Raw genomic sequence first — 56,617 nt, forward strand, 5'->3', positions numbered from 1 at the left:
TGTCAACTACGCTAGTCCGTTAGAGCTTGGAGGCCTGACCAGCGCAGACCCGATTGACGAAAATGTCAGGCAATGGTGGAAGGAGAAAGCTGAGGAGATTTATAGGGAGATCCCGGACTTTGGCGGCTTCCTGGTAAAGGCAGATTCCGAGGGGCGACCCGGGCCGTTCACTTACGGGCGTGACCATGCTGATGGTGCGAATATGCTGGCGGAAGTGCTTCAGCCCTTCGGCGGGATCGTCATTTGGCGCTGTTTCGTATACAATTGTGAGCAGGATTGGCGCGATAGCAAGACCGACCGGGCGAGAGCGGCGTTTGATCATTTTACACCACTTGATGGGAAATTTCGCGATAACGTCATTCTGCAGATTAAGAACGGACCCATGGATTTCCAGGTCCGCGAGCCGCTTTCTCCGCTTCTCGGAGCGATGTCCGCGACGAATCAGGTGCTGGAGCTGCAGATTACGCAGGAGTACACGGGCCAGCAGAGGCATCTGTGCTACCTGATCCCCCAGTGGAAAGAGGCTCTCGATTTCGATACGTTTGCCCATGGGAGCGGAAGTACGGTTGCGAAAGTTGCAAGCGGACTGTTGTTCGGGAGACGGCTTGGGGGCATTGCGGCGGTATCGAATATTGGAGACAACCCGAATTGGACCGGACACACGCTTGCACAAGCCAATTTATATGGCTTTGGAAGGCTTGCATGGAATCCGCAGCTATCAGCTGAGCAAATCACGTTAGAATGGATCTACATGACATTCGGTTCTGACCCCGATGTAGTACGCAGTGTGTCGAAGATGCTTCTCGATTCGTGGAGAATCTATGAAAATTACACAGCTCCTCTTGGCGTAGGATGGATGGTCAATCCAGGTCACCATTATGGCCCCAACATAGACGGATATGAATATTCAAGATGGGGGACGTACCATTTTGCCGACTGCCACGGCATCGGCGTAGATCGAACCATCCAATCGGGAACAGGGTACACATCCCAATACTTTGCGCCGCGTTCGGAATGGTACGAGTCAAGGGAATTATGTCCGGATGAACTGCTTCTCTTTTTCCATCATGTGCCATATACGCACAAACTGAAGACAGGTAAGACGGTCATCCAGCACATCTACGATACTCACTTCGGCGGCGTTCTTCAGGTGGAAGAATTGGCCCAGATCTGGAGTTCGCTAGAGGGGAAAGTAGATGCTGAGCGCTTCGGAGATGTGAGGAGCCGACTGCGAGAGCAAGCGGCACATGCGAAGGAGTGGCGTGACCAGATTAATACCTACTTCTTCCGTAAATCGGGCATTCCTGACGAATACGGCCGTATCATAAACTAATATATGGAAGACGGGACGAACAAGCAGACGTGGCAACCTGTATCTGTCTACAGTCCCGTCTATATTTTGCTGATCACTTCATATAAGGGATGGTTTGGATGACGATTACAATTGGACAGGTTATTGATCGATTGTTAGAGCAGGCTCCAGTAAACGAGCCCACTGTGGATTCATTGAGAGTCGGATCGGCCCAAACGGAAGTAACGGGAATTGTCGTCGTTTTTTTGGCCACGCAGGCTGTGATTGAGCAGGCAGCTGCTTTAGGAGTCAATTTGATCATTTCACATGAAGGGACGTTTTACCGCCATCAGGAGGATATGGAGGTTTTGCAGGATGATCCGGTTATCAACGAAAAGCGCGAATTGCTTGATCGTACAGGAATCGCCATTTATCGTTATCACGATCATATTCACCGCTACAAAACGGACGGTATTATGATGGGGTTAATTAACGCACTGGGCTGGGCGCCCTACGTTGAAGAGCATTTGCCCGCCGCAACGGTTGTGCAAATTCCTTGCATGACCCTTGAACGCACGGCGCAATACTTGAAGGAAAAGCTTCAGATACCATTCGTGCGTGTTGTGGGGGAAATAGAGATGTCTTGCACCCGCATTGGGCTATTGGCAGGCTACAGAGGGGGAGCAGCCTTGGCACTCCCACTGCTGAATGATTACAATCTCGACCTGGTGATCGCAGGAGAAGGGCCGGAATGGGAAACGCCGGAATATATTCGCGACGCTGTTCATCAAGGCAAGAACAAGGCATACATCGCATTGGGTCACGCGGAAAGCGAAGAGCCCGGCATGAAGGAATTGGCGGAAAGACTGCAGGAACAGTTCCCCGGCCTAACCGTTCATTTTATAAGAGAAAAGCCTTTATATCATATTTTGTAGTCATATCGCATTAATCACTATGAAAATTGAATTAGTTCTCGATATTGCAGGAGTCCTAGCTACAAATTTTTCACCATTTTTCTGGCAAGAACTATCCGAAATATCTAAAGTACCTTATGAAATGCTTGTTAAGTTTATACAGGAAATGCGTGAAGAACTATGGACTGGCAAAATCGTTACTTGGAGGGGATTTTTTGTGGAGTTTAATGTCCGAAGAAACCTTTAAAGTAAGGGCACTTCAGACATATCGACAGCGGTGAATGATTATGGTAATATTTGAGAATAATAGATTCATCACAGGAGGTTATTTAATGGGAACAAGTAATCAGGCAACGATAACGATAGAAACAATCGTTCATTCTCCCGTTGAAAGCGTGTGGAAATATTGGACGGAGCCGACGCATATTAAGCAATGGAGTAAGGCTTCCGATGACTGGCATACTCCGTTTGCCGAGAATGATCTGAGAGCCGGCGGTAAATTCGTCTCGAGAATGGAAGCCAAGGACGGCAGCATGGGATTTGATTTCGGCGGCGTATATGATGAGGTGAGCATGAATGAGAGCATCTCCTATACGCTTGGCGATGGTAGAAAAGTGAAGATCACTTTTATTGGCCGAGACAATGAAACGCAAATCATCGAATCGTTCGAAGCGGAAGAGACCAACGCTATCGAGATGCAGCAAGCCGGATGGCAGGCGATTTTAGATAATTTCAAAAAATATGTGGAAACAGCTAAAGAAGAATAAAAAACTTTCGAAACCTTAGAAGCGCATGCCGACATTGGCATGCGCTTTGCCTATGTCCCCCTGCAGGGACGGTTGTATGCATCATACAAGCAGGAATAAGTTGGTTGTTAAAAAAGAAGAAAATAATATGCGGATGACGGCGAAACCAGGAGAATGATGTGACGGATTTTGGATTCAATAGATTAAAATCTATTGCTATTGCACTAATGCAGAACTTTTAAATAAACAGGATTGTTTAGTTAAAATAAAATTTTAAATAAAGACTTTCACAAATTGATGATAAACTCTAGATATCGTAAATCAAAGAACAATATACTTATCTTTTGACTAGGTGAGAATATAAGTTCAAGTAAGGAGTCTTGAGTTAATATGAAACAGAATAAATATGATGATCTCGGATTCTTCGAAAAATACAGTGAGATGCCACGCTCGATTGGTGGACTAAATGCTGCCGGGGAGTGGCCCGTACTTCGTGTTATGCTTCCCGAACTTCGAGATAAAAGAGTTCTTGACCTCGGATGCGGCTTTGGTTGGCATTGCCAATATGCAAGAGAACAGCAAGCCCGGTCAGTGATTGGAGTAGATCTCTCTGAGAAAATGCTAGCGTATGCCAGAGAAAATAACAACGATTCCACGATTGAGTATCGGAGGCTCGCAATTGAAGACATCAACTTTGAAGCAGGGGAGTTTGACGTTGTGATCAGCTCGCTTGCTCTTCATTATGTGGAGCACTTCGAAATCGTTTGTCGTAACATACATCATTGTCTTGTATCAGGAGGATCGTTTATACTTTCGGTCGAACATCCGATCTTTACTGCACTCGCTGCACAAGACTGGTATTATGGTTCGGGAGGCGAGCGATTGCACTGGCCTGTCGACGACTACCAGAATGAAGGTCTACGGCAGGCGAGATTTCTGGACAATGATGTTGTCAAATATCATCGAACTATTGCTACCTATGTTAATGCCTTAATTGATTCTGGCTTTACTATTATGAAACTCTCCGAACCTCAACCAACACAAGAAACTTTGGATAAGTATCCAGAGATGAAAGACGAAACCCGTCGCCCCATTTTCCTCTTGATCGCAGCGGTCAAGAATTAAACGTATCAATTAGTATAAATAGAACGACGGAATACGAGTGCATCAACACAACAGGCTGCCGGCAATATTGGCAGCCTGTTGTGTTATCGGATAGACTTGTCGATTTTCTTTGTTAAAAATAAGTGGATTCGGTGAGGGACTGATTAAGCTGCGTCAGGTTAAATGGGACATGGATCAATGTATTGAAATTTTTATTTGAAGTTGTGTCGATTTTGTCGTTAACGGTTCGTCGTCTTTATAGAGGCTCGGATATCCAGTAAAAAGAGGAATTCGATCTAAACCCAAAACAATCTAGAAATAAAGTTGAACGTAGCAGCATGACTAAAAACAACAGAAAAGGAGACATACAATGTATTCAATAATTTCAAGAGACGGTACTAGGATCGTTTATGACAAAGTTGGCCAAGGGCCAGCACTCATTCTGGTAGCAGGTGCGTTCAGCTACCGAAAATTTCCGGGACTTGTGCAGCTGGCAAATCAGATGTCAGAGCACTTCACAGTCTACAACTACGACCGCCGCGGTCGCGGGGATAGCGGAGACACACAGCCTTATGACATAGGGCGCGAGATTGAAGATCTTCAGGCATTGATTGATGAAGCTGGCGGCTCAGCATGTGTTTGGGGATTGTCATCCGGGGCGGTTCTTGCCCTGAAGGCAGCATCAAGAGAGGTAAGCATCACGAAACTGGCTCTGCATGAACCACCATTTGTAGTCGATGCTGCCGATCGGATGCCACCGAAGAATTTCGTAATGCACGTTACTGAGCTTATTTCCGCTAATCGCCGGGCAGAGGCCATCAAGTACTTTATGACCAAGGGCATGGGGGCTCCTTCATTCGTTGTCAGCTTGATGCGAATGATGCCAGGTGTGTGGTCTAAGCTCATGGCCGTTGCACACACACTCCCCTATGATGCGGCTTTGTTGGATGGATATATAGACGGAAAGTCGCTGCCAACCAAATTGTGGAGCACAGTCACGATCCCAACGCTGGTACTCGAAGGTACAGAGAGCCCGGTTGCGTTGCGTCACGGTGCACAGGCATTAGCCAACGTGCTGCCCAATGCGCAACTGCTGAGTAAAAAGGGACTCGGCCATACCAAGAAACTTAATACAAAAATGATTTCATCGGAGCTTACAGCATTCTGTATGGGCAATCTTTAGTTATAAAACGTGGGCATCCCCAAAGCGTCAACAATGGGCGGCAGGAATATTTCATCCTGACGCCGAAAAAATAACGAAGCTACACTAAAAATAGGAGGTAATCACATATGAGATTTATGATGATTGTTAAAGCTACAACAGATTCTGAGGCGGGGACTATGCCCAGCCAGGAGCTTATTGATGCCATGCAAAAGTATAACGAAGAATTGGTGAAAGCTGGTGTTTTGCTTGCTGCCGATGGATTGCAACCCAGCTCAAGCGGAATCCGGATATCTTATCCGGAGCCTGGAGGCAAGCCAAAGGTTATTGATGGTCCGTTCACGGAAGCGAAAGAAATGATCGCGGGATATACGCTGATCGAAGTCAAATCCAGGGAAGAAGCTATAGAATGGGCACTACGCATGCCGGATCCCCACGGATATGGACAAGGCGAGATTGAGCTCAGACAGGTATTTGAGTTTGAGGAGTTAACGAACGATACCGAATCGCAGGAGAAAGAAGCGCTCCTTCGCAAACAGGCTCAGGAGCAGAAGAAAGCGTGACATTGTCCATTACACAGCGGACTATTGATGCAATATGGCGAATTGAATCAGCAAAGCTTATCGCGGGATTAACGCGAATGGTACGGGATGTGGGTCTCGCAGAGGATCTTGCCCAGGATGCATTGGTGATTGCCCTTGAAAGATGGCCGGAAATCGGAATTCCAGCCAATCCTGGAGCCTGGCTGATGACGACGGCTAAGCGGCGCGCGATCGATTATATGCGCAGGACTAAATTGCGTGATCAGAAATACATAGAGATTGCCAACGGTATGGATTTGTATACGGAGGAAGACATGGATCGTATTTTGGATGGGGAGATCGGTGACGATCTCCTTCGCCTGATCTTTATGACCTGTCATCCGGTGTTATCACAGGATGCGAGAGTTGCCCTAACGCTGCGCCTGTTATGCGGGCTTACCACTGATGAAATCGCACGTTCTTTCCTTGCCGCCGAATCTACGATTGCCCAGCGGATTGTTCGGGCCAAGAGAACGCTCAGCGCCGAAAAGGTTCCTTTTGAGGTGCCTGTAGGAGAAGAACTCAAAGAACGCCTGTATGCAGTGGTCGAGGTCATTTATCTTATGTTCAATGAAGGGTATTCGGCGACCTCGGGGGATCACTGGATACGTCCTCTGCTTTGTCAGGAGGCGCTTAGACTGGGACGCGTTCTTGCCGAAATCGCACCTCATGAACCGGAAGTTCACGGACTAGTTGCCTTAATGGAAATTCAATCCTCGCGTTTTAAAACCCGAGTTAGCTCCACAGGTGAACCCGTACTTTTGATGGACCAAAACCGGGCGCAGTGGGATCGCTTGCTAATCCGCCGTGGATTGGCAGCACTTGAGCGCAGCCGGAAGCTTGGACGCCCGCTCGGTCCATACTCGTTGCAGGCTGCAATTTCTGCTTGCCATGCACAGTCGCCTACCGCAGCTGAGACTGATTGGATCCGCATTGCAGCCCTTTATGAAGCGTTGTCTAGGGTAACGCCATCGCCGATCGTCGAGTTAAACCGGGCGGTCGCCATATCTATGGCGTTTGGTCCTGCCTTCGGGCTGCAGATTGTCGACGAGCTGTGCGCCGAACCTTCCCTCAAGGGATACCATCTGCTCCCAAGCGTTCGCGGTGATCTCCTAGTGAAGCTGGGGCGGTTCGATGAAGCTCGTACAGAATTTGAACGTGCGGTGTCGATGACCCAGAATGTCCGTGAGCAGGAGCTTTTAAAGAACCGAGCTTCTGAATGTGAGTCTGAAGCATCGAAATAATTTTTTTAGCCGCCTTGTCGATTACATAGTTTCCCGTTCGTTGTCATAGTAGGGGAAGGGTTACGGCAGCTAGCTGCTGCCTCAAGTCATCTTCCCACAAGGAGGGAAACGATCTTGCGATTTATGTTGATTTTCAAGGCGACAGGGTACTCGGAGGCGGGTGTAAAGATCTGCCGGGAACACAATGATGCTATGGTTTCGTACAAGAAGTCTTTAGCCAGATCCGGTGCGCTCCTGGCTTCAGAAGAGCTTCAGCCAAGCTCCAGCGGGATCAGGATATTGTATCCATTACATGGGGGAGAGCCGGAAATTAAGACTGGCCTTTTTCCAGCAGATCAAATGCTCATTGCCGGATATACGCTGATCGATGTGAATTCAGAAGATGAGGCTGCAGATTTGGCGCTCCGGATGCCAATTCCAAGAGGACACGGGGCATTCGAAATCGAGATGCGGGAGCTCAAAGAGAATATGGAGTCTACGCGAGACCCAAGAATACAGGCCTTGGAAACCGATTTAGAGGACCAAATCAACATGTTGAAAAGAATATAATAGACCATTACTTTCATAAAGGAGTGTATCAGTATGAATCAGGAAGTAACCGATTTTATTGAAGCGTTAAAAGAACCATGGCAGGGGGAACAGTCCAAAAATCTTCGTGAAGTCGTCCACCAGGCCATACCGGATGTACATGAGCGTATGCAGTATAAGAAGCCCCATTTTTTGAAAAACGGAAAATACGCTGCTGTCATCTCGACGTCGAAAGACGCGGTCAGCTTTACGATCTTTAATGCTATCGAGCTGGAGCTTCCAGAAGGCATGTTCGATGGTCCACCGGAAAGAAAAACACTAAAGCTGCGTAAAGGGGATTCATTTGATTCCGGACAGCTGGTGTCATTGGTCAGTCAAGCTTCAGGCTCACTTTAATCACGCATACAATCTATTAATCATCAAAAAGGGCTGCGTTTAACTTTGTAAAAACAAAGTTTGGCGTTGTTCTTTTTTGTATTCAGATAAAGATCTTATAAAAAATTCTTAAAATACAAGAAAATTAAATGGTTACAGCGTGGATTATCCTGGTTGGTTATGACGATTGGATTACGTTGGACTTGGGCTGCAAGAAGCCTGCGGATGATAAAATTTGCATTGTGTTGGAGGAAATCCAACTTGTTTTCAATTCCGAACTGGATTTGAAGCATTCAGATGATCCGATTGGACCTCTGATTAAGGATTACGCTATTACGTTAATCATTGGAGACGGAACCGAGAGGGAAATTAAGATCAGTGGGAATTCCTCACATTGAATAAACATAAGGTGAATGGCGAAAGGCGTAGCCCGAATCAAATCAATTTCCTGTTTCGATTATTGTAATAAATGTCAGCCCTTTGAAGCAAATTATTGAGAACGGTCCTACATGTGGTTAAACACTATGTCAGTATGACAAAAGGTCTTCAGCCTGTGCCAATCGCAGTCAACATCGAAGTAGCAAGTAATATGCTAAAGCAATTAAGCCATCGAAATTAAGGATGCAGTCAAACAATTGAGGTGTCTAAAGTATGAAGGAGCTTCTGTTGTCATTAGGAGCAGGTTTAATTATTGGTGTTCTATTCAAGGTGCTAAAGCTGCCTTTGCCCGCGCCGCCTGTACTTTCAGGTATTTTAGGAATAGTTGGTATTTATGCAGGCGGCAAGATAATGGAATTGTTTCTAAAATAGGAAGCAGGACGAATTAGAAAAAGGAGGAGTTTTGTCGAGTTTCATCCTTCTTTTTCTTACATGTTAGTGCTACAATGATAAACTTTGAATAAAATGCCAAAATCGATTAACTCAGCTAACGAACGGAGGTGACAATGTAGGAACAATAGATCTTTGTGATCGCATTTTGCAAGCATTGCAATAATAGTCTTTTAATCAACTTTTAATAAATGAGCATGGAGAGTTTACTCTCATCCCTTTTTGGGGATGGGAGTTTTTTAATTCTCAAAGCTAACAATAACTCCGAATACATTCAGTTAATCTTAAGAAAATTTTAATGTTCTCTCCATATAATGAAACTATCGATGAAGCATGTATATGGGAGGAAATTCACGTGGCAAAAATGAACAAAAAGTGGGTCGCTCTGTGTTCAACAGCTATTGGAGCTATTTATGCCGCCGGATATTTCGCAACGGAAACTCAGGCAACGATTCAGCAACCACAACAACAAGTCCAAGTTACACAGACTAAAAGCAGTCAAATAAATAGAATTTATAAAGAGGGTACCTATACGGGTACAGGAAGCAATCGACGTGGATCAATTCAGGTGGCAGTTACCATTAAAAGCGATAAAATTACAGATGTTGAAATCAGCCATTTTGCCATGCATTATACAATTGATGATGTCGCAGGGCTGCCTCAAGAAGTGGTACAAAAACAAAGTGCGCAGGTAAGGAATGTATCGGGCGCAACATACAGTACACAAGCTTTCAAAGATGCCGTACAAGATGCGCTTTCTCAGGCGCGAAACTCATAATGGGCAAAATCATGAAAAAAACGAAATTATTTATGGATACCGTTGTAGATATACAAGTCGTCACTCGGAAATCAAAGGATCAGACAGAAGCAGCCATTGATCGGGCTTTCGAGGCATTTCGGAAAGTCGAACAAGCCTGCAGCCGTTTCAGTCTGGACAGTGAATTGATGGCGGCATGCCGAGTCATAAAAACTCCCGTTCGGATTAGTCCGTTTTTATTTGAGCCTTTGAAGTTTGCTTTGGAAGTAGCGAAATGGACGAATGGGATATTTGATCCGGCAGTGGGAAAAGCGATGGAAGAACTGGGATTCAATCAGCATTATTTAACTGGGGAAACCATTCAAAGCTCCTCGGTGGGCTCCGCTTCCTATCGGGATATCATCTTAAATGAGCAGGATCGTACATTGTATTTGCGGAAGCCGATGGTGATTGATTTAGGTGCCGTGGCTAAGGGATTCGCAATCGACTTGGCCGCAAACGAGTTGAAAGATTTTGAAGGATTTGTCGTCAATGCTGGCGGTGACCTCTATGCTGGGGGAGTAGACGAAAATGACAGCAAGTGGAGAATTGGCATTCAGCATCCCGAGTACAAAGAACAAATCATTCAAACGGTTGAAATATCGAATGAGGCGGTCTGTACCTCTGGAAGTTACGAGCGCAAGAGCGAATTAAAAGCCGGTATGCATCATATCATCGACCCCAAAACGAAACAATCACCGGGCGAATGGGTCAGCTGCAGCGTCATCGCTCCTTTCGCTATGATGGCGGACGCCTTCTCGACAACCTTCTTCTTATTGGGGTTGGACCGCGGGAGAGTGTTAATAGAAGAAGTTGATCTCAAAGGTATCTTGATATCATCCGATTCACAAATATATAGAGTAGGGGGTATATAAATTGACAGTTAACCAATGGATTAAAACACCAAAGGGATATGTCATAGTTTCCTTGGTTGCCTTTCTATTAATAGCCTCCATACGGTCAGTAGATATTAGAGGCATTTATAATAGTTTCATTGCCGTCGTTATTTCTTCAGCCGTGGATACCCTTTGTTCCCGTATTGCCAAAAGGAAGCGAATGATGCCGGACGGTGCGGTGATAACAGGGTTAATCATAGCTTTAATCTTAAGCACAACTTCCTCCTGGTATATTGTTGCTGCAACTTCCATTATGGCTATTTTGTCGAAACATTTACTTGTCCACAAGAAAAAACCAATCTTCAATCCAGCGGCATTCGGACTGTTACTGTCCATCCTTTTCTTTCGAACAGGACAAAGCTGGTGGGGTGCATTCGGGGATCTTCCCACATGGACAGTTGTGTTTCTATTGATTGGCGGATTCATGGTGACGAACCGAGTGAACAAATTTTCTCAAGTTTTTTCATTTCTAGGAACGTATTTCATCTTATTATTGATTATGGGGATTATTGATGTCGGAGACGCCACTGACGCACTTCGATCGCCTTTTATTAATGCATCCCTTTTCTTTGCACTTTTTATGCTTACAGATCCGCCTACCTCACCGGCAAAAAATAAGGATCAAGTCATTTTTGGCATCCTTAGCGCGATCATGGGTACAGTTATTTATGGCATTTTTGGAGGTTTGATGTACTTATTTATAGGATTGCTTATCGGGAACTTATATCATTTACTTGTACCGAAGCTTAGGAACGCCACTCGATATATTAATTGAATGAGGGGATTGTTTACATGCAAAAAAACGTAATGGATGCTCTTGGAAAATTTTGAGTCATGTTCTCCATGATTTCACATGATACAATTTGTAAGATCCATGTGGATCAAATAACTCAGAAGGCCGAAGCTTCCAGCAAGCACGGGGGAACCATTATTTGGGGTGAAGCCGCTATCTGCGGCCGGGTGATTACTCTTTGACCCGAATCCGACAGCTAACCTCGCAGGCCGCAAAAAGGAGAGGTTTATTTTGAAACGTTATAAAAAGCTCGTAGTTACCGGCGCAATAGGATTGAGCATCCTCGTAGGATCGAGCGCGGCAATGGCCGCACCAGCAACTCACACAGTATCAGGTAATGATACCATGTGGTTAATATCCCAGAAGTATGGTATAAGCCTATCTTCGCTTATTAAGGCAAACCCTCAGGTTGCCAATCCGAACGTGATTTGGTCTGGTATGAGCCTCAACATCCCTGGAAGCACGAGCACAAATGCAGGTACAAAAACGCCAGTTACGACTGTGCCATCCCAATCAGCATTTGCTAGCCAAGTCGTTAACCTAGTTAACCAAGAACGAGCTAAGGCAGGACTTCGTCCATTAACTAGCAACAGCTCACTTACGGCCATGGCTTTGGATAAAGCGAAGGATATGTACAACAACGGCTATTTCGATCATACCTCGCCGACCTATGGGTCTCCTTTTGATATGATGAGCACATATGGCATTCGCTATTCCTACGCAGGTGAAAACATTGCGAAAGGTCAACAAACGCCTGAAGCTGTCATGAAAGCGTGGATGAACAGCGCAGGTCATCGTCAAAACATTCTAAGCCCTAACTTCACCCAAATCGGTGTTGCGTTCTATAACGGCGAATGGGTACAGGAGTTCATTAGTAACTAAAGCAGCGCATGTCTGCAGAATATTTCAAGAGAAACCAGCAACCTTGTGTTTGCTGGTTTTTTCGTTTTTTATTCCATTTCAGAGTGGTATTGATCTTGCTGTAGATAAAGAGGGTAGGATATGGATTATTGAGGTTAATGTAATAGAGTGGATTTGATTCCATTAAATTGGGTATTCGCCCAAATCACTAGAGATATTAGCGGAATAAAGTACAGATAGAAGTTTAAGGCGAGAGTGAGGTATAAAAGTGCAAATTCATGTGGTGCAAAGAGGAGAGAATCTATGGCTGATTTCAGGTCGTTATGGTGTGAATGCCAATCGGATTATCGCCGTCAATGAACTCCGAGAACCCAATCGTTTAGTCATCGGTCAGGCATTTGTCATCCCAGCTCCTTATCCCGAATATGTGGTCAGATTAGGAGACACGCTTGGTACAATTGCCGGCCGTTTCGGCATCACATTAGAGGCTATTGCTCGGACAAATTTAATAAGCGATGTCACGCAAATCACGCCGGGTCAATCATTAATTATTCCGGTTTTGTATCATACCGTGCGGAAGGGTGAGTCACTTTGGGAGATCGCTCATCGATACGGCGTTACTGTGCAGGCCATTGCACAAGCTAATGAGATTACAAATCCTGCGCTTATTTCCCCTGGTCATAACTTGAAAGTCCCAGAAAAGCAGAGGCAGATCATCGATGTCAATGGTTATACCAATGTATTTGGAAAGGTGGCTGCCGGGCAAGTTCGGAAGGATGGGATGCATCTAACGTACTTATGCCCTTTTGGTTATCGAATGAAGGATGATGGAACCCTTGAGCCCGCTGATGATCAGCAGCTCATCACAGCTGCATATGACAAACATGTCGTACCGGTCATGTCAATCACCAATTTCTCAGCAACAGAAGCCGGATCGAAGCTGGCACACACCATTTTATCCAGTCTCGAATTGCAAAATAAGCTAATCACCAACATCTTAACGATTATGGAAAACAAGGGCTATCGTGGTTTAAATGTTGATTTTGAGAATGTATATCCTAGCGATCGTGAGTTTTATAATCAATTTCTTCGACTTGCTGTCCGCAGGCTGCATGATAAAGGTTTTTTTGTATCTTCCGCCCTTGCCCCGAAAACCAGTTCAGAGCAAAAGGGTTTGCTCTACGAAGCTCACGATTATGCCGCCCACGGAGACATTGTCGACTTCGTCGTACTCATGACATATGAGTGGGGATACAGATTCGGTCCTCCTCAGTCCATATCCCCCATCAACGAAATACGACGCGTTCTTGACTATGCGGTCACTGTTATTCCTAGAAATAAAATATTTATGGGCTTTCAGTTATACGCACGTGATTGGCTCCTTCCTCATGTAAAAGGACAACAGGCAGAGACATTTGATATGCAAGAAGCTATTCGTCGAGCCATTCAACATGGGGCGGAGATCAAGTATGATCAGCTGTCCCAAACGCCATACTATCGCTATATAGATGAAAAACAACATACACATGAAGTCTGGTTCGAAGATGCAAGAAGTGCTCAGGCCAAATTCGATCTGGTCAAGGAATATAACTTGAGAGGGGTCAGTTATTGGGTACTTGGTTATCCATTTCCGCAAAATTGGGTATTGCTCGAAGATAATTTTCAAATTCGAAAACTCATATAACTGATACGAAAAATAATGCTTAACCATAATGCATTCACTCACATTGGGTGAATGCATATTTTATTACTGTTTTGGTTTACTTGGTGTTTTAAAAATAAAAAATGTGCACCTGAGGGGCGCACATCTTAACTTAAAATACCACAATTACTCCTTGTACGGATGCTGCTCCTGCACCAACATTCGTGATACGGAGTTTGTACCTACTTGCCGGTAAACGAAAGCTCAAAGCTACTGTAAGGGTTCCAGTCAACGTTACGCTGTTAGTAACCGGGGTACCAGTTACAGCATTCACAATCCAGTCAATGCGAATATTTGGATACTTACGAACTTGTAGCGTAATCATGGGAATGCATGCAATTCAGAAAAGACAGAACGCTGCGGCAAACAACGCAACCTAATGAATGAAGAGCCAAATAGATGTTCAACTGAGTATTATAGTTGAATACCAAAATGAGCAGGTGGCCATGGCTGTCTGCTCATTTTGTATGTAATTAAGAGGTAATTATGCTGAAGAGACTCAATAAATAAAATAAGGGAGTAAGTCTCTTCTTCTCAGTTCATATATGCAAGCTCGTAATCGAACCAGGAAATTGCGAATAAGCGCCTGATCGCTGACATTGGCGAATAGAGGGTAGATACTGTAGATGAAAATATTAAAACGTAATATAATGATTAAAAAATAGAGACTTGGAGTGATTTTAATGGATATTAAAATAGATGATTTAACTGGACCTGACGTGGTTGCATTGATAGTAGAACATCTTCAGGATATGGCATCTCTATCCCCGCCAGAAAGTACACATGCTCTAAATCTGGATAAATTGAAAAAACCGGATATCACCTTCTGGAGTGGATGGGAACAAGATGTATTAGTTGGTTGCGGAGCAATTAAGGAACTTGATAGTCAACACGGCGAGATAAAATCAATGCGAACTTCTACATCACATCTAAGAAAAGGTGTTGCAAAGCGAATCCTTGAACACATCATTGAAGAAGCCAAGCGACGCGGGTATCAACGGGTAAGCTTGGAAACGGGCTCAATGGATGCTTTCGGACCAGCTAGAAGACTGTATGAAAGTTTTGGGTTTCAATACTGCAAGCCCTTTTCCGATTACATAGAGGACCCATATAGTGTATTTATGACAAAGGAATTATGAAGCTTAAGGATGATACAATGGATAATCAAATAACAATTCAGGTTTTAAAATATGGAAATTTACTACATTATGAATGGAACACAACTTTATTAGAAAAGACGGATTCACACATTTTTGTCCTAGGCAAGTATGGAAGAAAATTAAATCATTACACGAAGCAAAAGGTTTTTACCATAGAAGCTTGGACAGTTGAATATTTCTCATTTAATTCATGGTTTACTGTAAGTGCTGACGTAGTTGGCGGCAAAATTCAACAATTTTATTGCAATATAAATCAGCCTGCGAAAATTGAAGGTAACATTGTTTCTTTTGTAGATTTAGACCTGGATTATGTACAAAGAAACGGTGAATGGAAGGTTGTTGACGAAGATGAGTTTGAGAGCAATGCAATAAAATTTGCTTATCCAGAAGCTCTAATTCATAAAGCTTGGGAAGAGTTACATAGCTTAAAGGAACTTATTAGAAAAAAAACATTTCCTTTTGATGGATCTCTCGAAAAGTTTATCGACTGTATACCAAGATAAGAAACAGATTTATAAGCAGAATCTTACTCTTTGTTTCTCCATATGCTGTAATAACTATCTTTATATTTCTGACAAAGTGAGGAGCTGGCTGTGTGGCAGTTCCTCTTTCTTTGGTTTTGGGTCTAGGTTACCCGTTGCACAAAAGCAGCACAATAAGAGATATATCTGTGATTTCGAATATGGTGATTACCTCAACACTTTGATAAGATACTACCAAACAGTTGCGACGAAAGGGTGGAAGATATGCCATTTTTATCATTAACGAGTTGGAGCTTACATCGGAATCTGGGGCCTTTGCGGTGGACCCGCTGGGATGATAACACGCGTACTCAAATAACGGTTACCCAAGACCAACCTGAACTCATCTCTTTGCTTGAATTGCCGGCGGTTCTTGCAAAGAAAGGTTTTAGATCACTGGAAGTGTGTCATTTTCATTTTCCGGATACAAGTGAATCATATTTACAAAGATTAAAACACACATTCACGGAAGCAGGCCTTCAGTTTTACACGCTGTTAATTGAATACGGTGATATTTCTAGTTCGGATGATTTGCGCAGACAATCGGACATCGCTTGGATCAAAGGATGGATCGACAATGCTGCAAGAGCAGGAGCTGAAAGAGTGCGCGTGATAGCTGGTGATGCGGAACCTACGGATCAAAAAGCTTTGCATAGATCGGTTGATGCACTTCGAGAACTAAGCTCTTATGGTGCTGCGCAAGGAGTACGTGTTGTTACTGAAAACTTTCACTCACTAACATCAATCGCGGATAATTGCCTTGCTTTATTGGAAGGATGCGGGGAGCTCCTTGGGCTAACCTCGGATTTTGGCAATTTTAAAGGAACCGAAAAATATGGCGAGCTTGTCAAAACGATTCCTCACAGTGAGTCGATCCATGCCAAAGCACAAACGAATGCGGATGGATATCCGGATGAAGCTGAGTTTAATCGCTGTATGGAAGTTGCCAAGCAAGCTGGTTATGAAGGTCCCTTAACAATTGTATATGACGGACCAGGAGATATGTGGGAAGGCATTGAGCGTGTAAGGAGACTTGTAACACCTTATTTGAATAAATCGTAGGGATGACAAGAGCATTATTACATTACAAGCCGCTTATATTGCGGTTTTTTTTAATTTGTCTCTAAAGTAATGAATACCAAACATATGATTGATATTGTAAATGCATTAAGATGGGAGTTACAGATAACTTATACAAAGGGGATGGTTTGTTTGATAAGACTTTTAAAGTATGAGGATCTAACATTATTTAAGAAAGATGTTATCTCTTACTTAGTGCAATATGAAGCAGAAAACAATTTAATATTAGGTGTCTTACAATATTTAACTGAAAATGATGAATTTCCTCTTTTAATGGCTACTGTAATAAAAGACAACGACATAGGCTTGGTCTTACTACAAACACATCCTAATCAAATTATTTTATCAAAAGCAGTTCCTTTTACATCAAAGGAAATACACGTTATAGGTGAAAAGTTGAATAACACAATCCAGGATATACCTGGTTTTATAGGCGAAAAGAAATTAACTACTGAACTAGCTATGTATATTTCTAACGTTAGAGGGATTCAGGCAAATGTCCAAATGGACCAAAAAATATATATACTAGAAAAAGTAGAGAAAAAAACAAATACAAATGGAAAAATTCGGAGTGTTATAGAAAGTGATCTTCACATAATTAAAGAGTGGGTGTATCAGTTTTGTAATGAAACAAACCAGCCTATAAGTTTAGAAGAAGCAGATAAAAAAGCTGCAAGAATGATAAATATAGGAAGTTTAGTTGCATGGGAAGTGAACGGGGAATTGGTTTCCATGGCTTCTTCTACACGTCCAACCCCAAATAATATAACAATCAGCTATGTTTACACTCCAATAAGCGAAAGAAAAAGGGGATATGCCTCTGATTGTGTTTCAGCTTTCACTCAAATCTTGTTAGATCGTGGTTATAAAACAACAAGTCTATACACTGATCTCAGTAATCCTACTTCGAATAAAATTTATACTCAAATTGGATATCATGCGATCATGGATTCAATCGTAATTCTTTTTAAATAATCGACATATGCAGGGAGGAACCTATGGAGGATTTCGAAAAGGCGAACCGGTTTGTAAAGGAACACTTTGGTGACCGTGCACAAAATCTTATGCCCCTCGCTGCCGGTGATTGGTCGAAAGCCTATTCCTTCATGCTTGACGGGCACGCAATGGTTATCCGCTTCGGCACTTATCTGGGCGACTTTGAAAAGGATCGTGTGATGGGCGCACTTTCGTCGGACACACTACCGATTCCGAGGGTTCTTGAAGTAGGCGAGACGGAGAGCGGCTTCTATGCCGTATCCGAACGAGTATCTGGAAAGCATCTAGATGAGCTGAATGGGCCTGAGATACGACATGTCCTTCCGCAATTGCTAGATGCTCTCTACGAACTTCAAAAACTTGACCTCACAGGTACAGAGGGAGTTGGCCTTTGGCGTCCAGCTGAGGCTGGTCCTAGCTGGGGGGCCGAGCTACTCACAGTAGCTGAGCCCAGGGATCGACTCATGGGCTGGCGCGAGCGGCTTGGCGCCTCGCCTCAGGAGGCACGGGTCTTCGATGCTGGGGTAGAAAGGCTGCGTCAGCTCGTAGCAATACTTCCAGAGTACCGAGGAATCGTCCATAACGACCTCTTGAACCGAAATGTGCTTGTGGACGGAGGGAAGCTAACGGGGGTAATCGACTGGGGAAATGCGTTCTATGGTGATCCTCTTTACGATAACGCTTTGTTTCTTTATTGGTGGCCTTGGTTTCCGCAATGGCAAGAGATTGACTTGCAGGAAATTCTAGATAATCACTGGGACAAACATGGAGAACGGCCCACACAATCAGAGGAACGTCTTATCTGCTGTCTCATCCACATCAGCCTCGACCATATCGCCTATAGCGCTTTCAGGCAACGTACAGAAGATATGAGACGCCACGCCAAGCAATTGATGACCTACCTTTGAATCAATAACATGGAGGGAATCTTCCTTATGTATGAGTTAAACGGATTATTTCGTAAAAGAATGGGTATTCCAGAAAATCAAAAAATTACATTTGAAACATTAGATCATATTCTTAGGAAAACAGCACTATCCCTTCCTTTTGAAAATCTAAGCATCATTTCAAACAAAACAAGTATTATAACAAAAGAGAGTCTGATAACCAAAATGCTCGTAAAAAATGAAGGCGGTCTATGCTATCAATTGAATCCTCTGCTTTATTTTTTCTTAGTTGAAAATGGGTTTAATGCAGCGTTAGTTCGCGGAGAAGTATACAATTATGCAACGAAGGACTGGTCAAAACTCGGGAGAACTCATGTTACTATTCTTTTGCAGCATAAAGGTCAAACGTACTTGGTTGATACCGGATTTGGTGGAAACCTACCACTAAAGCCTGTGCCGCTAAATGGAGAAACTACTTCCTCTGTGAATGGAGAATTTCGAGTCAAAGCAATGGAAAGTGATTATGGCGACTATGTACTTGAACTGAAACTAAAATATAAAGATACAGATTGGAAAATAGGGTATGCTTTTGATACCAAACGACCATTAGAGAATTTATCTGAATTGAACGAAGTCCAAGGAATCATAGTCCAGCACAAAGAATCACGATTCAACAAAACCCCGCTGATTACCCAACTTACAAGCGATGGAAATGTAACGTTAACCGATACATCTTTCACACAATGGATGAATGGGAAATCGAGTAAGGAACAGATTGACAATGTTAAATTCAAAGAGCTAGCAAAACAACATTTTGGATTTCAAGAACTATGAGAAGCCGTATTGAAGCGGCTTCTTTTTGCATATTGCTGCTCGCGATAATTTAAGCAAACAGGCTGCCAATTGCCCAAATGGACGTTGGCAGCCAACTAGAAATAGCCTAATCTTTTTTCAGGGGCGGCTGGTCTGCAGCGAAGGAACATGGATTGTCACACCCTGAGATGCTCCGGAATTCAAACGTCCGGAACAGCCGATCTTGTATGCAATCATTCGTGTAGGCCTCTTGCAAGCTTATCAACGAAACCAGCAAGCAGAATATCCAACCCGAACGAAAACTCTTCCTCCCAATTCACAGAAGTCGTATAACCGGCTAGGCGGATAAAGTGGGGATATCGCTCCTTAGGCAATGCTTCAATCTCTTTGTACCTTATCTCCGATTCTTCCCGTTTTTCCTCTGAAAGCTTCGCTCGATCCCGTAATCTGCATTCCTCATCGACAAAGCCGTAGATGAAGTTCTTGAGCATGGAAGCAAGCCACGGCACTTCGACATCCTTAAATCCGGCTTCTACAAGCGCCCGAAACAGAAATTCGATATGAGCCAAACGGTTAGGACTTGCCGCAAAGGTCGCGTTCATGATGTGCACAGCATCCGGGTATTGCAGCAGACTTAGCCGGAAGCTCATCGACCACAGCCGCAGCTGCATTTTCCAATCCAAAGTGGTATCGGGCAAATCAATCTTTGTGCTGATCTCTTCTGCCAAAAGATGAAGCAGCTGTTCTTTGTCCTTCACATGGTAATACAAAGATGAGGCTTTCACGCCAAGTGAGTCGGCGATTTTGCGCATACTTATGCCATCCAAGCCCTCGGCTTGCAGCAGTTCCAGCATGATCCCGACAATTCGGGCACGATCGAGAGGCGTGTGAAGCGGCTCACTCTGATTCGTGCCTTTATCTGTTGTTAAGGGATGAATTCTTCTTCTTGCCATATTAGGTCACCTTCCATTTTATCTCTTGACAAGTATAGCACAACAGTTTAATCTAACGGTATTATATTATTATTTATCACTGTTAGATTAACCAAAAAGAGGAGCTTATAAACATGCAAACAACCACAATTGATTCCATTGCCCGTACCGCCGGGGATATTTTATCCCATGCGTGGAAAGCAGTCTACGACGAAAAGAAGGATGAACTGTCCGAGATGTTCAAGAAGTTTGGTGATCGCGCCTATGGCGCATGGATTCAACAATTTATGGCGCCGGTCACAGAACGGCTCGCGGCTGATGGAATCATCATAAGGGGCGGCTTCAACTTAAATGACTCCATTGAGAACTGGGGACCACCTGAAGAACGGGAACGATGCATTTGGTACATCGTAAAGACAGCGGAAGGTGAAGAGCTGGGTACGTTGGTGCTGCAGGCCTATCATTCGCACCGCTCGTTCTTCATGCCTAGAGCACCGCGGATATTGGCACTTGAAGTTACGGATCGGGAAGCCATTATCGCTGCACTCTCAGATGCTTCAACCCGAATCCGCTGGGATTTAAGGGAGGAACGAATGCCTCAACCGGAGTTACATTCCTTCCCGATTCAGCGGTTCGAGTACGCGACAGATACTTCAATCGGAGATGGACTAAAGCCTGCAGCAGACGGTCAGCTGTACAGCTGGAATTTGGACAATGCGCTAGGCCATTGGGGTCGGTACGGATGGGAACTTGTGTCCGTCGTTCCAGTTGGAGGCAAAGTGATTGCGTACTTCAAACGCCCGCTGATTGACTAAAACAACCGGCAACAACAGCGGGAGCTCAGAAAAATTTAAAGCTGACGGAGATAATGAGTTGTCCCTAAGTAGGTAGCTACTTGAGGACAACTTTTTTTATAAATTAGGGATTGACAATGATTGGAATTAAAGCTTAAATGATATTAACGTATTGATAATAACAATTTGAATATAACAGAATGTTGAAATCAAAGAATGGGTGATCTACATGGATAAAGAGCAATTTAGAGATAAGCAGGGACTTACTGAAGCAGAGTTTTTACAGAAGTATGATGCTAGTATTTACGAAAGACCTTCTGTCACTGTAGATATGTTAATCTTCACTGTAGTTGATGAGGAAAATGAAAATTATAGAAAGTTACCGGAAAAGTCACTGAAACTTCTCATGGTTAAGAGGGGGGTTCATCCTTATATTAGGCAATGGGCTTTACCCGGAGGGTTTGTAACAGAGGACGAGAGTATGGATGAAGCTGCTTTACGGGAGCTAAAAACCGAAACTAATATTAATGATGTTTATATGGAACAGCTTTATACATGGGGAGATGTAAATAGGGACCCTCGTACACGAGTTATCAGCTGTTCATATATGGCACTTGTTGATTGCAAATCACTCGAAGTGAAGGCTGGGGATGATGCGGATGATGCCAGGTGGTTCAACGTTAGGTACAGCGTGCTTGAAGAGAAGAAAACCATGCTGGAGAAGGACTTTATGTTTGAAAAAGTCGTAAAAATGACTCTTTCAAACGATAAGGACATCCTGGAGGCTATTATTAAAGTTATAGAAAAATATTCTGGCAAAACAGCAAGGGTAGAAAGAGAGGTTATCGTTTCGAATGGAATTGCATTTGATCATGCGGAAATGATCCAATATGCAGTTGAGAGGCTTAGGAATAAGATTGAGTACACCGATATAGCTTTCAATCTGATGCCCGAACTTTTTACTTTGTCAGAGCTCCAACAAGTCTATGAGGTTACTTTGGGAAAAGAGCTGCTTTCTGCTGCGTTTAGAAGAAAGATAGCGGACATGGTTATGGAAACCAATCAATTTACCAAAGATGCAGGACATAGGCCTGCAAAGCTGTTCAGATTCAATCCGAATTGGCGATATTTGTAAAGTGACTAAACATTTTATGATAGTAGGAGGTAATAAATGATTTCAAACAAAAAAACTGCAAGAATTGTTGGAGTATTATTTCTAGCTGCAACGGCTGCGTATATACTAGGTAATGGACTTATTGAATCTATTCTAAAAGATCCGGATTATCTTATTCATGTTTATCCAAATAAAACCAAAGTGGTCATAGGAATGCTCCTTGAGTTAATGAATTCCGCTGCAGCTGTTGGTATTGCAATCACACTGTTCCCAATCTTAAAAAAGCATAATGAAACTATAGCTCTTGGTTACGTTGCTTTCAGGGGTATTGAGGCTATAATCCTTATTGTTGGTGCAATCAGTCCTTTATTACTAATATCATTAAGCCAGGAATATATAGAAGCAGGAGCTCCGGATACTTCCTATTTTCAAACAATAGGTATGTTAGCAATAAAAGGGAAGTTTTTGACCTTTCAGTTAGCAATGATCGTTCTTGGTCTATACAGCTTATTGTTTTGTTACTTATTATATCAATCCAAACTCATTCCTCGTTTAATATCTGTCTTTGGGATAATTGGATACGTAGCGTTGTTAACAAGCGCCTTATTAGAGGTTTTCGGTTATAGTGCAGGAATGATTTTATTTCTTCCAGGAGCCTTATTTGAAATAATATTTCCGATTTGGCTGATCGTTAAAGGATTTAACTCATTTACATTAAAACCCAATCAATAAAGAAAACCAAAACACAAATAGGTGTTAAGGAGTAATTTTCATGAAGGCTATTGTATACGCAAAATACGGAACTACTGACGTTCTTAAGCTTAAAGAGGTTGAAAAACCTACTCCCAAGGACAATGAAGTATTGATAAAAGTGCATGCTGCATCCGTGAATTCATGGGACTGGGATCTCCTAAGAGGTGTACCGTTCATGGTTCGTCTCGGGGGAGTTCTAAAACCAAAATACAACATACTCGGAGCTGACGTAGCGGGGCGGGTTGTAGCAGTTGGTAAAGACATAAAGCAGTTGCTTCCAGGTGATGAAGTATTCGGGGACATTTCCGGGTGTAGTTGGGGCGGGTTTGCGGAGTTTGTATGTGCTCGTGAAAATGTCTTAACATTGAAACCAGCCAGTATGACTTTCGAGGAAGCAGCGGCCATCCCTCAAGCAGCAGTCCTCGCCTTACAGGGACTTCGCGATAAGGGACAGATTCAGAAAGGACAAAAGGTTTTAATTAATGGCGCAGGTGGAGGCGTGGGTGCCTTTGCAGTGCAGATTGCCAAATCATTCGGGGCTGAAGTGATAGGCGTAGACAGCACGATGAAATTAGATATGCTGAGATCGATTGGTGCAGACCAGGTTATTGATTACACGCAAGTTGATTTCACCAAAAATGGGCAGCGTTATGACCTGATTCTTGATGTTGCGGGATATCGATCGATTTTCAATTACAAACGTGCATTAAGTCCCAAGGGTACTTATGTTATGGTAGGAGGTTCCATGTCTCGAATCTTCCAAGTCATGTTCCTAGGACCATGGATTTCAATGATCGGGGGTAAGAAAATGGGTATCCTTATACATAAACCGAACAAAAATGATCAAAGTTTTATGAAGGAGCTTTTGGAGGCTGGCAAAGTTGTACCTGTGATAGATAGACGTTTCCCCTTAAGTGAGGTTGCTGAAGCTCTCCAGTATCTTGGAGATGGACACGCCAAAGGTAAAATCGTTATCAGTGTGGAACAATTATGATTAGAATCATTCAATTGGGTCATGACGATTCGCATAAAATTCGGGAAATCGACCGTTCTGAAACAATAGACCTGATTTACAAGATGAATAATGGATCTCTTGATCAAGTAAAGGCGGGGCATGAATGCCCAAATTGGAACGAAGAGAATTACCGTGAGATAATTTCAAGATATGAGTATGAAATAGATAACGGCGGGACAGCTTATGGAGCTTTTGACGAAGATAAATTGGTCGGATTTGGAGTGTTGGCTCACAAGTTTAGAGGAAGAGACAATAATCAACTTCAGATAGATCTCATGTATGTTAGTCGTCAGTATCGAAGACAAGGAATTGGCAGCCAAATTTTTAACGCACTAAGTAAAGTTGCTATTGCAGAAGGGGCGAGGTATTTATACATTTCTTCAACAGAAACAGAATCTGCGGTAAAGTTTTATTCAAGTTGCGGTTCCATAATTACAACAGAAATAGATATTGACCTGTTTGAAAAAGAACCTGAAGATATCCATATGATAAAGGCGTTAGACGATTTGGACTTCAAATAACGAAAAAAATTATAACTGAACAATGACAAAGAACAAGGCTAGGGCCAGACCCTAGCGATGTGACATTGATCATGTGAAATGATAAGATTTATAATTAATCTATTCAGCCCTCTACAAAGCGAAAAGGAGGTTGGTCGGTTTGCCTCAGCTCGATATGCCATCGTTTATGCTGATTCTGCTGGCTTTGCTAGGTGTCATTAGCCGCAACAATTCGATTACGATTGCTGCCGTCGTGCTTTTGCTTATTCGAGTCGTCAATTTGCATCAAGTGTTCCCGTGGATTGAGAAGAATGGGCTTTCGATTGGCATCATTATCCTGACAATTGGTATTTTGTCGCCTCTGGCCAGCGGCTCGATTAGCATCAAGGAGCTTTACCAGTCCTTCTTGCATTGGAAATCAATCGCGGCCATCGTAGTTGGCGTGTTGGTAGCGTATCTAGGCGGACGCGGCGCGCTTTTGATGTCGGGCAACCCTACAATCGTGACAAGTCTTGTCATTGGGACAATACTAGGCGTGGCTTTTCTAAAAGGTGTGCCTGTTGGTCCGTTGATTGCTGCCGGAATATTATCACTGCTAATTAGGAAATGACCCCTAAGTCTTATGTGCAATTAACAAGAAATTAGGGATTCGAGAAAAAGGTCAAGAAATACTTTTAATCAAGGGACGGCCGCGAGGCTGTCCCTTTAGCTGTGTTATAACGGGTATATATCAGCACATGAATACTCTTTTACCCAATTGGAGAAAATAACCTTTGAAATGAGGGGCAGCGTGATGAAATTTTGGGTAAAAGTCCAGAAATTAAGGATATAGAGCTTACGTCCATACAAGAAAGAAAAAGTTATTTTCAATCCCTGTTAAACAATACGGAAGATCTGATCATACAATCTTTGAATTGGAATCAACGACAAGTCAACTTGATTTATCTGGCAACCTTAACCGATCAAGAAGCTATCCTGGACAAGATCATCTTTCCATTGAAACGAATCAAAGAAGGTGAGTTTCTAGACGCCATCCCTCTGGATCAACTGCAAATTACTTGCTTGATCGAACAAGCAGGGGAAGCCATTTTGAATGGCGGCTGTGTTGTCGATTGTGAAAGTGAGACTGATTTTTACATCTTTCATACATCCTCTTCGATGGGACGAAGCATCACAGAGCCAATCAATGAGAAAGTTTTCGGAGATTCGCATGAAGGGTTTATTGAAAGGTTAAATACGAACCTTCATCTGATCCGAAGAAAAGTGGTTAACAAGGATTTAGTGATCCGTTATTTGATGGTAGGCATGGAGACGAACACACGTCTGGCGATGGTTTACATCGAGTCATTGGCGAATCCTGAAATTGTGTCAGATTTAGAAAAGCGAATAACATCGATCCGAATTGATTATATAGCTTCATTAGGTTTTGTAGAGCAGCTCATTGAGGATGCCCCTTTCTCCCCTTTTCCGCAAATATTAAGCACCGAAAGAGTGGACAGAGTAGCAGCAAATTTGATGGAAGGAAGAATTGCCGTATTAGCGGAAGGTTCAGCGAAAGCGATCATTTTACCAATCAATTTCTTTGCTTTTTATCAATCACCTGATGATTACAATGCCCGTTGGATTAACGGAAGTTTCTTCCGTTTGTTACGGGTTTCCAGTTTCTTCATTGCCATTACCCTACCAGCTGGATACATTTCAGTTGTCTCTTTTCATTTTGAGACCATCCCAAATGAATTGGTGCTTCTCATGCAAAGTGCCGTACTGGAAATTCCGTTTCCTCCAATTATTGAAGCTTTATTGATGGAAATAACCATTGAAATGTTAAGAGAAGCAGGATTGCGCTTACATACTGCCGTAGGGCAAACAATCGGTATTGTTGGAGGGCTTGTTATTGGAGATGCCATCGTGAAGGCGGGGCTGGTGTCCAATATCATGATTATTGTAGTAGCATCGACGGCCCTTGCCTCATTTGTTGTGCCATCCCATGAGTTCAGAGAGACGGTGCGTTTTCTGCGCTTTCCGATGATGCTTTTGGCTGCTACTTTCGGCTTTTTGGGAATTACGTTCGGATTTACATGTATTTTGATCCACTTGTGCAAATTAGAGGGGTTTGGAACGCCCTATTTTTACCCCTTATCTCCATTCAGATGGAGGGATTTGAAAGACTCTCTCGTCCGGTTGCCCATTTGGAAAATGAACCGGCGTCCTGCGGACAGTCTTCCCCAAAAAAAGCTGCGGGAATTATTTTCTAGGGGATGGGTGAAGCATGAGCGTAGAAAAAGATAGGATCTCCAAAAAGCAGTTGGCTTTTTTCACGATACAAACAGCGATAGGAGAGGGAGCTTTAACCGTTCCTTTTAGTGTTCACTCTGAAGCATCTATAGACGGATGGATCTCCATGCTGCTGGCAGGATTTGCGACCCACCTGGCCATTATCATGATATGGACGATCTGTAGGAAATATCCAATGATGACGATGATTGAATTTCTCCCGAAGGTGGCAGGGAAATTTGCAGGTCATCTAACGAGTGTTCTTTATATTATTTATTTTATTGGAATAGCAAGCGTGATCCTTATGAATTACTGCCGAATAATTAATGCCTGGATTTTCCCGACAACACCGAAATGGGTCATTATGACATTAATGATGGTTACCAGTTATTATCTAGCCAAAGAAAAATTGAAAATAATAGCCCGATTTGAAACGCTGGTTTCTATACTTCTAATCATTATTATCATGTTGATCATTTTCCCTATTAGCAAAGGAAACCCTTTGTATATTTTTCCCATAGGTCAATCTGGGCTTGGTCATATGATGAAAGGTATGAGAGAAGCGGTTATTACGCTGGCTGGTTTTGAGCTTTTGCTCATGGTTTACCCTCAAGTCAAGGGGAGAGACGGAGAAATATTAAAAACGATGTTGATATCATACACGTTTGTCACCCTATTTTACGTATTAATAATCCTGTCTTGCTTTATGTTTTTCAGTCCGATGGAGCTCAAAATCATTCCAGAGCCTGTTCTATACATGCTTAAGGCATTTTCTTTCAGGATTGTAGAAAGATCGGACTTACTGTTTTTATCGCTTTGGGTTGTGATCGTCATGACGTCTATTGTCAATTATGTTTTTCTAGCTTCCACAGGGATAACCCAAATATTGAAAATAGAAAACAGTTCTAAGGTGACTTTGCTGGTCGTTGTGGTTTGCTTACTGCTTGCTCTGCTACCGCATAATTTTCTGTTTATGAGCAAGCTCAATAAATGGTTTTCTTATTTCGCGTTGTTCATGATCTATATGATCCCCATACCGTTATTACTATTGAGCATCCTAAGAGGAAGGAGGAAAGCAGCGGAATGAAAAGAATCCGGCATGTATTACTCGGCATACTTTCCATGAGTCTCTTAACCGGTTGCTGGGATCAAATGTTATTTAAAAACGTTCGTTTAATTCTAGGGGTAGGTATTGACAAAGCAGAAGGTGAAAATGTACTAGTCACCTTTGTCTTACCGGATGTCTCGGATAAGAAGAGAAATGCACCTGAAATCATATCGGTTTCTGGTGAAACTGCTCGAGAAGCAAGAAGTAACTTAGGAAAAAAACTAAATTTGGTTCCGGACGGGGCCAAGAACCGATTTCTTATGATTGGAGAACAGCTGGCGAAGAATGATATCTATACGGTTCTGGATGTTTTTTATCGCGATCCAAGAAGTGCTTTAAACGCCAAGATTGGTGTTGTCGAAGATCGCGCCGAATCACTTTTGCAAACAGGATATATGAGAAAGCCAAATTTCATCTTGAACCTGGATAAGCAAATTCTCAGCGCAGAAACATTCACGATCCTTCCAGAAGAAAATATTCAATCGATTTGTACCGTTTTATTTGACCCTGGGCAAGATGTGATTTTGCCTTATCTGGCAGCGGGGGATGGAACCCCTCTTATTAAGGGAGTAGCTTTGTTTAACAGTAAATCCTTAACAGGGACTCTAGACACTAGAGAGTCAAAACTCTGTTTGTTATTAGCTGATCGAATGGGTAAAAAAGCAATCCTGACATTACCTATTCCTAATCAACCGAAGAAAATAGGCAGCAAAATGACATTTCGTGTATTTCATACAAAACGGAAATTAGATGTTGATGTAAATAAAGGCAAGGTCGTGGTCACCATTGATTTGCTACTAAAGGCAGAAGCGGAGGAATTCTCTCCGGATCATTTAGATGAAACCGGACAAGTTTCCAAATTGAACGAGTTTTTCTCAAAAGAGCTAACACAGGAAGCTCAGAAGGTCGTTCAGAAGCTGCAAAAGGCTAATTGCGACGTTTTTGGAATTGGCAGAAGGATCATAGCCTTCCATCCAGAAGCTTGGAAGACTATGGATTGGAACAGCACCTATCCGCTTATTACCATTCAACCCAACGTAAAGGTAGAAATATCGAGACCTGGAATTATTTATTAGGTGTTCCATACAGGACGCAGTGGTTAACACTGTAATTTACGACTTGACTGTAGGAGTTTCTTATACTATAGTAAACCAATCGGAATTAACATAACTGACTCGTCAGTTAATAGAAAGGAGCTCATGAAACTGGCATCAATATTGAATGAAGAACAGCAGCGAGAGCAGGTTCTGATGAACTCAGCCTTAGAGTTATTTGCACGCAAAGGGTATCACAATACGAAGGTTTCGGATGTGGTCAAAGCATCGGGCGTGTCGCAGGGAACGTTTTACTGGTATTTTGAAGGCAAAGAGCAGCTCGCGGTCCGCCTGATCGAGAACGGCAAAGAGAAACTAATACAAGTAATTGAACAAGGCTATCGCAAGCATGCGGGCTCCGTAGACGATATGGTTAGCTCATCTGCAAGATTATTGACCGAATTGTTCGAGTTCGCCGATCATAACCGGAATTTGATGGCATTTTTGCTTATCAAAGGCCAAGGCGCAGACCCGTTGGTCCGGGAAGCTGTTTCGCAAACGTGGATCGTATTCGAAGAAGCTTTCAAGAACAATGTAAACCGAGCCATCGAGCTGGAGATGCTTCCTCATTTCGCAGACGTATCACTTCGTGTAAACATACTCGTTTCTTTAATTACAGGTGTCCTTACCAAGTGGTTGTTCGGACCTATGCATGATGTTGATTACACATCCGCATACACGCCGTCGCAAATAGCCGAGGAAACGGCACGGTTCGAATTCCGGGGATTGTTAGGTTAGCAAGTAAATTAATAAATAGGGGTGTATTGAAAATGACATTCAAGGTTAATCAAGTATTCAAAGCGGCATCGTTACTTACTATCGTGGGTTTAGCGTTAGTCGGGTGCGGAAAAACAACACAACAGCCAGCAGCAAGTCCCACAACCGATACTAAAAACACACCAGCCGTGTCTCCAGCTTCAGCAAACCTGCTTGAGCAAATCAAGAAAAATGGCAAAATCAAAGTGGGCTTGATGGGTACCTATGCTCCCTACAACTTTTTGAATGACAAGAAAGAAGTAGACGGCTACGATGCCGACATCGCTAAAGAAGTCGCGAAGAAGCTTGGTGTACAGGCTGAGTTCATTACCGGCGAATTTTCTGGCTTAATTGAAGGTTTGCAAAAAGATAAATATGATGTTTTGATAAGCCAGGTAACCATTACCGAAGACCGTAAGAAAACAATGGATTTCTCCAATCCTTATATTAAGAACTCGGTGAATGTCGTTGTAAAGGGTGATAACAACACAATCAAAGCGGTTGAGGATTTCAAAGGTAAGAAGATCGGAATCGGTCTCGGTACGAACGATGAGAAATACTTACGTGATGTGGCTATGCCTAAGGTCGGAAACTTTGAAATCGCCACGTACAACGATGTCATTTCATCCTTGATGGACCTGAACGTTGGAAGGATTGACGCGACCATCAACAATATCTTTGCGCTTAAGCCGCTCATGGATAAAAACAAGTTAAATATTAAAGCGGTCGGAGCGCCGATCAAGGAAGATTTCGCAGGTGTAGCTACCCGCAAAAACAATCCAGAGCTGGTGGAAGCCATCAACAAAGCCTTGAGCGAGATGAAAACGGACGGAACACTGAAGCAAATTCACCAAAAATGGTTTGGTGTCGATCCGAATTTTTAAGTAATTTGAATATATCGGGGTCCCCGCTAATGTATAAACCCTTATCGAAGTTAGCCGAAGAAGCTTGACCGCTTTAAGCGGAAAGTTTAAACGCCGACCGAGCTAGCACTCGGTGCGGACGGATTAAGATTCGAAGCAACACGTCACTTTGTGGGGAGATATAGGGATCTTTGATTGGAGATCAAAGTCTCACATTCTTAGGAGGCCGCAAGAATGGAACTCGTTTTAGATAACTTAGGCTTTCTTTTCAAAGGCGCATACTATACCCTGCTTATCACAATCGTCTCGATGTTCTTTGGATTTTTTATCGCTCTGTTCGTAGCCATCGCCCGGTTAAAAGGAAATCGGTTGATCAGCAATTTGGCCAGAGGGTATGTGTCCATCATCCGCGGAACCCCGATCATTGTGCAAATCTTCATTATTTATTATGGATTACCTGACTACGGTATTACACTCGGGCCGCTAACAGCGGCCTATATTTCACTTAGTATCAATATCGGAGCCTATTTATCTGAGACATTTCGGGGCGCGATCTTGTCTGTGCCTAAGGGGCAGACGGAAGCGGCTTTATCCCTGAATATGTCCCCTTGGCAAACGATGCGCAAGATTATTCTTCCGCAGGCAGCCCGCGTGGCGATTCCCCCTATGGGAAATACTTTCATAGGCATGCTGAAAGAGACTTCGCTCGTTTCCATTGTGACAGTAACTGAGCTGCTGCGCTCAGCCCAACTGCTTATTGCGCAATATTATATTGCCATGCCGTTCTACATTTCCATTGCTCTCATGTACTGGCTCATGAGCATGTTCTTTTCCAACATTCTTAATCGCATCGAGAAAAAATTATCAAAGGCTTATTAAGGGGGGAGTGGGCTTGATAGAAGTAAACCATCTTAGTAAACGATTCGATGCTTTAACTGTACTGCAGGATATTAACCTGCGCATTAATTCACAGGAAATTGTGGTCCTCTTAGGTCCTAGCGGTTCAGGGAAAAGCACACTGCTTCGATGCCTGAACGGTCTTGAAGAGCCTAACGCGGGTTCGATTCGTGTGGACAACATCCTGTGGGAAGACTCGATGAATGCTCTGACGAAGAAAAAAGCCATCCGGGAACTTCGTAACTTAACCGGTATGGTTTTTCAATCATTTAATCTATTTCCGCACTTGACTGTCCTGGAAAATGTGATCACGGCTCCAGTGACCGTGAAAAACATGCCTAAGGAGCAGGCGATTGAGTTGGCTGAATCATTACTCGATAAAGTGGGCTTGGCCGAAAAGAAGCATGAATATCCGTCTCGGCTCTCCGGCGGTCAGCAGCAGCGGGTTGCGATTGCCCGTGCTCTGGCGATGCAGCCTCAAATTATGCTATTCGATGAGCCGACCTCGGCACTTGATCCGGAATTGACCGGCGAAGTTTTGTCGGTTATGAGGCAGCTGGCTAACGAGGGCATGACGATGATCGTGGTCACGCATGAAATGAAATTTGCGCAAGAGGTGGCAAATCGAGTTATCTTTATGAGCGAAGGTGTCATTCAGGAGGAAGGAGCCCCGGAGCAATTTTTTGTCCAGCCGCAAACCGATCGGGCGCGCAAGTTTTTGCGACAGATGGCTCAGGAGCCTGTTTAACATACGGAGATAGGAAAGCCTAATCCGAAGGAGTTGAGATTGTGGCCCATATTGATCAGGAACATATAAAAACCATTTCAGAACGAGCCAGATTGATCATGGAGAACGAACAGATCGACGTTCTAGTTTCCTCTAGCTGCGAAAACTTTTATTACCTTTCCGGTCACCAAAGCGCATTCATGTACACTTTGCGTATGAGTGAAGTTGCACTCGCCGTCCTGTTTCGTGATCCTAGCCGTAAAACGATCTTGATCATGAATGATTTTGAAGCAGCCGGTGTCGCGAATGATCTTCCAGGGTACGAGGTCCGAACGTATCCCACCTGGGTGGATGTTGATGACCCGTTGGGTTTGATCGGCGACAAATTCCAGGGAAAGCGGCCGGTCTCCCCCCAAGCAGAGGAAATGTTCGGGGTGCTGGGTCAGGTGCTCGCTGAGTATGGAGTTTCCCACGGGAAAATCGCTGTCGAGCTAAGCTCGATGCGATACCCGTCCGTCATAGCGTTACAGCAAGCCTGCCCAGGAGTATCCGAGTTGGTAGAAGCTAGCCCTATCTTTACTAAGCTGCGTGCGATAAAAACCCCTTGGGAGATCGACCAGCTGCGCAAGGCTTGCACTTATGCGGAGGCAGGCATCTCATCCGCGATACGTGAAATTGAGGTAGGCATCTCCGCCGCGGAGATCGTTGAAGCCTTCCGCAAGGCCTTGATGAGACATCCGGATGGTTCAACCGCACGGTTTCATATGGTTTCCGTAGGAGCTAATTTTGCTCCTGCGCATGTATTTGACACACGTCCAAGTGAACTGGGTGATCTGATTAAATTTGACGTGGGTGTCGATGTAGCCGGATATGGCTCCGACATCGCCCGCACCTTCGTGCTGGGGCCCCCTTCGGATTTGGCGAAGCGTATTTATGCCGCACTAAGGGCGGGACACGACCGTCTTCTGCAAATCATTGAACCAGGGATGCCAATGAAGATAGCCTTTGAGGAGGGCATGAAACAGATTCGCTCCTCGGGGCTTTCGAATTACAACCGCGGCCATCTCGGCCACAGCGCGGGTCTAAGCCTCGCCGCTGAAGAAGCGCCTTTCATTAGTCCGTCCGAGGCTGCAGTGTTTCGTCCGGGCATGGTGATTTGCTTGGAGACGCCATACTATGGCCACGGTCTAGGCTCGATCATGATCGAGGATATGGTTCTTGTCACAGATAATGGTTGTGAGCGTCTTAACCAGCTAACTACAGATCTTGTCTCGCTTTAAAATAGAAGATGAGTGATGTTCAAATTTGTAATGTTTTCGAATTTTCAAAAATTATGTTTACCTTATAATGTTTATTTGGTAATATAATCGCAATAATCAAATGCGATGAAGAGTAGAGTAAATAAATGAATTCTTTCACAGAGAGCTCCTGTTTGCTGAAAAGGAGTAAAGAGTACTTTATTGAAGAAAGCCTCAGAGCAGCACATCGGATCCTCCTGAAAAGGGTGATGGTGTGTCAGGAGCTCCTGTTACAGAGCTAAAGTATTCGCATTACATGGTAATGCCGTACTTGAAGAGGCTGATATGGCGACATATTAGCGAATTTGGGGTGGTACCACGAGTATATACAATCTCGTCCCTAAGACTGACTATAGTCTTGGGGGTGGGATTTTTTTTATTGGTGCGTAAGAAGTATAGCTTACGTGCAACATGCGGTACACCAGATCAGACTGTTTGAATATATATTTAGGGATTCCCATTAATCAAGCCATTTTGAAAGGATTTGAATATCTTATGTCAGAAAGACTGAAGGTTGGAATTGTCGGAGGAACAGGAATGGTTGGTCAGCGGTTTGTTCAGTTGCTGGATCAGCATCCTTGGTTTAAAGTAACGGCCATTGCCGCTAGTAGCAGTTCGGCAGGTAAAACATATGAAGAATCTGTGCAAGGCAGATGGAAGTTGTCTGGCCCAATTCCTGAAGATGTGAAAAATATCGTCATTCTGGATGCATCAAAAGTGGAGGAGGTTGCCGCTCAGGTTGATTTTATTTTTTGTGCAGTGGATATGAAAAAGATTGAAATTCAAGCGTTGGAAGAGGCATACGCAAAAACAGGCACGCCCGTTATTTCCAATAATTCGGCTCACCGCTGGACGCCTGACATCCCGATGGTCATTCCGGAAGTTAATCCAGGTCATATTGAAGTGATTGCCGCACAGAGAAAACGGCTTAGAACTTCCACCGGCTTTATTGCCGTTAAGCCCAACTGTTCAATCCAGAGCTATGTGCCGGCTCTTCATGCATTGTTAGATTATAAACCGACAAAAGTGGTTGCATCGACGTATCAGGCGATTTCCGGAGCAGGTAAAAACTTTACCGATTGGCCCGATATGTTGGATAATGTCATTCCTTATATTGGCGGCGAGGAAGAAAAAAGCGAGCAGGAGCCACTTCGCATATGGGGCAGCATTGTAAATGATGAAATTATTAAAGCAAGTGCGCCGTTAATTACAACGCAGTGTATTCGCGTTCCAGTAACGGATGGGCATTTGGCTACCGTATTCGTATCGTTCGAGAAAAAACCTTCGAAGGAAGAGATTCTTCATCGCTGGTTGCAATTCAAAGGACGACCGCAGGAGCTTGGTCTGCCAAGCGCACCAAAACAGTTCATTACTTATTTTGAAGAAGAGAACAGACCACAGACTAAACTTGATCGTGAAATTGAGCGCGGTATGGGTGTTTCGGCGGGGAGATTGCGCGAGGATTCCATATACGATTTTAAATTTGTTGGATTATCACATAATACATTACGCGGAGCAGCGGGCGGTGCTGTTCTGATCGCCGAACTGCTTAAAGCGGAAGGGTACATTCAGGCAAAGTAGAAGTATTCATATTGATTGGAATTGATAGAGTTATTAAGCCAGATCTTGAATTATTATTCATCCTTTAAGGCAGACTAAGCATTGTTCGCTCAATAAAATGTGGAGGTGTTCGTAATGCGTCAGGTAAACAAAACAATGATCGTTGCATCAACCGCGGCAGCAGTCATGGGATCGGTTATTTATGGCGTTTATAGAGCAAGAAACAGCAGCATTCTTGAGCGGATAAAAAACAGATTGACCTAAGGAAAGGAGGCGGGGAACCGCCTCTTTTCTACCTTGTACGGATTAGAGCAAAGTGTCATCGGAGTGATCCGGTGGCGCTTTTTTTTTTTGTTTAGTACCTCTGATTTTTCATCAAAGTCACGTAAGAAAGGCAGAAAAAAGAACCAGCTTAAGACGCTGGTTCTTCTTGTTTTCGCTCATTATGATGTTCTCCCCAAGCACACATCACTTCTGCAACAGGGATCAAGGTTTTGCCGTATTCACTAAGTGAATACTCTACTTTTGGAGGGACGGTGGGGTATACCGTTCTTTCGATCACGCCTTCTTGTTCCAAGTCTCGAAGATGTTGCGTAAGCATTTTTTGGGAGACATTAGGGATTAGCTTCTCCAGATCGTTGTACCGCTTGCTTGATTCCATCAAATGCCATAAAATCATCGGCTTCCATTTGCCGCCTAAAACATGAATGACTGTCTCGATTGGACATTCGCGCTGATGAATCATTGGTAAATCCCCGACCCCTAACTTTTGGTAAGTGCCGTACTTTAAAGTGCGTTCTTAACAAAATATTATTACCGATATACAATAAAGTCAATCAAATAAATGGAAAAAGGAGACAGATAAATGAGTGAAACTTATTGGGGACCAAAGTCAGTAACATTTTGGTTAGTGAGTGTTGTTGCGCTGTTGATGTTGTTTATAGGAGTAAGAGGTTTTATCCAGCCAGAGGCTGCAATTCGAGATTTTGGAATACCATTGCATGACAGTGCTGATAGATATCTTGTTTATATAAAAGCAGATCGTGATCTATTTATTGGTATCTTTCTACTTACCTTGATGGTACTTCGTATGAGAAAAGCATTACTTGTTGTAATGTTTACTTCTATTTTAATGCCTATAATAGATGCATCATTGGTACTAACGAATGCAACAGTTAAAACACCTTCTTGGATTCATATTGTTACTGCGGTGTATTTATTTGTTGTAGGTTGGTTGTTGTACCGAGAAGAACAGCGAGCCAAAACAGCAAATAAATAGAACAGTATCATCATTAGCAGGGCATTTACAAATGAGGGGGACATAACATGTATATTTATCTATTGTTCATTCATATTATCGCTGCCGTGACGGCCATTGGCGCAATCATCTGCTATCCCTTGATCATGAGCAGCGCCCGGACGGTCGGTCAGGCCAAGTTCGCGCTTAAGCTGTTGGAGAAGACGGCGATCCTGCCGAAATTCGGCGGTATATTGCTGCTTCTTACGGGACTTACGCTGGGCTTCCTTGAAACCACTTTGTTCCGAGAGCTGTGGTATGTGGTCTCGATTGCCATCTTCTTCGTCATTCTGGTCATTTTGGCTGGTCTACATCCCGCCGGCATTAAGCAGCAGCTTACGCTGCTGCAGCAGACGCAGGGCGATGATCTTCCTGACGCGTACCGACTGAGCCGCAGACGCTCCGCCTGGCTGGAAGGGATCGCAAATTTTGCAGCTTTCCTCTCGATTCTGCTGATGGTGTTCAAACCGTTTTAACGGAGCGCTAACATTCATCCATTCGAACAATTTAATTGACATAGAATTCTGCCGAACATTGACAAAGCAAATCAAGAAAGCTATGATATCTCTTGTTGATTTATGTAATGAACAGGAGGTGTTTTGAATATGGCTGTTCCTCAAAGAAGAACGTCCAAAACACGTCGCGATAAGCGCCGTACTCACTTTAAACTGGTTGTGCCAGGAATGGTGAAGTGTGAACAATGTGCAGAATTAAAAATGGCACATCATGTTTGCAAAAACTGCGGTTCATATAAGGGTAGAGAGATCGTAAAAGCTCAATAATCATATGAATGGCATCTTAAATGACACTTCTAAACAATTAGAGTGTCATTTTTACTGTCTAACGAGGGGAAATGTGGACATGTCAAAAATGGTGCATGAGTTCAATGATATTATTCGAAAGCTTCGCAAAGATTTATTTGGCAATGGCTTGGAAGAATATATAGTCATAGATAGGGGCCACTGATCATGAAACCAATCGAGGTGAAAAGGGGAATCCTTCGTTTTGTAAATGGTCTTGCTGAGGAGATTGAGGATAGTATTGTAACGGAATATCCGGTTACAGTGAAAATTAACGGTCAGGAATTTGTTACAGTGGTGTGTTCACCAGAATATATAGAAGATATGGTCATAGGATTCTTGGCTTCTGAAGGTATTATCAGGAACTACGATGATATTGAAAAAATATGGATACAGGAGAGAGAAGGATTTGTCCATGTGACAACAACAAAAATCAATCCATATTACCGTGATTTTCAAAGTAAACGGTATATTACCTCCTGCTGCGGGATGAGTAGGCAAGGATTTGTTTTTGTAAACGATGCATTGACCGTCAAGAAGATGGAGGATATTCGTGTAAAAGTTTCCATCGATGATTGTTTCCGATTAATGAATGATATGCAGCAATCAGCTGATACATTTCATCATACGGGAGGTGTCCACAATGCGGCCTTGTGTGACGCTAACGGAATTGTTTTAAGCCGGATGGACATTGGAAGACATAATGCACTGGACAAAATTTATGGATATTGTTTGAAAAATGACATTCCCATCGGCGATAAAATTATCGTTTTTAGTGGCCGTATATCCTCCGAAATCTTATTAAAAGTTGCCAAAATAGGCTGCGAAGTAATATTGTCCAAGTCTGCTCCAACAGAATTGGCCTTACAGCTAGCCGAACAACTGGGAATCACCACGATTGGTTTTATCCGTAACCAGTCGCTAAACGTGTATACGTGCCCGAAAAGAATTATTAATATTTGACATAGAAGGGAGGGCCATTCACATGGAAAATGTTGTGCTGGATAACATGCAGCGCCCTTTAAGGGATTTGCGAATATCGGTTACGGATCGCTGCAATTTTCGCTGTCGGTACTGTATGCCTGAGGAAATATTTGGTCCTGACTACTCATTTTTACCTGACGATAAAATTTTATCGTTTGATGAAATTGAAAGATTAGCACGGATTTTCGTGTCTTTAGGCGTAAAAAAGTTGCGTATTACTGGAGGAGAGCCCTTGCTGCGCAAAGATCTCCCCACACTTATCAAGCGGCTGAACCAAATTGATGGCGTAGAGGACATTGCTTTAACCACTAACGGTTCATTACTAAAGAAATTTGCAGTTGATCTATTCAACTCCGGTTTATCCCGTGTGACAGTGAGTTTGGATTCGTTAGATGAAGAGCGTTTTGCTTATATGAACGGTAATAGAAGCAAGGTGCAAACTGTTCTTGAAGGAATGCAAGCAGCGTCTGAAGCGGGAATGAAAGTGAAAGTAAACATGGTTGTCCAAAAAGGAAAAAATGACCAGGATATCATCCCGATGGCACAATACTTCAAAGAGAAGAAGTATACCCTTCGGTTTATTGAATATATGGATGTTGGAAACTCCAACGATTGGAAATTGGATGAAGTCGTGTCCAAACAAGAGATTTTAAAGATTATTCACGAGGCTATGCCAATTGAGCCCATCCTTGCGAATTATCACGGAGAAGTGGCGACCCGATATCGTTACGCAGATAGTGATCAGGAAGTAGGAATTATTTCGTCGGTGACAGATTCCTTCTGTTCTACCTGTACAAGAGCCCGCATTTCGGCAGAAGGAAAGCTGTATACTTGCTTGTTTGCTTCTAGCGGTTATGATCTTAAAGATTTACTCCGCTCTGGGCAATCGGATCAAGCTGTTACCGATTCGATTCGTACCATCTGGCATAATCGTTCCGATCGTTACTCAGACGAACGATTAAGTCATACCAATCATAAGTCATCATCTCCTAAAGTAGAAATGTCGCATATCGGGGGATAAGAAAATTCTTGTCATATCATTAATCAATGCATGATTAAAGCAAAGCGCTTCAAGCCGAAAGATGGCAGGAGGCGCTTTTTTTATTTTTCTATTTACATGTTACAATGTCTTAGTGTACTATTGAATTAATGCACTGGTTCAATTGGTTATGTTCAATAAGAAGGAGAGATTAGGATGAGAGCGTGGGTAGCTTTATTTAAAAAAGATTTTAAATTAACAAGAACCGTATTTTTCGTAGGACTTGTAATTAATTTATTGATTGTCATGTTGACGTTATATACGGGTATGAAAGCAGATCATACATTACTTAGTTTCTTACCCGTAGTAATTGCCGTTGTTTTTCATGTTTTATATGTTCCGATTATTATATTTATCAGTTTGAAAACAGAGGCAAATCAGCTCCATCTCTGGCTGCAAAATCCTGGGCCGGCTTCTACACTGTTAATTAGTAAGTTAGTGAACGGCCTGGTGATGATCGTTATTTCACTATTGATGCTATATGTGATGACTGGATTGCTAATCGTACCCAAGTTCAACTTAATTGAAGCGTATTGGACGGATACATGGGTATCGGGAATATTAGTATTTTTTCATATTATTATGATCTCTATCATAATTGGTGTTTGGGTGTTTTTTGTTTGGTCGCTATACCACTTCCTTAAATTTGCAATCGGGCGTTGGAGCTGGTTAGTCATTATTGGAGCAGTCATCATACCTATTTGGATAACTACCCTATTCGAATCCACTAAACTGTATAGTTTCCTAATAAAATGGGGGAGTATAACCTATGATTTTCCTTCTTTTTCCATGCAGCCTATACAAACATATGCAGGAGAGTATTTGTATAACTTCATTATTATCATTGGATTATTCTTTCTTAGCGCGTGGATCGTTGACAACAAAGTTGAGGTGTAGGAATGGATGAATTTAATGCTTCAAAACCCATATATCTGCAATTAGCGGATCGAATTAATCGACAAATTGTAAGCAAAGAATTGAAAGCAGGTGAGAAGCTTCCTTCAATTCGAGAAATGGGGATAAAATACAATGTTAATCCAAACACAATTCAGCGGACTTACAGTGAGTTGGAGCGAGAGGGTATTCTGGAAACGAAAAGAGGTCAAGGTACGTTTGTGACGGAACAAGAGGAACGCTTGGTTCAACAACGTGAAAATTTAAAAAATGAGCAGATCCTAACTTTTGTCCAGGTCATGCAGGAAATGGGATTCAGCTCTTATGAAATCATTTCAGGGCTACAGGACCATTTAAGCAAATTTGATAAAGGAGATGAGTAAGTTGATTCAATTAACTAATGTTTCAAAAAAATATGTTAAGCAGCCTGTACTCCATAACATTTCATTCACTTTGCCCATAGGTAAAATTATTGGCATTGTAGGTGAGAACGGCAGTGGGAAGTCAACCATATTGAGACTAATTTCCGGACTGTCGCTACCTTCGAGTGGGAGAGTAACCGTAAATGGAGAGACTGCTAATCGAAGAATCAGCAAAGTGGTTTCTTATTTATCGGAACTTGGTTCTTTTTATACTATATTCACAGTACGTGAAGCGATGGATTTTCAGGCTTCCCAATATACAGACTTTAACATGGCTAAAGCGGAAGAAATCATGAAGTTTTTGCAGCTGGAGCCTCATATGAAAATCAAAAATCTCTCGAAAGGAAATCGTGGTCGATTAAAAATCATGCTGACTTTGGCCAGAGAAGTACCCTACATTCTAATGGATGAGCCAATGTCTGGACTTGACCCCATGGTGCGGGAATCTATCGTTAAAGGAATGATTTCTTATGTTGACTTGGAATGTCAGACATTAATCATGACAAGCCATGAGATTGCGGAAATTGAATCATTACTGGACTGCTTCATTGCGATCAAAAACGGATCATTACTTAGCATGGCTGATGTGGCTGAATTACATGAATCAGAGGGTCTTGGTATCACGGATTGGATGAAGAAGAATTATGTCTAATTTCGGGAATACATCACATTCGAAAGAAAGAAAGGAGCTACCTGAATGAACGAGATCTCGTTGATTCGACTTTATTTGCTGAGGGCGTTGTACCTTCTTATTATCGTGGGGCTCGGCATCGTGGTATGGCCAGGAATCATCCACCACGAAAAGCCTTGGGAACTTATGGAAGGAGTGGTCCAATGTATGCTTGCCGCCTTCTCGGCTCTGTCAGTTCTGGGGTTGCTCTATCCGCTGCAGATGCTGCCTTTGCTTCTGTGGGAATTGGCGTGGAAGTCGATCTGGCTGATTATCGTTGCGCTCCCACTGTGGTACTCCGGTCAAATGGATGAGTCAACCTGGTCGACGGCCTCATCCTGCTTGATAGTCGTGATATTTCCTTTCTTCATCCCTTGGCGATTTGTGTTTACACACTACGTGAAGAAACGCGCAGATCGGTGGCATTGAGGGAAGATAGACAGCGCAGCCCGCGGCCGACTCTGATCAGCCGAAGAAACGTGGTCATAACTGTAAGGCAATAATTTAAAAAAAGGAGATAAACAAATGAATACTAATAAAAAGAGCGCGTTAATTGTGGGAGTACTGTTTATACTTGCAGCGGTTACGGCGGTAATAGGTCTTATTTTATACGATCCTATCCTAAATGGTCCGGATTACCTGATAAAAGGTTCCGAACATGGCAACCAGGTGGTATTGGGAGCGCTTATGGAATTAATGCTTGTCGTTTCAGCGGTTGGTACTGCAACTACAATGTTTCCAATTTTAAGAAAATATAATGAAACTATTGCTCTTTGGCATGTTTGCTTCAGGTTTCTTGAAGCCATTATTATTACTGTTGGTATAATCAGCGTCCTGTCCCTGTTGACCTTAAGCCGGGAATTCGCAGCAGCATCGGCTCCTGATATCGCCTCTTTTCAAGCTTCAGGTATCGTATTAAAAGCCATACATGACTGGACCTTTCTGCTTGGGCCTCTTTTCATGCTAGGCATCAACACAATGATGTACAGTTATATATTTTATAAATCCAAACTCGTACCCAGGTTTATACCTATTTTGGGTATGACAGGGGCAACGCTTGTTTTTAGTTGTGCCTTGTTAGTCATGTTCGGTGTCATTCAACAAATTTCTTTTTGGGGTGCTATTTTGGCGCTGCCAGTAGCTGCAAATGAAATGATTCTAGCTGTATGGCTCATAGTTAAAGGATTCAATTTATCTGCACCTTCTTCTTAGTCTGTAAAAATTCAGATTTTCCTGTGGCATACGTCCAAGCAAGAACCATGTACCGAACATATACTTATACTGTAGTGATAAATCACTGAAGGGAATGAGTACACATGGGAGCAGTAGGTTATGGTGCAGGTTGTGGCGACGGTTATGGTATGGGTCGTAACGTAGCATTTATTTTGGTTCTTTTTATTCTTTTAGTCATCATCACATCAGCTTTTGTATGGTAATTCCTTAACACAAAGAATATCCAGAAAAATGGCCCTATCGCGAAATAGTGAACAGGGGCCGTTTTTTCTCTTTGTTTTGGCTCTCGAATTTCTGCGCAAGTTACTATGATTCGTTGGCACTTTTCCTCCGCGTTTGCCTCCCCAAGGCATACGTCCAATCAAGCAATATGTACCGAACGTATATATATAACGTAGTTAAAAATCACTTGAGGGGAATGAATAAAACATGAGCGGAGTAGGGTATGGTTATGGTCAAAACGTAGCATTTATCTTGGTTCTTTTTATTCTTTTGGTAATCATCACATCAGCTTTTGTAATTTAATCCAATAGCACATCTAGAAAACAAAGACGGCCCTATCGCGTAATAGCGATCACGGGCCGTTTTTTTCGTTGTTGTATTGTACTCCACAATAAGGTCCTAATTATATTCTTCAAGGCGAATGACTTGTCCAGCCTTCATTACTGATATTGGGCAGCTTAATGCAACTTTTTAAATTAGAGAACGTAAAAACTAAAATTGATTTGGAAAGCACGAAGAAGGAGGACCTTACATGCTTATCAGAAAGATAGTCATCTGGTCAGCTTTAATCTTTTTTGCATTTTTCTTGACGATACTTTCACTAGCAAAGGAGTATCCTTACTCTATACCAAGAGCAATACTTGCCATTGAAACTGGCCATGCTCGTTTAGTACCCCTTACATCAGATGCCAGTAAATTGATTGGGAGACGAGGACCATCCGAACAACAACTTACTGCTTATCTGGCTCAGCGGGGTTGGAGGCACAAGGAAACACTTGGCGTACAGATCATCTACGAAAAGGACAATGTTACTTTGAATGTCTATTCTCATTTCCGGAAAGGTTTCTGGTGGTACGTTCTCGACAGATCCCCATAATCAGAAAAAAACGAATGGGGATTCAATAATATCTCGAATATAACAAGATGGAATCTAATCCCGATTTCTCATTCGTACTTGGAGAAATTGGGATTTTTCGCCGTCAAGAGGTGTATATCAAAGTAAACACTGGTATATAGAAGGATCGCGATTCTTTTCTTATACTTAAACTATCAAAGGAAGTTGAAACGCGTACAACATCCTGAGTAACAGGTTAAGTCAAATGGGAGGGGTCATATGAAAATGAAACTCAGAGGGAAAGACGTTCTCACAACTGCTTTGATTACAAGTCTTATCGCCGCAACGGCGTGCAGCGGCAAAACGGAGAATAGCCCGCAACCGTCTGCATCGACGACAGCGTCTGCAACCGCAGCACAAATGCCGGAATCGAAAAAAGTGCTTGAAGTATCCACGATCAGAGAAGGCGATCCGTATTTGAAATTCGATGTAGGTGAAAGCTTCGACAACAATTCCGTGTACGAAGCCTACGAGAAAGACATCGGGGTCAAAATCACGAATCAATGGGTTGCCGCCGATGCCAACCAGTACAAGGAAAAGCTAAAAATAGCCATCGCATCCAACGATATTCCCGACCTCATGCTGGTCGATGCTACTCAGCTCCAGCAGTTGATCGAAGCGGATATGATTATGGATCTCACCGCCGTTTTCGATAAGGCAGCTACGCCTGAAACTAAAAAGTTCATGAAAATGGATGGCGGTATCCAAATGAAATCGGCTACGTTTGGCGGTAAGCTGATGGCCATACCGAGAACGTCCAATCCGTTCTATGCGCAGTTTCTATATGTGCGCACCGACTGGCTCAAAAAGCTGAGTTTGCCTGAGCCGAAGACGATGCAGGATCTCATGACCATCGCGGAGGCGTTTAAGTCGAAGGATCCAGGCGGCAGCGGAAGATCCTACGGTCTCGCGATGAACAAAGATCTGAAAGAAGACGGAGCAACCGGCATTATCGGTTTCTTGAACGGCTACCATGCTTATTCGGAGCAATGGATCGATGACGGGACAGGCAAACTCGTTATGGGATACGTGCAGCCGCAAATGAAAGATGCGCTTAAAGCGCTGCAGGATATGTTCAAAAAAGGGCTGATCGACCCTGAATTCGCCGTGAAGGACGTGCAAAAGGAATCGGAGCTCATTTTCGGCAACAGCATTGGCCTTCTATATGGCGCTGAATGGGTGCCTGCGCACCTGGCGACCGGTGCGATCAAAGACGGCAAACAAGTACAGGAATGGGGCGTTTATCCGATTCCTTCTGCAGACAACCAACCGGCCAAGGCACAAATCGGTATCGGCGCCGACAAATATTACGTTGTGTCTAAGAAAGCGAAGAATCCGGAAGCCGTCATCAAGCTGTTGAATCAATGGATCTCAGTTGATAACAACCAGACGGAAGAAAACAAAGTTTACGAGTATGGCAAGGACCGCGTCGAAAAGAAAAATAACTACTGGTTGCTTAATCCCCTAAGGGTTGGAAGTCAAACCAACGATAATGGCGAAGTGCTGCCGAAGGCGATTGCGGGTAAGGACGCGAGTCTGCCGAAAACGAAGGATCAGAAAAATCGATTCGAGCGGGCCATGAAGTACGTGAATGGCGATACCAGCATGTGGTGGGAATATTGGATTTCCGGTCCCAAAGGTTCCTACTCCTTAATTCCGGATATGAAAAAGAACAACCAGTTCGAACAAACGAAGTTTTTCGGGGCTCCGACGCCAACGATGGTTGAGAAGAATGCGATCCTCGAAAAGAAGCGCGACGAAGTGTTTTTCAAAATCATTATGAACCAGGTACCCGTTGACGAGTTCGATAAATTTGTCGCCGATTGGAAGAAGCTTGGCGGAGACCAAATCACTAAAGAAGTGAATGATTGGTATGCGAAGAACAAATAGTTCTTCTCCGGGGGAGGGATCAGGTACGATCCCTCTTTCTATTCAACCTTGACGAGGTAATATAAGCAGGTGGTGCATGATGAACTCGATCTCTCGCATATGGAAACGTGAATGGCCGCTTCATTTGATGCTGATTCCGGGACTGATTTTTGTCATCGTGTTCAGCTACATTCCGATGGCGGGCATTATGATGGCATTTCAAAAATATATTCCGACCAAAGGTCTGTTCGGTTCTCCGTTCGTCGGCCTGAAAAACTTTCAATATATGTTCGTCTATCCCGACATCGGACGCGTTTTTTTCAATACAATCTATATTGCAGTCATGAAAATTACGGCAGGCTTATTCGTACCGATTACGATTGCGATTCTGCTAAATGAACTGAGCAATGTCTTCCTTGGCTTAGGAAGCGGATGCCGATTCTTGGCCTGAATGCTCCGCTTTCCTCCCAAGGACGTCTCCGAACAGGAACATCCCAAGCGAGAGTGCCAGGCATACCGCTGAGAAAATGCCGATCGATGAATAACCGCCGAACTGGACATAGAGTAGGCCTGCTATCCACGCGCCAAGTGTGTTAGCGCTGTTCATCGTTGAGTTGGCCAGACTGGAAATCGTTCCCCGGATCGAGGCGTTCAGTGAAGTGAGCGCCCCCATGACCATCGGGAAGATAATCCCAAGGGTCGCAAAAATGATCAGATAAATGATTGTCACGAAACGGAGATTCGTCAAATGAGGCATAACTGTGTATAGGACCATGAGCATCAACATTCCAACTACGATCGCGTTCGTATTGCCTAGTCTTCGAGTCACATTAGAGCTAATTATACTTCCCAGCAAAGTGCCAAACCCGAGGAACATCATCACGGTACCGATTTGTCCAATTGGAAGCTCGAAACGATCGGCCATCCACTTGCCAATGAAAGCGAATGCGGTACCGCTCCCTAAGTGAAGTAGCAGGTAGGCAATGAAACCGCTCCGGGCCTTGCCGCTCATGATCAGAGGGACATATCGGCGAAGGATTGACGTCCGCTCGTACGTACTAGGCTTCATGTCGGGCAACGAGTAGAAGGCGACAGCGATGAGCAGCAGCGAAGCGATTCCAATCGTCCAGAAAGGAACAGACCAATGAGCGACTGCGAGCCAGCTTCCGATTGGCACGCCAAGAGCCTGTGAAGCAGCTAAACCTGCGAAGGCGATTCCCATTGTTTTGGACACTCTGGAAGCTGGCATGATGACGGGAATGGATGCCCATACCTGGGGGGCCGTGAACGCTGCGCTGACGCCGGCAAGGAAGCGGAATAGGCACATTGTCCAGAAGCTGTCCGCGAAGCCACACAAGATCGTCGAGACGGAGAATCCGAGCAGGCCGCTCAGCAGAACGGTTCTTCGGTTCCAGCCGTCGGACAGAGGCCCGGCGATTAAGGCGAATAAGGCCGAGCCTAGCGTGTAGGCGCCAAGCATCCACCCGGCGATTCCCGTCGATACGCCGAATTGCTTCTGAAGTGTCGGGAGCAAGGGCGAGATGAGGAACGTATCGGTTCCAATCATAAACATGATAAAAAAGAACAGGGCGGTATATCTGCGCATAGTCGATCACTCCTAATGAATTAGTATTGCTTACATTTTCAATGTTAAAGCATAATAGTGACAAATTCTGTCACAAACTCATTTATTCATAAAAAAGAACTATCAGGAAGCCCAAGTTCAAAACGCTGCTTCAGGCAATGATTTTATCGTGTTGACTCTTCCATTACGAGCAACGAAGCGGATAGTGGCAAAGGCGATATTCAAGTGAATATCGGAATGGGGCGTGCCAATACCATAACTTACAATAAGTAATCCCTTTAATTTGGAACAGCAATGAAAAAGGCCATGATTTTTCTACTAATTGTAGAGAATCATGGCTTTTCATGTTTTCTATTTGACTTGGCCAATCGATAGGCTTACCTTGTAATTGCCATACTTCAAGAGTTCATCAAGGAAAGAATTCAGTTCTATCGGCGTGCTGACGCGTACTCGCATCCAGTAGCAGCCTTCACCGCTTACACGGTGTGTTTCAGAGATCATGTCGTTTTGTTGAACAAACGATTGAAAAGAATGATGTGCGGAGTTCGATTTCATGAAAACTGTAACAAAGGCGTGTACTACTTGACCAATTTTGTCCGGATTCCAGCGCAGTGTATATCCTTCTATGATACCGAGATCCTGCAGCTTTCGTACGCGAGCGCCAACCGCTTGCCCAGTCAAATGAACAAGCTGGCCAATTGCCTTGTGGGACAGGGTAGCATCCTTAATCAAGTAATTTAAGATGTGAAGATCGACTTCGTCGATCGTTTGGTTGCTCAACATAGGGGAATTCCTTTCAAAGTGAAAATGAAAGCTGATTTTTCTTTTCATCATGATGTATATACGTCTTCCAGCTTATTCTATAATTATAACAAAACCACAAAATAAAAATATAAGAGGTGTACGATAATGAAGCTTCAATTGATCCGCCATGCGACGCTATGGCTGCAATATGCAGGAGTGTCTTTCTTAATTGATCCAATGTTTAGCGATGCAAAGGTGAACCCTCCGATCGTCAATTCGACGAACGATAGACGTAATCCTCTCGTTCCATTGCCTTTTGCAATTCTTGATAGACATCAACCGGACGTAGTTCTCGTGACACATTTACACCAAGATCACTGGGACGCTGCGGCAGCAGCTGCGATTTTGAAATCAACACCTATTCTATGCCAGCCGGATGATGATACAACGATCGCTTCCTCTGGTTTCACCTCGGTGACAACGATCAAAGAGACCTTAACGTTCAAAGGTGTGACGATCATCCGAACATGCGGGCAGCATGGTACAGGTGATATCGGAAAGAAAATGGGGCGTGTATCAGGCTATGTTCTCAAAGCGGACGACCAGCCGACGCTGTACATCGCGGGGGACACGATATGGTGCGACGATGTAAAGCAGGCGCTAGACGATCATCGGCCTGATATGACTGTCGTTAATGCTGGCGGCGCGCAGTTCTCGGTAGGTGGCCCGATTACGATGGATGCGGACGATGTAGTAAGTTTATGCCAATACGCGTCGTATACGAAGGTAGTCGCTGTGCATATGGATTCGATAAACCATTGTCTTGTCACAAGAGAGGATTTATACAGTCGGATGGCGGTCGAAGGACTGCTTGATCAAGTCGCGATCCCAGGGGATGGTGATTGGATATGACATCATCGATCACCCACAACTAAGGGTCTTGAAACAGTACGGAACGATAGTACAGGAGCTGCTGTATAGCGGCTCCTATTTTCAATTTCGTTGAAGTTTTATTTTCAATTGAAAAAAACGTTTACAAGGGAACGTACGTACGTTATATTTCTTGTATGGATAAAAATTCCATATAGTTATAAGTAAGTGCGTATCAACCCCACACCAAAAAGGAGAATGACTATTTATGATAATCGAAACTAAAATCATCGAAAAACCTGCCTTCAGCGTTGTAGGAATTACCGAAATGATTCATTTTGATATGTCTGTGCCACCGTCCGAGAACACCATTGCCAAGCTGTGGGGTGAATTCAGTAAGCGCATTCCAGAGGTTCCTAGTCAGCTCGGCTGGAGAAGCTACGGACTCATGCTGCAAAATCCAGTCAACAAACCCGGCGATCCGTTCAATTATACGGCTTCTGTGCAAATCTCTCAGGACGGCGATATCCCCTCGGGCATGACGCGCATCGAAGTACCAGCTGCGCGCTATATCGTGTTGACGCATCGTGGTCCTCTTGACGGTATCGGTGATGCCTTTGGGCATTTTTGGGGACATTGGCTTCCGAACAGTCCTTACGAATATGACGGTGGTACCCGAACTGGTAAATATGAATTTGAGTTTTATGATCAACGTTATACGCAGTCGGATGATCCAAACGCTGAGATAGACTTGTATTTCCCTATTCGCACGAAATAAATCAAAGTGGCCAAGTGACTGGCATCTAGGTTCCTAAAATTCTCCAACCATGTATTTTCAGCTAGGGTCAGGGCAGTTAAAGCCCTGCTCTTTTTTCTTTTACAAACCAACTTCAGAAGAAAATATTGTAAATTCGTTGATGAGTACGCTAACGGTGGTTGGGATATTTTCGGTTTAGAAGATATCTTGGACTTTATTGATAAGAAAGAAGCCCCTGACAATCTGTATGTTAAAAAAGGGATGTAGCATCTTGATGTTGAAAAGAGTTAAAACAAATATATTGGTATTGGAGAGGTAATTTGAAGATAGATAAAGTATTTGAATATGATATAAATAATGAATTAGTAGCAAATATACAAGAACTAGATTTCAAATGGCATAGGGTTTGAGGTAATTGATGAATTAATGATTAAGGAAGTAGGAAAGATCGATTGGAGCGAGGGAGATCTAGATTTATTAGGCTATCTTTACTAGGAAGGTTGCGATAAATTGATTTCAGCTATTATTATTGGTAAATGAGGAGTTGTGAAAAATGAGTACTTTAACTAAAGCAATACTAATAGCCGCGAAAGCTCACGATGGTCAAACAGATAAAGGTGGAAATCCATACATTTTACATCCTGCAAGATTAGCAACTAAAGCCAGCAGCGAAGAAGAAGCAATTGTAGCCATTTTACATGATGTTGTAGAAGATTCAGATACTACGCTATTTGAGTTAAAAAATGCAGGTTTTAGCATACAAATTATAGAAGCTCTAGATTGCCTTACAAAAAGAGCAGATGAATCATACGAAGACTTTATCAAAAGGATCAAGCTAAACCCACTTGCGACGAAAGTGAAGCTTCTGGATCTAGAAGATAACAGTGATATTGTTCGAATTCCTAACCCAACAGATAAAGACTATGCAAGGAATGATAAGTACAAGAAGGCAATTGCAGAACTGAAATTCTAAGACAGTAATAATGTAAATACAGCATGAGAGGATTGCAGATGTTATGAGTGATACAGTTAATCTTACTATTGGAGGCTCCTATGTTTTTGCTCCAGACAATCCAAGAAAGACGAAGAATCGTGGTAGGAAATGCACCATCCTTTCTTTCGAGTTGAGCAATGAGTATGAACTAGACGTTAGGGTTGTATATCATGATACGAATAGAGAAGCACTATTAAAAGTAAGTGATTTAAAGACAATAACTGAATGAAACTAACGGGAACAAAAGCTTAATAAATACCAGGAAACGGCTGCCGAACTAACTGATCGGTTGCCGTTTTGGCGTTCCTTTTCAAGGAAATGGGGAAGGAAGGTAAAAGAATCCACTTTGAACCTTTCTGATAAGATAGTGCTGCATCCCGATACAAAAAAAGAGCTTGAAATTCTGAAATCTGTTCCCTTGCTCTGGCCTGGTTAGCCGTCTAAAGCCAGTAAGCACTGTGAGCATGCTTAAACCGAAGACCCATTGGAATCCTTGTGATTAAAACTATCATCTGGAGCTTTTGTTTTGAATAGCTCGCACTCCCGTACTGCTGCCTCATCATCTCCAACTTTTGTTCTATATAAGCTATCGCCTCTGGCGGTTCGATAATTCTGGCTGCTTCTCCAACTCCCCAAATCATCTCCGAATAAAACGACACATTGTTTACGGGGATCATCATACGGATCGCACCACTTCCATCCTCATAGCGTTCAATGAACTCATTAAACCAGCCGTTTTCCTCAAGTGTCCGAACCCCCATGGGTGTCAGGGTGACGATCAGTTCCTGTTTCTCCGATGCATTCCGCTCGTGGGCATTCCAATCGAAGATGGATTTCTTGTCGACCTCATCTAAGCAGGCGAGCAAATCGTTCAAGCTGGCGGAGCGTACTCGATCCGCACGGAAGAGGCGATATCCTCTGCGCTCAAAGCAGTAAGCCGGACAATACCAGTAGCCTTGACTGGCATAAAGACCGATCGGCTGAATGTATCTTCTCTCGGATCCCTTGCCCGTATCATACTCGATGGTCACTACACTTCGGATCATTATGGCCTGCAACAAGGTGCGAAGGCACTTAGCGCAAGGGCTCGGTGATTGCTGATCCCGATGAGGAGCTAAATGCTGCCATAGAGGAAGCTTCTGAAGCATATTTTTGCCGCATAGGCAGAGATATGCTTTTTTTTCGACAGAAAAGACTTTTCCCCTGTATTATTGTCCTTCACTCGGGTTTTCGTCTCCAGCGATTTCCGCTAAGCTAAATATGTAAGCACTTTCTTAGTCGAGTGCGACAAGAAGTAAGATAGGAGGATAAAGAGATGGGGATGGTGACCGCCAAGATCACCGAAACAAAAGAAAAGCCACTGCTGAAGCATATAAGGAGGTTATGGAAATATAGGCTGTTATATGTTCTACTGCTGCCCGCTGCCGCATGGGTTCTCATTTTTGACTATCTCCCGCTATATGGCATCAGCATTGCGTTTATGGATTATAACGCTATTCAGGGATTCTCCGGCAGTGAGTGGGTCGGATTCAAATATTTCCGAATGTTATTTGAATCAGAATTGTTCCTCCATGCCTTCAAGAATACACTGCTTATCAGCTTATACAAAATGATTAGCGGGTTCCTTTGCCCGATCCTGTTAGCGCTTGCATTGAATGAAGTTAGAGTTGCATGGTTCAAAAAGTCGCTTCAAACGGCCGTCTACCTGCCAAGATTCGTGTCTTGGGTCGTCTATGGAGGGATCATAACGCTGCTCCTTTCACCGGAAACTGGAGTCATTAATAAAATCATCGAATTCTTCGGTGGCGATCCTGCTTATCTGCTCGTCGAACCGGCATATTTCCGAACGATCCTTGTCGTCACGGATGCCATGAAAGAGATGGGCTGGGCAGCTATCATCTATATTGCAGCCATCGCTGGGCTTAATCCGGAAGTGTACGAAGCGGCTATTATGGATGGGGCATCACGCTTTGGGCGGATTATTCACATTACTGTGCCGGGAATTATGGGAACTATCATCGTCATCTTCATCCTGAGGGTCGGATATATCATGAGCGCTGGGTTGGATCAGGTGATTAACTTGTACAATCCGATGGTCTTTGAGGTTGGGGATATTCTGGATACGTACATTTACCGTGTAGGCATCGAGCAGTTCAGTCTCAGTCTTGCCGCTGCGGCTGACGTCATCAAGGGCACAATTGGACTTGTGATTTTGCTGGTTGCCAATCAGTTCGCTAAGCGAATCAATGATTCCGGCATTTTCTGAGAAAGGAAAGAGAACCGATGAAGCTTACAAAAGGCGAGAAGGCCTTTGTCTCCACCAACTATATCATTCTAACCACATTGACGATTCTCATTGTCATCCCATTCTGGTATGTTATTTCCGTATCCGTTACGCCGTACCATATTTTCAGCGAAAAAAATGGATTGATTCTGTTTCCGACTTCCTTCAGTTTGGAATATTACAAGTACTTGCTGCAGGAAGGCTCGCTTATATACTCTGCGTACGGCAATACGATTCGCAATACAGCGGTCGGCGTCTTGCTTGCGCTGTTCCTTACGATAACGGCGTCTTACACGCTCGCGGAGAAACAGCTGCCCGGTCGGCGAATGATCATGCTCTTCTTTGTTTTCACCATGCTATTCAAGGGCGGAATGATTCCTACTTATATCACCATTAAACAGTTGGGATTACTAGATACAAGTTATGTGTTGATTGTGGTTATGGCCTTCAGTGCTTTTAACATGATCATTATGAAATCGTTTTTTGAAGGCATCCCCGATAGCTTGCGGGAATCTGCTTCAATTGATGGGGCATCCGAGTTCAGAATCCTGTGGCAGATCGTTCTGCCCTTATCCAAACCGGTCATAGCGACGATTGGACTCCTTTATCTAGTCGTCTACTGGAACGATTTCTTTAATGCTATGCTCTATGTGACGGATTGGCACAAAGCGCCTGTACAGCTCGTACTCCGCACGATTATTGCAAGTTCCAGCCTCCCGCCGGAGCTGCTTGAAGCGGCTGGCTCAACGCCTCCGCCTACGATAGGCATTCAAATGGCTGCTATTATCATTGTCGCCCTGCCGATGCTCATTATTTACCCTTTCATTCAAAAGCATTTTGAGCAAGGCATGTTGATTGGCTCGGTGAAAGGTTAAAGTGAACATATCAAAGAGAAATCAAGGAGGTCTATTTTACATGTCAAATCAAGTGAAAGTTTGGTCGAACGGTATGCTTGCCGCCATTTTAGTCGGAACCGTAACGGTTGTGGGGTGCAGCAAATCCAGCGACTTACCTGCAGTTTCTTCTTCGCCTTCAGGAAGTGCGGTATCGGCATCGCCGAAAACGGAGGAGCCCTACGAACTGAAATGGTTAAAAGCCCAGGACATATCCAAGCCTTACGATCCATCGAAAGATGTAATCAAACAAGCTGTAGAGAAAAAGCTGAATATCAAGATTATTCCCGAAATGGTTGACCTTCAGCAGTACAAAACGAAGTTAAATCTGAAGATGTCGAGCGGTGATATTCCTGATGTTGTTCGAATTGATTTCGCCGACGATTTCCAAAAATATGCGCAGCAGGGCGCTTTCGCTGATCTTACGGCCCTGATCAATGAGAAGGATACGCCGAATATTCTCAAGGAAGTGCCGAAGGAAGTTTTTGAACAGGCGAAAGTAAACGGTAAGATTTACGGTATTCCATATCAAGGCGGACCGGGCTCAGGATACCGCTGGAATCTTGTGCTGCGAAAGGATTTTGTGGAGGGCATGGGGGCTATGGTTCCGAAAACTCTTGATGAATACTACAATTTGTTGAAAAAAAGTAAGGCAGAGAAACCTGATGTGATTCCGCTCGGAGGCTATACGGCACAAATCGGTCAGCAGAAATACGCGAATAATTCTTTTGACCATATTTTCGGCGCGTTTGGTGTGACACCTGGCTTTTTTACCGAGAAGGATGGCAAATTCAGCAATTACGACATTGATCCCAAGATGAGAGAAGCCCTGCAGTATCTGCAAAAAATGTATGCAGAAGGACTTATCGACAAAGAATTCGCGACGATTAAGGAAGAGCAGCTGAGGGCGAAGCTGTATAGCGGCAAGCTGTTCTCTTGGATGGGCTGGTGGTCCACGCCGAACGATTACGATACCCAAGTTGAAACAAACGAGTTAAAGAAAAGTGGTAAACTCACAGCAGATGGAAAGCTCGCCGATCAGTCCTTTCAACCGTACAAATATTTGACTTTGACCGACTCGCTTGTTGGTACGGATGGCAAAGCTGTAGCCCCTGCAGGTGCTCCATTCGGCCAAATGCACGCGATCAGCGCCAAAACGAAAGATCCTAAGAAAGTATTGGCTATGATCGAGAACTCGTTATCACTTGAGAATCAGATGCTTACCGTGTGGGGCATTGAAGGGGAAGACTATCAAATCGATAATGGCAAGATGAGGGTCGTTACTGATCTAATTGATCCCAAGACACAGCAGGATAAGAACGGGAACTTCCGTGGTATTCAAAGCTATCTGTTTGCTCCCGGACTGAAAGGCTGGCCACGTTACCTAGAGTCGCTTCCACTCCGCCAGTCACAGGCGCTGGATGTCGCAATTCATAATAAGTACCAAATTACCGACGCTTCCAACTATCTGGATTCACCAACCAAACTAGCTAAGCTGGTGGAGCTGAATACCTTGCGCGATTCTGTCTTTACGCAAATCATTATGGGCGCAGACATCAAGAAGTTTGACGAATTTGCAGAAAAATGGAAATCACAGGGAGGGACAAAAATATTAACTGAGCTCGAAGAATCCTTGAAGAAAAAGTCAGGCAAGTAGAAGGAAAGCATGTCCTTCTTGAAGAAGCTTTAGATATGAATGGGAAGCCCCTCGGCCGATAATCATCGGTTGACGGGGCTTTAGCCATAGCATCATTGAAAAGGATGGGGATTATGGCAATTCAGATACAAAAACGTAAAGGCAAATCAGGATTACTGTCAAGGCTCGGTCTTCCGATCTTTGTGCTGATTGTCACCTTCATCGCTTTATTTGCAACGGCGGCTAGTTACATTCTCATCCGAGTTCAGAACGACCATTCCCTCAAGATGGCGGAACAGTCGATGAAATTCGTGTATAGGAATATCGAATACCAGTTCGATACAATGAATAATGTAGCCGCTTTTATTTTAAGTAATCAATCGATAGAGAATCTGCTCGAGGCCACATATCAGGAAACTTTCGAGGCGGCCGATAATTATTACACGCTGGAGACTAACCTGCAGAATCTGTCGTTATTGTCCCTCTTGAATGACTTTGGGTCTCCTGATATGGCGCAGCAATCCTACGTGGTTTCTCTTGCATTGGAACCGGGGAGCGGCCTCTATGCCATGGCGCCAGATGATTTCTATCCGATAACAGGAATCTTCAAGAATGAAGATTTGCAGGATCAGGAATGGTTTCACCGACTGAGCAGCGGGGAACGTCAGAACGTATGGTGGGGCCAGAAGAGGGATCTGATGAATGCCGCTATGATCTATTCCGCGAGGAAAAAGACGAGTCTCAAAGACGGCCGCAGCCTCGGTACGGTGATCGTCGGTGCGGATACCAGGAACATCAAGAGCATGTTCGACAATGCTCATTTGGAGAAGGGCTACCATCTGCTGCTGGATGAAACGAATCAAGTCATCTACAGCGAGCGCTATGATTTTCTCGAAAACGCAGGAAAGTTTCCCTATGTAAGCACATTGACCGGAGCTAAGGGGTCGATCATAACAAGAATAGACGGAGAAAGCCACAGGGTTATGTTCCAAACGCTGAAGAATGGCTGGAAGTTGTTATCGGTGGTTCCAGAGAGCCATTTCAGCCAATACACCTTCGCGATATCCGCCCTAGGTGCTGCTATAACATTGGCTGCTTTGCTGGTTGCGGGCTTCTGGCTTAGAAGAATCGTTGTGCGGGTCACTGTTCCCATTACTAGACTTGTTAACGCTATCCAGCGTCCGGAAGTTGTGGAATTTAAAATGCCGCTTCCTTATCAAAACACAGGTATCTATGAGGTGGATGAGCTGAACCAAAAGTTCGCTGCCATGCTCGTTACCCTGCATAGTTTGATCGAGAAATCCTTTACCGAAGAGATTGAACGCCGCCAGCTACAACTGGAGCTGCTGCATGCCCAGATCAACCCTCATTTCTTATATAACACCTTGGATTTAATTAACTGTCGGGCTATTATGGCGGGAGATCAGGAAACGAGTCGGGTCGTTCGTTCACTCGCCAACGTATTTCGTTACGGCCTGAATCGAGGTCAAACCTGGATTTCCTTAGAAAGTGAGGTCAAGCAGGTTGAAGCCTATCTCCACATTCAAAAGATGATGATGGATGATC

At 43.6% G+C, this 56,617-nt stretch carries 65 protein-coding genes, 2 pseudogenes, 1 riboswitch and 1 other annotated feature (2 of these 69 only partly in view); of the genes and pseudogenes, 61 read left to right on the forward strand and 6 right to left on the reverse strand.

Annotated features, from left to right (window positions below; genetic code table 11):
- From ASG85_RS12145 to ASG85_RS12220, 16 genes are all read left to right on the forward strand, one after another.
- Positions 1-1,333 carry the 3' portion of an alpha-glucuronidase family glycosyl hydrolase gene (locus ASG85_RS12145; protein ID WP_060646363.1) on the forward strand. The gene continues 728 nt to the left of window position 1, outside the view, so the window shows 1,333 of its 2,061 coding nt (coding positions 729-2,061); its start codon lies off the left edge, out of view; it ends in the stop codon at positions 1,331-1,333.
- Positions 1,334-1,431: 98 nt separating this feature from the next.
- Positions 1,432-2,226 carry a Nif3-like dinuclear metal center hexameric protein gene (locus tag ASG85_RS12150; RefSeq protein WP_060646364.1) on the forward strand — a complete coding sequence of 265 codons (795 nt, stop codon included), beginning with the start codon at positions 1,432-1,434 and terminating at the stop codon, positions 2,224-2,226.
- Between the two features lie 311 nt (positions 2,227-2,537).
- Positions 2,538-2,972: an SRPBCC family protein gene (locus ASG85_RS12155; protein ID WP_060646365.1), complete on the forward strand. Its 435-nt coding sequence runs from the start codon at positions 2,538-2,540 to the stop codon at positions 2,970-2,972.
- A 369-nt stretch (positions 2,973-3,341) separates the two neighbouring features.
- Complete coding sequence (locus tag ASG85_RS12160; protein ID WP_060646366.1) at positions 3,342-4,076, forward strand: class I SAM-dependent methyltransferase; 735 nt, start codon at positions 3,342-3,344, stop codon at positions 4,074-4,076.
- Positions 4,077-4,425: 349 nt separating this feature from the next.
- Positions 4,426-5,238 (forward strand): alpha/beta fold hydrolase, encoded by an 813-nt coding sequence (locus ASG85_RS12165; RefSeq protein WP_060646367.1) that lies wholly within the window; start codon positions 4,426-4,428, stop codon positions 5,236-5,238.
- Between the two features lie 107 nt (positions 5,239-5,345).
- A complete protein-coding gene (locus ASG85_RS12170; protein WP_057302275.1) occupies positions 5,346-5,780 on the forward strand; it encodes a YciI family protein in 435 nt (144 codons plus the stop codon).
- Complete coding sequence (locus ASG85_RS12175; RefSeq protein ID WP_060646368.1) at positions 5,777-7,042, forward strand: RNA polymerase sigma factor; 1,266 nt, start codon at positions 5,777-5,779, stop codon at positions 7,040-7,042. The genes ASG85_RS12170 and ASG85_RS12175 overlap by 4 nt, the downstream gene beginning before the upstream one ends.
- 123 nt (positions 7,043-7,165) lie before the next feature.
- Positions 7,166-7,591, forward strand: coding sequence for a YciI family protein (locus ASG85_RS12180; protein ID WP_414858715.1), 426 nt, complete (start codon positions 7,166-7,168; stop codon positions 7,589-7,591).
- A 33-nt stretch (positions 7,592-7,624) separates the two neighbouring features.
- Positions 7,625-7,966 (forward strand): DUF1801 domain-containing protein, encoded by a 342-nt coding sequence (locus ASG85_RS12185; RefSeq protein ID WP_060646370.1) that lies wholly within the window; start codon positions 7,625-7,627, stop codon positions 7,964-7,966.
- Between the two features lie 128 nt (positions 7,967-8,094).
- Positions 8,095-8,343, forward strand: a complete 249-nt coding sequence (locus ASG85_RS12190; protein WP_060646371.1) for a hypothetical protein — start codon at positions 8,095-8,097, stop codon at positions 8,341-8,343.
- Between the two features lie 253 nt (positions 8,344-8,596).
- Positions 8,597-8,755, forward strand: a complete 159-nt coding sequence (locus ASG85_RS12195; RefSeq protein ID WP_057302270.1) for a XapX domain-containing protein — start codon at positions 8,597-8,599, stop codon at positions 8,753-8,755.
- A gap of 382 nt (positions 8,756-9,137) precedes the next feature.
- Positions 9,138-9,551: an FMN-binding protein gene (locus ASG85_RS12200; RefSeq protein WP_235549172.1), complete on the forward strand. Its 414-nt coding sequence runs from the start codon at positions 9,138-9,140 to the stop codon at positions 9,549-9,551.
- An 11-nt stretch (positions 9,552-9,562) separates the two neighbouring features.
- Positions 9,563-10,444 (forward strand): FAD:protein FMN transferase, encoded by an 882-nt coding sequence (locus ASG85_RS12205; RefSeq protein WP_060646415.1) that lies wholly within the window; start codon positions 9,563-9,565, stop codon positions 10,442-10,444.
- 1 nt (position 10,445) lies between these two features.
- Positions 10,446-11,240, forward strand: a complete 795-nt coding sequence (locus ASG85_RS12210) for an RnfABCDGE type electron transport complex subunit D (protein ID WP_060646372.1) — start codon at positions 10,446-10,448, stop codon at positions 11,238-11,240.
- 111 nt (positions 11,241-11,351) lie between these two features.
- Positions 11,352-11,484: riboswitch (cyclic di-AMP (ydaO/yuaA leader) on the forward strand.
- A 5-nt stretch (positions 11,485-11,489) separates the two neighbouring features.
- Complete coding sequence (locus ASG85_RS12215) at positions 11,490-12,140, forward strand: CAP domain-containing protein (RefSeq protein WP_060646373.1); 651 nt, start codon at positions 11,490-11,492, stop codon at positions 12,138-12,140.
- Positions 12,141-12,387: 247 nt separating this feature from the next.
- Positions 12,388-13,803 carry a LysM peptidoglycan-binding domain-containing protein gene (locus ASG85_RS12220; protein ID WP_060646374.1) on the forward strand — a complete coding sequence of 472 codons (1,416 nt, stop codon included), beginning with the start codon at positions 12,388-12,390 and terminating at the stop codon, positions 13,801-13,803.
- A gap of 130 nt (positions 13,804-13,933) precedes the next feature.
- Here the strand turns inward: ASG85_RS12220 and ASG85_RS37775 are convergent, their stop codons facing one another.
- Entirely contained in the window at positions 13,934-14,146 is a 213-nt protein-coding gene (locus ASG85_RS37775; protein ID WP_156389902.1) for a hypothetical protein, read from the reverse strand.
- Between the two features lie 358 nt (positions 14,147-14,504).
- Here ASG85_RS37775 and ASG85_RS12225 point away from each other — a divergent pair, with 358 nt between their 5' ends.
- From ASG85_RS12225 to ASG85_RS12250, 6 genes are all read left to right on the forward strand, one after another.
- Positions 14,505-14,960, forward strand: coding sequence for a GNAT family N-acetyltransferase (locus ASG85_RS12225; protein ID WP_060646375.1), 456 nt, complete (start codon positions 14,505-14,507; stop codon positions 14,958-14,960).
- A 17-nt stretch (positions 14,961-14,977) separates the two neighbouring features.
- Positions 14,978-15,484, forward strand: a complete 507-nt coding sequence (locus tag ASG85_RS12230; protein WP_060646416.1) for a DUF402 domain-containing protein — start codon at positions 14,978-14,980, stop codon at positions 15,482-15,484.
- A 243-nt stretch (positions 15,485-15,727) separates the two neighbouring features.
- A complete protein-coding gene (locus ASG85_RS12235; RefSeq protein WP_060646376.1) occupies positions 15,728-16,564 on the forward strand; it encodes a sugar phosphate isomerase/epimerase family protein in 837 nt (278 codons plus the stop codon).
- 150 nt (positions 16,565-16,714) lie between these two features.
- Positions 16,715-17,557: a GNAT family N-acetyltransferase gene (locus ASG85_RS12240; protein WP_060646377.1), complete on the forward strand. Its 843-nt coding sequence runs from the start codon at positions 16,715-16,717 to the stop codon at positions 17,555-17,557.
- Between the two features lie 23 nt (positions 17,558-17,580).
- Positions 17,581-18,486: a phosphotransferase family protein gene (locus ASG85_RS12245; protein WP_060646378.1), complete on the forward strand. Its 906-nt coding sequence runs from the start codon at positions 17,581-17,583 to the stop codon at positions 18,484-18,486.
- 27 nt (positions 18,487-18,513) lie between these two features.
- A complete protein-coding gene (locus ASG85_RS12250) occupies positions 18,514-19,299 on the forward strand; it encodes an arylamine N-acetyltransferase family protein (RefSeq protein ID WP_060646379.1) in 786 nt (261 codons plus the stop codon).
- A gap of 212 nt (positions 19,300-19,511) precedes the next feature.
- Here ASG85_RS12250 and ASG85_RS12255 read toward each other — a convergent pair whose 3' ends face one another.
- Positions 19,512-20,231: a TetR/AcrR family transcriptional regulator C-terminal domain-containing protein gene (locus ASG85_RS12255; RefSeq protein WP_060646380.1), complete on the reverse strand. Its 720-nt coding sequence runs from the start codon at positions 20,229-20,231 to the stop codon at positions 19,512-19,514.
- A 113-nt stretch (positions 20,232-20,344) separates the two neighbouring features.
- Between ASG85_RS12255 and ASG85_RS12260 the strand changes: the two genes are divergently transcribed.
- From ASG85_RS12260 to ASG85_RS39565, 16 genes are all read left to right on the forward strand, one after another.
- Entirely contained in the window at positions 20,345-21,025 is a 681-nt protein-coding gene (locus ASG85_RS12260; RefSeq protein WP_060646381.1) for a DUF6022 family protein, read from the forward strand.
- Positions 21,026-21,233: 208 nt separating this feature from the next.
- The gene (locus ASG85_RS12265; RefSeq protein ID WP_060646382.1) at positions 21,234-22,139 is read left to right on the forward strand and encodes an NUDIX hydrolase; all 906 of its coding nucleotides are present in this window, start codon (positions 21,234-21,236) and stop codon (positions 22,137-22,139) included.
- Between the two features lie 36 nt (positions 22,140-22,175).
- Positions 22,176-22,850 carry a DUF4386 domain-containing protein gene (locus tag ASG85_RS12270; RefSeq protein WP_060646383.1) on the forward strand — a complete coding sequence of 225 codons (675 nt, stop codon included), beginning with the start codon at positions 22,176-22,178 and terminating at the stop codon, positions 22,848-22,850.
- A 40-nt stretch (positions 22,851-22,890) separates the two neighbouring features.
- Complete coding sequence (locus ASG85_RS12275; protein ID WP_060646384.1) at positions 22,891-23,865, forward strand: NAD(P)-dependent alcohol dehydrogenase; 975 nt, start codon at positions 22,891-22,893, stop codon at positions 23,863-23,865.
- Positions 23,862-24,407, forward strand: coding sequence for a GNAT family N-acetyltransferase (locus ASG85_RS12280; RefSeq protein ID WP_060646385.1), 546 nt, complete (start codon positions 23,862-23,864; stop codon positions 24,405-24,407). The genes ASG85_RS12275 and ASG85_RS12280 overlap by 4 nt, the downstream gene beginning before the upstream one ends.
- Before the next feature lie 139 nt (positions 24,408-24,546).
- Positions 24,547-24,996, forward strand: coding sequence for a DUF441 domain-containing protein (locus ASG85_RS12285; RefSeq protein WP_060646386.1), 450 nt, complete (start codon positions 24,547-24,549; stop codon positions 24,994-24,996).
- Between the two features lie 191 nt (positions 24,997-25,187).
- A complete protein-coding gene (locus ASG85_RS12290) occupies positions 25,188-26,675 on the forward strand; it encodes a spore germination protein (protein WP_235550114.1) in 1,488 nt (495 codons plus the stop codon).
- Positions 26,656-27,747, forward strand: a complete 1,092-nt coding sequence (locus ASG85_RS12295) for a GerAB/ArcD/ProY family transporter (RefSeq protein WP_060646387.1) — start codon at positions 26,656-26,658, stop codon at positions 27,745-27,747. Before ASG85_RS12290 ends, ASG85_RS12295 begins: the two co-directional genes overlap by 20 nt.
- Positions 27,744-28,844 carry a Ger(x)C family spore germination protein gene (locus ASG85_RS12300; RefSeq protein WP_060646388.1) on the forward strand — a complete coding sequence of 367 codons (1,101 nt, stop codon included), beginning with the start codon at positions 27,744-27,746 and terminating at the stop codon, positions 28,842-28,844. The genes ASG85_RS12295 and ASG85_RS12300 overlap by 4 nt, the downstream gene beginning before the upstream one ends.
- Positions 28,845-29,018: 174 nt before the next feature.
- Positions 29,019-29,600 (forward strand): TetR/AcrR family transcriptional regulator, encoded by a 582-nt coding sequence (locus ASG85_RS12305; protein WP_057302306.1) that lies wholly within the window; start codon positions 29,019-29,021, stop codon positions 29,598-29,600.
- 32 nt (positions 29,601-29,632) lie between these two features.
- On the forward strand, positions 29,633-30,502 hold the full coding sequence (locus tag ASG85_RS12310) for a transporter substrate-binding domain-containing protein (protein ID WP_057302251.1): 870 nt from the start codon (positions 29,633-29,635) through the stop codon (positions 30,500-30,502).
- 213 nt (positions 30,503-30,715) lie between these two features.
- Positions 30,716-31,360 carry an amino acid ABC transporter permease gene (locus tag ASG85_RS12315; protein WP_057302250.1) on the forward strand — a complete coding sequence of 215 codons (645 nt, stop codon included), beginning with the start codon at positions 30,716-30,718 and terminating at the stop codon, positions 31,358-31,360.
- 13 nt (positions 31,361-31,373) lie between these two features.
- The gene (locus ASG85_RS12320; RefSeq protein WP_060646389.1) at positions 31,374-32,126 is read left to right on the forward strand and encodes an amino acid ABC transporter ATP-binding protein; all 753 of its coding nucleotides are present in this window, start codon (positions 31,374-31,376) and stop codon (positions 32,124-32,126) included.
- Positions 32,127-32,167: 41 nt separating this feature from the next.
- On the forward strand, positions 32,168-33,385 hold the full coding sequence (locus ASG85_RS12325) for a M24 family metallopeptidase (protein WP_156396544.1): 1,218 nt from the start codon (positions 32,168-32,170) through the stop codon (positions 33,383-33,385).
- Between the two features lie 96 nt (positions 33,386-33,481).
- Positions 33,482-33,748: a binding site (T-box leader), on the forward strand.
- Positions 33,749-33,898: 150 nt separating this feature from the next.
- Positions 33,899-34,984 carry an aspartate-semialdehyde dehydrogenase gene (asd, locus tag ASG85_RS12330; protein WP_082588067.1) on the forward strand — a complete coding sequence of 362 codons (1,086 nt, stop codon included), beginning with the start codon at positions 33,899-33,901 and terminating at the stop codon, positions 34,982-34,984.
- Between the two features lie 114 nt (positions 34,985-35,098).
- Complete coding sequence (locus tag ASG85_RS39565) at positions 35,099-35,227, forward strand: hypothetical protein (RefSeq protein WP_268795871.1); 129 nt, start codon at positions 35,099-35,101, stop codon at positions 35,225-35,227.
- A 148-nt stretch (positions 35,228-35,375) separates the two neighbouring features.
- Here the strand turns inward: ASG85_RS39565 and ASG85_RS12335 are convergent, their stop codons facing one another.
- Positions 35,376-35,708, reverse strand: a complete 333-nt coding sequence (locus ASG85_RS12335; protein WP_057302248.1) for a winged helix-turn-helix transcriptional regulator — start codon at positions 35,706-35,708, stop codon at positions 35,376-35,378.
- Between the two features lie 120 nt (positions 35,709-35,828).
- On the opposite strand from ASG85_RS12335, the gene ASG85_RS12340 reads away from it, so the two are divergent.
- The 16 genes and pseudogenes from ASG85_RS12340 to ASG85_RS12400 all read left to right on the forward strand — a co-directional run.
- Entirely contained in the window at positions 35,829-36,242 is a 414-nt protein-coding gene (locus ASG85_RS12340; protein ID WP_060646390.1) for a DUF4267 domain-containing protein, read from the forward strand.
- Positions 36,243-36,289: 47 nt separating this feature from the next.
- Positions 36,290-36,736: a DUF2269 family protein gene (locus tag ASG85_RS12345; RefSeq protein ID WP_060646391.1), complete on the forward strand. Its 447-nt coding sequence runs from the start codon at positions 36,290-36,292 to the stop codon at positions 36,734-36,736.
- Positions 36,737-36,865: 129 nt separating this feature from the next.
- Positions 36,866-37,042, forward strand: coding sequence for a 50S ribosomal protein L32 (rpmF, locus tag ASG85_RS12350; RefSeq protein WP_056837598.1), 177 nt, complete (start codon positions 36,866-36,868; stop codon positions 37,040-37,042).
- Positions 37,043-37,121: 79 nt separating this feature from the next.
- Positions 37,122-37,196: pseudogene (locus ASG85_RS39095) on the forward strand (hypothetical protein); the annotation flags it as partial.
- Between the two features lie 32 nt (positions 37,197-37,228).
- Entirely contained in the window at positions 37,229-38,023 is a 795-nt protein-coding gene (gene fdhD / locus ASG85_RS12355; protein WP_060646392.1) for a formate dehydrogenase accessory sulfurtransferase FdhD, read from the forward strand.
- A 22-nt stretch (positions 38,024-38,045) separates the two neighbouring features.
- Complete coding sequence (gene moaA, locus ASG85_RS12360; RefSeq protein WP_057302244.1) at positions 38,046-39,065, forward strand: GTP 3',8-cyclase MoaA; 1,020 nt, start codon at positions 38,046-38,048, stop codon at positions 39,063-39,065.
- Between the two features lie 174 nt (positions 39,066-39,239).
- The gene (locus ASG85_RS12365; RefSeq protein WP_060646393.1) at positions 39,240-39,980 is read left to right on the forward strand and encodes a hypothetical protein; all 741 of its coding nucleotides are present in this window, start codon (positions 39,240-39,242) and stop codon (positions 39,978-39,980) included.
- A gap of 2 nt (positions 39,981-39,982) precedes the next feature.
- Complete coding sequence (locus ASG85_RS12370; RefSeq protein WP_060646394.1) at positions 39,983-40,360, forward strand: GntR family transcriptional regulator; 378 nt, start codon at positions 39,983-39,985, stop codon at positions 40,358-40,360.
- Positions 40,353-41,051, forward strand: a complete 699-nt coding sequence (locus ASG85_RS12375) for an ABC transporter ATP-binding protein (protein ID WP_060646395.1) — start codon at positions 40,353-40,355, stop codon at positions 41,049-41,051. The genes ASG85_RS12370 and ASG85_RS12375 overlap by 8 nt, the downstream gene beginning before the upstream one ends.
- A gap of 45 nt (positions 41,052-41,096) precedes the next feature.
- Positions 41,097-41,498: a hypothetical protein gene (locus tag ASG85_RS12380; protein WP_057302240.1), complete on the forward strand. Its 402-nt coding sequence runs from the start codon at positions 41,097-41,099 to the stop codon at positions 41,496-41,498.
- A gap of 96 nt (positions 41,499-41,594) precedes the next feature.
- Complete coding sequence (locus ASG85_RS12385) at positions 41,595-42,281, forward strand: DUF4386 domain-containing protein (protein ID WP_057302239.1); 687 nt, start codon at positions 41,595-41,597, stop codon at positions 42,279-42,281.
- Between the two features lie 104 nt (positions 42,282-42,385).
- Positions 42,386-42,505, forward strand: coding sequence for a YjcZ family sporulation protein (locus tag ASG85_RS37780; RefSeq protein ID WP_082562071.1), 120 nt, complete (start codon positions 42,386-42,388; stop codon positions 42,503-42,505).
- 226 nt (positions 42,506-42,731) lie between these two features.
- Positions 42,732-42,827 (forward strand): YjcZ family sporulation protein, encoded by a 96-nt coding sequence (locus tag ASG85_RS36925; RefSeq protein WP_082562070.1) that lies wholly within the window; start codon positions 42,732-42,734, stop codon positions 42,825-42,827.
- Positions 42,828-43,056: 229 nt separating this feature from the next.
- Entirely contained in the window at positions 43,057-43,401 is a 345-nt protein-coding gene (locus ASG85_RS12390; RefSeq protein ID WP_060646396.1) for a hypothetical protein, read from the forward strand.
- A 243-nt stretch (positions 43,402-43,644) separates the two neighbouring features.
- Complete coding sequence (locus tag ASG85_RS12395) at positions 43,645-45,309, forward strand: extracellular solute-binding protein (protein WP_414858716.1); 1,665 nt, start codon at positions 43,645-43,647, stop codon at positions 45,307-45,309.
- A gap of 79 nt (positions 45,310-45,388) precedes the next feature.
- Positions 45,389-45,691, forward strand: a pseudogene (locus tag ASG85_RS12400) (sugar ABC transporter permease); the annotation flags it as partial.
- A gap of 18 nt (positions 45,692-45,709) precedes the next feature.
- On the opposite strand, the gene ASG85_RS12405 reads toward ASG85_RS12400, so the two are convergent.
- Positions 45,710-46,894, reverse strand: coding sequence for an MFS transporter (locus ASG85_RS12405; RefSeq protein WP_057302236.1), 1,185 nt, complete (start codon positions 46,892-46,894; stop codon positions 45,710-45,712).
- Between the two features lie 330 nt (positions 46,895-47,224).
- On the reverse strand, positions 47,225-47,656 hold the full coding sequence (locus ASG85_RS12410) for an Lrp/AsnC family transcriptional regulator (RefSeq protein WP_057302303.1): 432 nt from the start codon (positions 47,654-47,656) through the stop codon (positions 47,225-47,227).
- Positions 47,657-47,782: 126 nt separating this feature from the next.
- On the opposite strand from ASG85_RS12410, the gene ASG85_RS12415 reads away from it, so the two are divergent.
- The 3 genes from ASG85_RS12415 to ASG85_RS12425 all read left to right on the forward strand — a co-directional run bounded on the left by ASG85_RS12415 (position 47,783) and on the right by ASG85_RS12425 (position 50,217).
- The gene (locus ASG85_RS12415; protein WP_057302235.1) at positions 47,783-48,529 is read left to right on the forward strand and encodes an MBL fold metallo-hydrolase; all 747 of its coding nucleotides are present in this window, start codon (positions 47,783-47,785) and stop codon (positions 48,527-48,529) included.
- 226 nt (positions 48,530-48,755) lie between these two features.
- On the forward strand, positions 48,756-49,265 hold the full coding sequence (locus tag ASG85_RS12420) for a GyrI-like domain-containing protein (RefSeq protein WP_057302234.1): 510 nt from the start codon (positions 48,756-48,758) through the stop codon (positions 49,263-49,265).
- Between the two features lie 532 nt (positions 49,266-49,797).
- Positions 49,798-50,217, forward strand: coding sequence for an HD domain-containing protein (locus ASG85_RS12425; protein ID WP_060646398.1), 420 nt, complete (start codon positions 49,798-49,800; stop codon positions 50,215-50,217).
- 461 nt (positions 50,218-50,678) lie between these two features.
- On the opposite strand, the gene ASG85_RS12435 is transcribed toward ASG85_RS12425, so the two are convergent.
- Entirely contained in the window at positions 50,679-51,386 is a 708-nt protein-coding gene (locus tag ASG85_RS12435; protein WP_082588068.1) for a WYL domain-containing protein, read from the reverse strand.
- 167 nt (positions 51,387-51,553) lie between these two features.
- Here ASG85_RS12435 and ASG85_RS12440 point away from each other — a divergent pair, with 167 nt between their 5' ends.
- The 4 genes from ASG85_RS12440 to ASG85_RS12455 all read left to right on the forward strand — a co-directional run.
- Positions 51,554-52,504: an ABC transporter permease gene (locus ASG85_RS12440; RefSeq protein WP_060646400.1), complete on the forward strand. Its 951-nt coding sequence runs from the start codon at positions 51,554-51,556 to the stop codon at positions 52,502-52,504.
- A gap of 17 nt (positions 52,505-52,521) precedes the next feature.
- On the forward strand, positions 52,522-53,397 hold the full coding sequence (locus tag ASG85_RS12445; protein WP_060646401.1) for a carbohydrate ABC transporter permease: 876 nt from the start codon (positions 52,522-52,524) through the stop codon (positions 53,395-53,397).
- A 40-nt stretch (positions 53,398-53,437) separates the two neighbouring features.
- Positions 53,438-55,072, forward strand: coding sequence for an extracellular solute-binding protein (locus ASG85_RS12450; protein WP_057302228.1), 1,635 nt, complete (start codon positions 53,438-53,440; stop codon positions 55,070-55,072).
- A 113-nt stretch (positions 55,073-55,185) separates the two neighbouring features.
- On the forward strand, positions 55,186-56,617 hold the 5' portion of the coding sequence (locus ASG85_RS12455; protein ID WP_060646402.1) for a sensor histidine kinase. The gene runs 404 nt beyond the window's last position; the window shows 1,432 of its 1,836 coding nt (coding positions 1-1,432); its start codon is at positions 55,186-55,188; its stop codon lies off the right edge, out of view.

The organism is Paenibacillus sp. Soil724D2, assembly GCF_001427935.1.
Classification (GTDB): Bacteria; Bacillota; Bacilli; order Paenibacillales; family NBRC-103111; genus Paenibacillus_E.

What these genes read in the sequence shown, in the direction of transcription:
- ASG85_RS12150 (WP_060646364.1), top strand. Translation starts at nt 1,432, where the DNA reads ATGACGATTACAATTGGACAGGTTATTGATCGATTGTTAGAGCAGGCT.
- ASG85_RS12155 (WP_060646365.1), top strand. Translation starts at nt 2,538, where the DNA reads ATGGGAACAAGTAATCAGGCAACGATAACGATAGAAACAATCGTTCAT.
- ASG85_RS12160 (WP_060646366.1), top strand. Translation starts at nt 3,342, where the DNA reads ATGAAACAGAATAAATATGATGATCTCGGATTCTTCGAAAAATACAGT.
- ASG85_RS12165 (WP_060646367.1), top strand. Translation starts at nt 4,426, where the DNA reads ATGTATTCAATAATTTCAAGAGACGGTACTAGGATCGTTTATGACAAA.
- ASG85_RS12170 (WP_057302275.1), top strand. Translation starts at nt 5,346, where the DNA reads ATGAGATTTATGATGATTGTTAAAGCTACAACAGATTCTGAGGCGGGG.
- ASG85_RS12180 (WP_414858715.1), top strand. Translation starts at nt 7,166, where the DNA reads ATGTTGATTTTCAAGGCGACAGGGTACTCGGAGGCGGGTGTAAAGATC.
- ASG85_RS12185 (WP_060646370.1), top strand. Translation starts at nt 7,625, where the DNA reads ATGAATCAGGAAGTAACCGATTTTATTGAAGCGTTAAAAGAACCATGG.
- ASG85_RS12190 (WP_060646371.1), top strand. Translation starts at nt 8,095, where the DNA reads ATGGTTACAGCGTGGATTATCCTGGTTGGTTATGACGATTGGATTACG.
- ASG85_RS12195 (WP_057302270.1), top strand. Translation starts at nt 8,597, where the DNA reads ATGAAGGAGCTTCTGTTGTCATTAGGAGCAGGTTTAATTATTGGTGTT.
- ASG85_RS12200 (WP_235549172.1), top strand. Translation starts at nt 9,138, where the DNA reads ATGAACAAAAAGTGGGTCGCTCTGTGTTCAACAGCTATTGGAGCTATT.
- ASG85_RS12205 (WP_060646415.1), top strand. Translation starts at nt 9,563, where the DNA reads ATGAAAAAAACGAAATTATTTATGGATACCGTTGTAGATATACAAGTC.
- ASG85_RS37775 (WP_156389902.1), bottom strand. Translation starts at nt 14,146, where the DNA reads ATGATTACGCTACAAGTTCGTAAGTATCCAAATATTCGCATTGACTGG.
- ASG85_RS12225 (WP_060646375.1), top strand. Translation starts at nt 14,505, where the DNA reads ATGGATATTAAAATAGATGATTTAACTGGACCTGACGTGGTTGCATTG.
- ASG85_RS12230 (WP_060646416.1), top strand. Translation starts at nt 14,978, where the DNA reads ATGGATAATCAAATAACAATTCAGGTTTTAAAATATGGAAATTTACTA.
- ASG85_RS12235 (WP_060646376.1), top strand. Translation starts at nt 15,728, where the DNA reads ATGCCATTTTTATCATTAACGAGTTGGAGCTTACATCGGAATCTGGGG.
- ASG85_RS12245 (WP_060646378.1), top strand. Translation starts at nt 17,581, where the DNA reads ATGGAGGATTTCGAAAAGGCGAACCGGTTTGTAAAGGAACACTTTGGT.
- ASG85_RS12250 (WP_060646379.1), top strand. Translation starts at nt 18,514, where the DNA reads ATGTATGAGTTAAACGGATTATTTCGTAAAAGAATGGGTATTCCAGAA.
- ASG85_RS12255 (WP_060646380.1), bottom strand. Translation starts at nt 20,231, where the DNA reads ATGGCAAGAAGAAGAATTCATCCCTTAACAACAGATAAAGGCACGAAT.
- ASG85_RS12260 (WP_060646381.1), top strand. Translation starts at nt 20,345, where the DNA reads ATGCAAACAACCACAATTGATTCCATTGCCCGTACCGCCGGGGATATT.
- ASG85_RS12265 (WP_060646382.1), top strand. Translation starts at nt 21,234, where the DNA reads ATGGATAAAGAGCAATTTAGAGATAAGCAGGGACTTACTGAAGCAGAG.
- ASG85_RS12270 (WP_060646383.1), top strand. Translation starts at nt 22,176, where the DNA reads ATGATTTCAAACAAAAAAACTGCAAGAATTGTTGGAGTATTATTTCTA.
- ASG85_RS12275 (WP_060646384.1), top strand. Translation starts at nt 22,891, where the DNA reads ATGAAGGCTATTGTATACGCAAAATACGGAACTACTGACGTTCTTAAG.
- ASG85_RS12280 (WP_060646385.1), top strand. Translation starts at nt 23,862, where the DNA reads ATGATTAGAATCATTCAATTGGGTCATGACGATTCGCATAAAATTCGG.
- ASG85_RS12295 (WP_060646387.1), top strand. Translation starts at nt 26,656, where the DNA reads ATGAGCGTAGAAAAAGATAGGATCTCCAAAAAGCAGTTGGCTTTTTTC.
- ASG85_RS12300 (WP_060646388.1), top strand. Translation starts at nt 27,744, where the DNA reads ATGAAAAGAATCCGGCATGTATTACTCGGCATACTTTCCATGAGTCTC.
- ASG85_RS12305 (WP_057302306.1), top strand. Translation starts at nt 29,019, where the DNA reads ATGAACTCAGCCTTAGAGTTATTTGCACGCAAAGGGTATCACAATACG.
- ASG85_RS12310 (WP_057302251.1), top strand. Translation starts at nt 29,633, where the DNA reads ATGACATTCAAGGTTAATCAAGTATTCAAAGCGGCATCGTTACTTACT.
- ASG85_RS12315 (WP_057302250.1), top strand. Translation starts at nt 30,716, where the DNA reads ATGGAACTCGTTTTAGATAACTTAGGCTTTCTTTTCAAAGGCGCATAC.
- asd (WP_082588067.1), top strand. Translation starts at nt 33,899, where the DNA reads ATGTCAGAAAGACTGAAGGTTGGAATTGTCGGAGGAACAGGAATGGTT.
- ASG85_RS39565 (WP_268795871.1), top strand. Translation starts at nt 35,099, where the DNA reads ATGCGTCAGGTAAACAAAACAATGATCGTTGCATCAACCGCGGCAGCA.
- ASG85_RS12335 (WP_057302248.1), bottom strand. Translation starts at nt 35,708, where the DNA reads ATGATTCATCAGCGCGAATGTCCAATCGAGACAGTCATTCATGTTTTA.
- ASG85_RS12340 (WP_060646390.1), top strand. Translation starts at nt 35,829, where the DNA reads ATGAGTGAAACTTATTGGGGACCAAAGTCAGTAACATTTTGGTTAGTG.
- ASG85_RS12345 (WP_060646391.1), top strand. Translation starts at nt 36,290, where the DNA reads ATGTATATTTATCTATTGTTCATTCATATTATCGCTGCCGTGACGGCC.
- rpmF (WP_056837598.1), top strand. Translation starts at nt 36,866, where the DNA reads ATGGCTGTTCCTCAAAGAAGAACGTCCAAAACACGTCGCGATAAGCGC.
- fdhD (WP_060646392.1), top strand. Translation starts at nt 37,229, where the DNA reads ATGAAACCAATCGAGGTGAAAAGGGGAATCCTTCGTTTTGTAAATGGT.
- moaA (WP_057302244.1), top strand. Translation starts at nt 38,046, where the DNA reads ATGGAAAATGTTGTGCTGGATAACATGCAGCGCCCTTTAAGGGATTTG.
- ASG85_RS12365 (WP_060646393.1), top strand. Translation starts at nt 39,240, where the DNA reads ATGAGAGCGTGGGTAGCTTTATTTAAAAAAGATTTTAAATTAACAAGA.
- ASG85_RS12370 (WP_060646394.1), top strand. Translation starts at nt 39,983, where the DNA reads ATGGATGAATTTAATGCTTCAAAACCCATATATCTGCAATTAGCGGAT.
- ASG85_RS12375 (WP_060646395.1), top strand. Translation starts at nt 40,353, where the DNA reads ATGAGTAAGTTGATTCAATTAACTAATGTTTCAAAAAAATATGTTAAG.
- ASG85_RS12380 (WP_057302240.1), top strand. Translation starts at nt 41,097, where the DNA reads ATGAACGAGATCTCGTTGATTCGACTTTATTTGCTGAGGGCGTTGTAC.
- ASG85_RS12385 (WP_057302239.1), top strand. Translation starts at nt 41,595, where the DNA reads ATGAATACTAATAAAAAGAGCGCGTTAATTGTGGGAGTACTGTTTATA.
- ASG85_RS37780 (WP_082562071.1), top strand. Translation starts at nt 42,386, where the DNA reads ATGGGAGCAGTAGGTTATGGTGCAGGTTGTGGCGACGGTTATGGTATG.
- ASG85_RS36925 (WP_082562070.1), top strand. Translation starts at nt 42,732, where the DNA reads ATGAGCGGAGTAGGGTATGGTTATGGTCAAAACGTAGCATTTATCTTG.
- ASG85_RS12390 (WP_060646396.1), top strand. Translation starts at nt 43,057, where the DNA reads ATGCTTATCAGAAAGATAGTCATCTGGTCAGCTTTAATCTTTTTTGCA.
- ASG85_RS12395 (WP_414858716.1), top strand. Translation starts at nt 43,645, where the DNA reads ATGAAACTCAGAGGGAAAGACGTTCTCACAACTGCTTTGATTACAAGT.
- ASG85_RS12405 (WP_057302236.1), bottom strand. Translation starts at nt 46,894, where the DNA reads ATGCGCAGATATACCGCCCTGTTCTTTTTTATCATGTTTATGATTGGA.
- ASG85_RS12410 (WP_057302303.1), bottom strand. Translation starts at nt 47,656, where the DNA reads ATGTTGAGCAACCAAACGATCGACGAAGTCGATCTTCACATCTTAAAT.
- ASG85_RS12415 (WP_057302235.1), top strand. Translation starts at nt 47,783, where the DNA reads ATGAAGCTTCAATTGATCCGCCATGCGACGCTATGGCTGCAATATGCA.
- ASG85_RS12420 (WP_057302234.1), top strand. Translation starts at nt 48,756, where the DNA reads ATGATAATCGAAACTAAAATCATCGAAAAACCTGCCTTCAGCGTTGTA.
- ASG85_RS12425 (WP_060646398.1), top strand. Translation starts at nt 49,798, where the DNA reads ATGAGTACTTTAACTAAAGCAATACTAATAGCCGCGAAAGCTCACGAT.
- ASG85_RS12435 (WP_082588068.1), bottom strand. Translation starts at nt 51,386, where the DNA reads ATGCTTCAGAAGCTTCCTCTATGGCAGCATTTAGCTCCTCATCGGGAT.
- ASG85_RS12440 (WP_060646400.1), top strand. Translation starts at nt 51,554, where the DNA reads ATGGGGATGGTGACCGCCAAGATCACCGAAACAAAAGAAAAGCCACTG.
- ASG85_RS12445 (WP_060646401.1), top strand. Translation starts at nt 52,522, where the DNA reads ATGAAGCTTACAAAAGGCGAGAAGGCCTTTGTCTCCACCAACTATATC.
- ASG85_RS12450 (WP_057302228.1), top strand. Translation starts at nt 53,438, where the DNA reads ATGTCAAATCAAGTGAAAGTTTGGTCGAACGGTATGCTTGCCGCCATT.